The organism is Burkholderia sp. LAS2, assembly GCF_018417615.1.
GTDB classification, from domain to species: Bacteria; Pseudomonadota; Gammaproteobacteria; order Burkholderiales; family Burkholderiaceae; genus Burkholderia; species Burkholderia sola.
This window is the reverse complement of sequence record NZ_CP071053.1, coordinates 1,828,219-1,885,889: the sequence shown is the minus strand read 5'-3', so window position 1 is coordinate 1,885,889 and position 57,671 is coordinate 1,828,219. Positions and strand designations below refer to the sequence as shown.

The window sequence follows — 57,671 nt, the reverse complement described above, 5'->3', positions numbered from 1 at the left end:
ATCTCGACGTGGATCGTGCCGGTGGCGTCGGCGAACTCGTAATCCTCGCCGCCGACGTGCTTGACGATGCGCCCCTGCAACTGCACGTGCTGGTCGTCCTTGCCGTTGGCGAGCAGTTCCTTCACGGTCGTCGTGGTCAGCGCGGACGGCCCCGTGTATTGCGCATGGACGGCAGCAGGCAACGCGACGAGCGCGACCGCCAGGATTCTGGCCAGGTGTTTCATGATCTCGGTCCTCTTCTTCGATGTGGCGCCGCGCTCCGTTGAACGCGACGGCGCCAGATTACGGACCGTAAGATTAAGCAAACCTGAAGGTCGCGCCCAAGTGACACGCTGCCGCATAGGACGAGTACGAAAGCCCGCCGCACGCCGCCCGCATTTAAGCTCCGCCTAAGACGCGTGCGCTTATCATGAGAACCCCGGGCGCTGCCGCGCCCCCGTTGGAGAGACACCAATCCATGCGCGTACTGCTCGTCGAGGACGATCCGCTGATCGGCAGCGGGCTCGAACAGGGCCTCAAACAGGAAGGCTTCGCGGTCGACTGGGTGAAGGACGGCGACGCCGCGTCGCTCGCGCTGCGTGCGACCAGCTACGGGCTGCTGCTGCTCGATCTCGGGCTGCCGAACCGCGACGGTTTGTCGGTGCTCGCCGCGCTGCGCCGCCGCGACGAAACCCTCCCCGCGATCATCATCACCGCGCGCGACGGCGTGCCCGACCGCATCGCGGGCCTCGACAGCGGCGCGGACGACTATCTCGTCAAGCCGTTCGAGCTCGACGAGTTGCTCGCCCGTATCCGCGCGGTCAGCCGCCGCCATGCGGGCCGCGCGCAGACGACGCTCGCGATCGGCCCGCTGCGGCTCGACCCCGTCAAGCACCTCGTCTGGCTCGACGACGACGAAGTGCCGCTGTCGCCGAAGGAATTCGTGCTGCTGCACGAACTGATGCGCGAACCGGGCGCGGTGATTTCGCGCGAACAGTTCGAGGAACGGCTGTACAGCTGGGGCGAGGAAATCGAGAGCAACGCGGTGCAGGTGCATATCCACAACCTGCGCAAGAAACTCGGCCACGACATGATCCGCACGGTGCGCGGCGTCGGCTACCGGATCGGTGACGGCACGTGACGCGGATGCAACGCGCGGTCGCGCGCTGGCGCAACGCGTCGCTGCGGCGGCGCCTGCTGACGTGGCTGCTGCCGGCCGCGTGCGTGATCGGCCTGGTCGCGAGCGCCGGCACCTACTGGGGCGCGCTGCGCGAACTCGACGACCTGCTCGACGACCAGATGCGCAGCATGTCGAAACAGATCGTCGTCGGCCCGAACGGCGAGCTGTCGTTCAGCAACCACGCCAAGGGCAAGCACGGCTTCGAAGCGAGCGACCCCGATGCGGTGCTGCTGCAGGTGTGGCACAACGGCACGCTGGTGTATTCGACCGACCGCGATTCGAAGCTGCCGCCGCCCGAGCAGAAAGGCATCGCGAGCGTCGACGTCGATGGCCAGCCCTGGCGCACCTATGTGACCGAGCGAGGCGGCACGACGATCCGGCTCGCGCAGGCACGCCACGCACGATGGGAAGCGATCGCGGGCATCGCCGTCCACCTGCTGTGGCCGGTGTTCTCGATGCTGCCGCTGCTCGCGCTCGGCCTGTGGTTCGGCATCGGCGCGGGGCTGCGGCCATTGCGGGCGATCGCGGCCGGCCTGAAACGCAGGAATGCGAACAACCTCGAGCCGGTCGACGTCGCATCGATGCCGAACGAGGTTCGCCCGCTTGCCGAAGCAATCAACGATCTGCTCGCACGCCTCGACCGCTCGTTCACGCTGCAGCGGCACTTCGTCGCCGATGCCGCGCACGAACTGCGCACGCCGATCATGGGGTTGTCGATCCAGTCGGAACTGCTGCGGCGTGCAGCGACGGCCGAGGAACGCGAGCATATCCTCGCGCAAATCCATGCGGGCACGACGCGCCTCGGCCACCTCGCCGAACAGTTGCTGACGCTCGCGCGCCTCGAACCCGATGCGCAGGCGGCCGCCGTCGCATCGGCGCCGGTCGATCTCGCCGCGCTGTGCCGCTCGGTGGTGTCGGACCGCGCGCGCGTCGCCGATGCGCACCGCATCGATCTCGGCGCGATCGTCGACGCCCCCGTGATGGCATCGGGCAACGCCGACACATTGCGCGTGCTGCTGAACAACCTCGTCGACAACGCGATCCGCTATGCGGGCGAAGGCGCGCGCGTCGACGTGTCGGCGCGCATCGACGGCGAGACGCCCGTGCTCGAAGTCGCCGACGACGGCCCCGGCATTCCGGAAGCCGAACGCACCGACGTGTGGGAGCGCTTCTATCGCGGCGAAGGCGCGCAGGCGGTCACGTCGTCGGGCAGCGGGCTCGGGTTGTCGATCGTCAAGCGGATCGCCGAACAGCATCGCGCGACCGTCGCGCTCGGCACCACGCGCGGCGGGCGCGGGCTGACCGTCACGGTGCGCTTTACGCAGCCGGCCTGACGCCGCGCGACGCAGGGCTTTTCCACAGATTGTGTTGGCAAGCTTGTGGACAACCGTCCATTAACGGCACCAAGCCATTGATCGAAAAGGGTTTGTCGTGCGTGCGCGGCAAATGCGCCCGGCAGATCAGCTACGCACCCGACTCAGTTGTCGTCGGCGATTCGCTCGACCCGCAGGCCGGTCGGCAGGCGGTGCTGAAACAGATCGACGTGCTGACCGGCGAAGGGCTGATTGGGCCGCTACCCGATCCGGCACACAAGCGTTCCCCTTTGCACGCGCCGACGTCTCTCGGCGAGGCGTCCTATCAGGCCGTGGTCGGGCGGTGGCAACAGCATGTCCGCGACATCGCCGGCGACTTCAGTTCGGCTGACCTGGATGCAGCGATCCGCGTGCTGCCGGCCTATCCGTCGTCCGCCGTCGCGAGCCCGCACCTGTTCCAGAAAGTCGGCGTGGCCGGTATCTGCACGGCGTGAGGGCATGACCTGCCCGGCGAAGTTCAAGAAAACATCCTGACGGCTGGTTGTCCGGTCCAGTAATCAATCGTCCCTGGCGGGCAACCCAACCCGATTGCAGAAGCACGTTGCAGCCGTCCCGGTTGGGTGGCTGGATCGTCCCCGGCGGCAAATGCCCTACCCCCAAACACCGATGCGGCTGTTCGGCGTAGCCAAGTGCGTTGCTCTGATCGTCGCGTCAAAATAAGACGCGAACGCGTGCAGAACTTTGCCTACCGCCACACAAACGGTAGCCACCCCGTCCTGTTTACTATTGAGATTCATGCGAACAGCGACAAACTGCGGCGACTCGGCGGACGCCGGTGCGTCGCCCGGTGCATGTCTGCCTGGAAGCTGAATCATGGCGTGCTTTCCCTGTTCCGCTCAATCAAGCAACCAGCCGTTATCGCCCTCGACCAGCGTGCCGCCGTGGCTGGTGGTGTCACCCTCGCGGGCGACCGCCCGGCCGCCAAACGTGGTTACGCCCCCGGTGACGATGACAGCACCGCAACTCGTAGAGTCACCGACACAGGCCGCTTTTCTCCCCCCGACGGTCACGCCGTCCGTGCCGCTGATAACAGTTCCGGGTCCGTGCAACGGACAGACATGGCGATGTCCGACAAGCACAACGGGTCGCATGAAAATCTCCGATGGTGATATTGATCAGCCGTTACTTTCCAGCGGCGGCACTCTGTTCGCCCACATACTTCCACTGGAAGCTGAAGGGGTCCACGCCCCGGTCCCCCGGCAGGTTCGGCAGTGAATCCCCTTCCTTCACGAACACTTCGTGATAGCCGCCGAGCCGTTCGATGCTCTTGCCCGTCGCGGCCCAATAGCCAGTCTTTGGCGCGTAGTCACCCGGACGGGGGTATGGCAGCGCGGGGACCTGCGTACGGGCATCCACTTCGCCGAGGAATTCAATGTGCCGCCCCTCACGCGCTTCTTCATCGGTCGGCTTGTAGACCCTGAAATAGAGGCGGTTCGACGGCGCGTTATCCGTGATCGGATACATCATCCTGCCCTTGCCCGTATCGGTACGGTCCAGAACTTCGCGCACGTCTATCCAGTCGAGCTGGGTTTGCCAGTAGACGACTTCGTAAATGTGTGTGCCCGTAATGAACTGGGTATTTTCGATTACAAATTGGGTTGGCCCATCTGTCGTCCATTTCTCCTCTGCCTTTAAAACGTAGGAATACAATCTAATGTCCTCATCTCGCGGAGACGCCACATATGGCTCAATGCCATTCGACTTGCGTGGAGGCGCAAGTTGAATTTCCTGCCCCTCTGAATACAGGCGTATTTCGGGGGCGTCAGGAGTCGGCTTACCGGTCCATTTAACGTCCTGTTTACTTGGATTGATATAGGAAAGGTAGTACCGTATTTTAATGCTGTCGTCACGTACGATTGCGTCATGGAACCTGACCTGCGTGATCAACGGATTCTTGACCCAGGTTACCCGCTCATTCGGCACGACACCCGTCTGGTTTCCACTTTGCTTGTCGTTCATAGAACTTTTCGTAGTTTGGTTCGAAGGCGGCGCCGCTTGCTGTTCCGCAAGGGACGAGCAACCGACCAGTGCCACCATCCCTCCAATCGAAATAATGGCGCGAACGCCGTTCATTGTCAGACGGTCAGGCTTCATCCTTCGCGCTCTCGATAAAAATGCAATACTTTCGGCATTAGCTAACGCCCTGTTGGGCATGAACTCGGCGAGTACCCGTTACTTTCCAGCGGCGGCACTCTGTTCGCCCACGTACTTCCACTGGAAGCTGAAGGGATCCACGCCCCTGTCCCCCGGCAGGTTCGGCAGTGAATCCCCTTCCTTGACGAACACTTCGTGATAGCCGCCGAGCCGTTCGATGCTCTTGCCCGTCGCGGCCCAGTAGCCGGTCTTTGGCGCGTAGTCACCCGGACGAGCATACGGCAACGCGGGGACCTGCGTACGGGCATCCACTTCGCCGAGAAATTCAATGTGCCGCCCCTCACGCGCCTCTTCATCGGTCGGCTTGTAGACCCTGAAATAGAGCCGGTTCGACGGCGCGTTATCCGTGATCGGATACATCATCCTGCCCTTGCCCGTATCGGTACGGTCCAGAACCTCACGCACGTCGATCCAGTCGAGTTGCGTATGCCAGTAGACCATCTCGTAGACGTGCGTGCCAGGAAGGAACTGGCTGTTCATAATCACAAATTCACCGGGGCCATCTGAAGTCCATTTACTTTCAGCCTTAACCTTGTTGGCGTACAGTTTTATTTCCTCATCCCGGGGAGCCGCGACATAAGGCTCAATACCACTGTACTTGGGCGGGGCAGGCTTAATCTCCTTGCCCCCCAAATACAGCCGCATTGCAGGACCATCAGGTGTCGGTTTACCGGTCCACTTAACGTCCCGTTTACTTGGATTGATATAGGAAAGGTAGTACCGTATTTTAATGCTGTCGTCACGTACGATTGCGTCATGGAACCTGACCTGCGTGATCAACGGATTCTTGACCCAGGTTACCCGCTCATTCGGCACGACACCCGTCTGGTTTCCACTTTGCTTGTCGTTCATAGAACTTTTCGTAGTTTGGTTCGAAGGCGGCGCCGCTTGCTGTTCCGCAAGGGACGAGCAACCGACCAGTGCCACCATCCCTCCAATCGAAATAATGGCGCGAACGCCGTTCATTGTCAGACGGCCAGGTTTCATCCTTTGCTCTCGATAAAAATGCAATACTTTCGGCATTCGCTAACGCCCTGTTGGGCGTGAACTCGGCGAGTACCCGTTACTTTCCAGCGGCAGCACTCTGTTCGCCCACGTACTTCCACTGGAAGCTGAAGGGGTCCACCCCCCGGTCCCCCGGCAGGTTCGGCAGTGAATCTCCTTCCTTCACGAACACTTCGTGATAGCCGCCGAGCCGTTCGATGCTCTTGCCCGTCGCGGCCCAATAGCCAGTCTTTGGCGCGTAGTCACCCGGACGGGCGTACGGCAGCGCCGGGACCTGCGTACGGGCATCCACTTCGCCGAGAAATTCAATGTGCCGCCCCTCACGCGCTTCTTCATCGGTCGGCTTGTAGACCCTGAAATAGAGCCGGTTCGACGGCGCGTTATCCGTGATCGGGTACATCATCCTGCCCTTGCCCGTATCGGTACGGTCCAGAACCTCGCGCACGTCGATCCAGTCAAGTTGCGTATGCCAGTAGACGACTTCATAAATGTGTGTGCCAGTAAGAAATTGGGTATTCAAGATCACAAATTCGTCTGCAACCTCGCCTACCCATTTCTCCTTTGCCTTCATCACATAGGTAGATCGCTTTATATCTTCGTCCCGGGGAGCCGCGACATAAGGCTCAATGCCACTGTACTTAGGCGGGGCAGGCTTAATCTCCCTGCCTCCCGAATACAACCGCATTGCAGGACCATCCGGCGTGGGCTTGCCCGTTGTCTTAACGTCCCCATCGCTCGGATTTATGTATGTGGTGTAGTACCGTATTTCGACATAGTTGCTGCCAAGCTTTCCGTCATGAAACCTGATCTGCGTGATCAGCGGATTCTTGACCCACGTTACCCGCTCATTCGGCACGACGCCCGTCTGGTTTCCACTTTGCTTGTCGGTCATAGAACTTTTCGTAGTTTGGTTCGAAGGCGGCGCCGCGTGCTGTTCCGCAAGAGACGAGCAGCCGACCAGTGCCACCATCCCTCCAATCGAAATAATGGTGCGAACGCCGTTCATTGTCAGACGGCCAGGTTTCATCCTTTGCTCTCGATAAAAATGCAATACTTTCGGCATTCGCTAACGCCCTGTTGGGCATGAGCTCGGCGAGTACCCGTTACTTTCCAGCGGCGGCACTCTGTTCGCCCACGTACTTCCACTGGAAACTGAAAGGGTCCACGCCCCGGTCCCCCGGCAGGTTCGGCAGTGAATCCCCTTCCTTCACGAACACTTCGTGATAGCCGCCGAGCCGTTCGATGCTCTTGCCCGTCGCGGCCCAATAGCCGGTCTTTGGCGCGTAGTCACCCGGACGGGCGTACGGCAGCGTGGGGATCTGCGTACGGGCATCCACTTCGCCGAGGAATTCAATGTGCCGCCCCTCACGCGCTTCTTCATCGGTCGGCTTGTAGACTCTGAAATAGAGGCGGTTCGACGGCGCGTTGTCCGTGATCGGATACATCATCCTGCCTTTGCCCGTATCGGTACGGTCCAGAACCTCGCGCACGTCGATCCAGTCGAGTTGCGTATGCCAGTAGACCATCTCGTAGACGTGCGTGCCAGGAAGGAACTGGCTATTCAAGATCACAAATTCGTCTGCAACTTCGCCTACCCATTTCTCCTTTTCCTTCACCACATGGGTAGATCGCTTTATATCTTCGTCCCGGGGAGCCGCGACATAAGGCTCAATACCACTGTACTTAGGCGGGGCAGGCTTAATCTCCTTGCCCCCCGAATACAGCCGCATTGCAGGACCATCAGGTGTCGGTTTACCGGTCCACTTAACGTCTCGTTTACTTGGATTGATATAAGAAAGGTAGTACCGAATTTTAACGCTATCGTCACGTACGATCGCGTCATGGAACCTAATCTGGGTGATTAACGGATTCTTGACCCAGGTTACCCGCTCATTCGGCACGACACCCGTCTGGTTTCCACTTTGCTTGTCGTTCATAGAACTTTTCGTAGTTTGGTTCGAAGGCGGCGCCGCTTGCTGTTCCGCAAGAGACGAGCAGCCGACCAGTGCCACCATCCCTCCAATCGAAATAATGGTGCGAACGCCGTTCATTGTCAGACGGTCAGGTTTCATCTTTTGCGCTCTCGATAAAAAATGCAATACTTTCGGCATTAGCTAACGCCCTGTTGGGCGTGAATTCGGCGAGTACCCGTGCCGCGCGTGCCCCATAGGCGGTCTTTCCGTTGTATCTGTCAGGGTCGTGTGCCCCGTTAACATCGATCTTCTGGTCCTGGGCATGAGCGGTATTCTGCAAATGCGCCACCTCGTGCAACTGGATTTCCATACGGTTCTGATCGACCGGCCCCCTGTTATTAAAGCTTCGGAAGAATGGACCATACTGGCAGGCGATATTGACGTATTCCATCCGGAAGCCTGATTGGGCGGGCTTGAGCGCCTTGACTGGATACAACCCCGGCTGCACATAGGCACCTGCCTCAAAACCCAGTGCGCCCTTGACCACCCGTTGCATGGATATATGGCGGAAGAACTCCCGCATGCCTTTCAGGTAGTTGTGGACGTGATGCCCGGCAGGCTTGGCTGCAAGCTGTCCGTGCAACGTTTCCGGGGCAGCGATGTCATTGGGCGTTACGCCAAACCAGTATTCGAAGTTCGACCAGAGATCGTGATGAGCAACATTGTGAATCGTTTGCAGAGTCGCATATTCCCTGACGACTGGCGCCCGCGCCGAGGGCGCATCAGGCATGGCGGCGTTGGCGTCCGCCCAGGGTTCGAGTTGTTTGAGGCGCTTCTCGATCAGCTTCAGGCAGGTTATCCAGCTCTGCCGGATTTCCAGTTCGAACGCCTCCTCGGACAGCGTTGCGTCCGTTGCGAGACATTCCCGCATCTGGGCCAGAAAGCCCACTGGATGGAAATGCCAGTTCTTCGTATCCATCGGCGTGGATAGCGGCTTCATGGCATTGTTCACACCATCCTGCTGTACCTTCGCGTCGCTCCAGAACTGCTGACGCTGAATATCCTGCAAGAACGCCTTGAACTGGCTGTCGGATAATTGCGGAAGCGGCGGATGGGCACCTTGCTGAAGTTTGTCGTATCGCTTGCTGTTGTTACTGCTGTCCCATTCGGTGTGAAACCGGACAGCAGCGGTGCGCAAGATCGCGTCAACGCCATCAGCATGAAGATCATCGAGACTCAGGCTCGCAGAAGACTTGTGCGCGGCAGACAGGATTTTCTGCATGACCGCATCGTCGTCCTCAACGAAGCCGTCGTCTTTCGTATTCAGTTCGCTATCCTCATAGGCCTGCCATCCCCGCGCTACCCAGTCGCTATCGGTAGTCAGCGTCACCCACGCGTCGCGGACAAATTCCCGCCCATCGGCTACGGCCCTCGCTTGATCGGCGTACGCGTAGTAGGTGCTTCCATTCATTCCAAATAGCTTGAAACATATCAGGTCGCTAACCAAATCAGGCTTCGTTCCATCCAACCCGCAGGGTATCGCTGCAAAAAAGCAGGAGCCGGCTGGAAACACTTTCATGCTTGACGCGGATAATCCACCCTCACTTGAAAAAACATCTTTGGCCAGCGTTGCATTCCGCGTCAACCACACCTTCCCCATACCATCGCTTTTCTGTCCATCCGCATATTCTTGGTACGACGAACTTGGGTCGCTAATGTTCAGCGGAACAAGCGGCTTCATCTGCTTCACCAACTTGTTCTCACCCGTAAAAATCTCGAAGTGGAAGCTGTCCGCCACCGGGCCAAGATCGCTGTCCGTTATCCCGGCGTAACCAATCACCTGTCCGGCCCTGACCGGATACTCCAATGAGAAGGTGCAGTCCAACGGCATCCACCGCTTTTCCGTAGGATGGCAGCAATACATGAATGAAATGGGGTAGCCCAGCCGGATTTTCTGCTCGGGCCTCAGTGGAGCGCCTGGCTCCACGTCCAGATACATGCGCTCGATCCATCCCTCGCCACTGTTGCGGGTATTGATGTCAGTAATCCTGATCTTGACCATGTGGTGCCCGTCATCGATCACCGCGCTTACCGTTACTTCGTCCCCGCGCAACGCGGCAACCGGAACAATTGTATTGGTGGTCGTGAGAAACGGCGGCAGGACTGCCTTGTTCTGCAACTGCTTCTGCGGCAGCAGATTCGCGTAGAGCGAGTAGAAGTGTGCCCCGATGTATCTGGGGATGCTCGCGCTGACACCCGGCGAAACGCCCTCCACGGGCTGCATTTCACCGCCGCCTCTATTGACCTCGCACTCGTGCCGAATCAGTACAAAGCTACTGCTGAACTGCCGCGGCGGTGACGGCTGTGGCTTGGCTTTCGACGCTGACGCCTTCACGGGTGCGGCCGCCTTGATCTGCCGGTCGAGTTCGCTGTCGATATAGTCCCGATCCAGTCGGAACGCGACGATGGTGCCGTCCGCGACCGCGCGCACCGGCTTTTTTCCGCTCAGGTGTACGCCGCCGTGCCAGAAGCGGTTGCGCCCTACCGGGAATACACCTCCCGCGACGTGCTTCGCGAGATCAATATATTTGCGGACAAGTGCTGGCGTACTTAGCGCGGCACTGGCTGACTGCGGGTAAGACGCTGGCTGCGGAGCGCAGTAATAAGGATCGTCTTCAAATGGGAAAGTCACAATCACGAGACACGGTTCCTTGATGGAATGAACGGCAGGCGTCAGCCTGAAAACGGGAAGTAGTCCGGTGTGAACGGATCGCCCTTGTTCACGTCTGAGCGCATGTCCAGGGCATTCTTGACCCAGCCGGTCTCGGTCTGGACCGGCCCCTTCAGCTTGATCCGGACTCCTTCAATCGTGACGCCCTCACCGTCGAGCGTGATCTTTCCGGCCGGGCCGATGATTTCAGCCTTGTCGCCCGCCTGTAGCTGGTAGATACGGGTCTTGCGCTCAATAGCCTGCCCCGCCTCGATCTGGTGACGCCCCTGCACCTTGTGTTCGGCGTTGCCGCCAGTCGTGACCAGGAAGTTGGCCGCAATGGTGTCCTTGCGATTGTTGCCCGTTTCCTCGATTCGATCCTTGCCGATCTGGATGCGGTGATCGCGCCCAACCGAAAGGAACGCATCCTGGCCAATGGTGTGACGACGATCTACACCAATCTCGACCTGTTCGCCGCGGCCGACTTTTTCCGTACGATCGTTGTCAATCGTCACCGATTCATCATGTCCGACTGTCTTCGCGCGATCATGCCCAACCGTATGCGATTCATCGTTTTCAACTTCGGTTCGCATATCCCTTTCGGCGTGGAGCCATATTTCCTCCCTGCCTTTCCTGTCCTCGAACCGCAGCGCGTTGGCGGTTTCGTAGCCGCCTTCATCGGTGGAGCGCGTCAGCGTGCCGCTCTGGGTCGCATTGGCGGGCAACTCCCACGGCGGCATGTTGTGCGCGTTGTAGTGCCGCCCCGTCACAAATGGCCGGTCAGGGTCGCCGTTCTCGAAGTCCACTATCACTTCCGAGCCGACCCGCGGAACGCTGATGGTCCCGTAGTTGTTGCCTGCCCACGGATAGGAGACTCGCAGCCAGCAAGATGATGTCTGATCATGTACTGGCGAGCGGTCCCAGTGGAACTTCACCTTCACCCGGCCGTACTGGTCCGTGTAGATTTCGCTCCCGTCGGCCCCCGTGACAATGGCCGTCTGCGGGCCGGTTGTGCGTGGCTTGCTGACCGTGCGCGGTGGACGGAAAACGGTCGTGGCCGGCTGCACTTCAAACCGTGTCCGAATCCGGTATTCGCCGGTATCGGTTGCCCCGTCGAGTTCAGCCGCATCCAGCCGAGCCCGGAGAACAAGGTATTCGCGGTTTGCACCGGCTTGCGGAAAGCCCGCCAGCGTAAAAGTCGTCCCGCACACAACGTTCCGTACATTCCCATCGCCAGTGCCCCGCTCGCCCAGGGCACGCATTTCCTGCATGCGTATCCGTGCAAACTGCTCACCGGCCTCCCGCTCGGTGTAGTCGCCGGGCCACTCGTAGCGTTCAAGCGTATTGTGCGAGGTGTCCTGCGGCAACTGAATCTGCGCCTCCAGATTTGCCCTTGGCCGCGTAAAGTCGAAATCGTTCGTGGTCCACTGACCTGACTGGATACGCGCAGTCGTATCGAAGTTGTCGATGTGCTCCATATCAACCCTGCGGCCTGGCGGATAGTACGACAGCGTCTGATAGGCTTCACTGTCAACCGGCTTGTGCGCCCCCAACTGGTCCACCAGGACCATGCGATGCACCGTATCTGAATGCTCGAAAAACCAGTAAATCCCGTTTTCTTCCATTAGACGCTGGATAAAATGAAAGTCGGTTTCGCCATACTGGACCTGATAGACCAGCTTCGGATAGGACTCGCTTAGCCGCATGTCCCACGAGTAGAGGTAGTGGTCGCTCAGCACTTCGTGAATGATTTCAATAACAGACTTATTCTGGAAAATCCTGTAATCCGAGCGTTTCTCAGCTAGCGCGATCCACGGTTGCAATTTGAGTCGATATCTACTCTGTCGGTTTGACTGACCGGAAAAACTCACTGCCGTGATAATCCCGCTGATTTCGCGTAACCCGCGTCCGACGTTTGCTGCACCGGTCGCCCCTGGCATTCCAGGGACAAAAGTGCCCATCCCGTCAAGCTGGATGGTGACGGTCAGTTCCTTCCCAATCATGTCGAGCGTATTGAGATTCGCCGCCTCTTCGTCACTCAATCCCGCATCGAGCGAGGTTTTAACCTCCAAATCGTAGGTGTAGATTTTGGAAAGTTCTTCCTCGCCTTCGATCGCAACCAGTTGCAATACAGGTTCGCCATTGTGCGATAACGGGACGGCCGCCCCACTGATAGAGAGCGTTCGGGACCGGCTGAATTTCTGCATAACCGGATATAGCTTCTGAACGTCAAACGCGTTGGACATGGTGATTCCGACAATAAGATGGATCGTATCGGGCTACTCGGCGAGCGTATGCAGACTGACTCGTCAGGACGTTTCGCTATCAGGCAACAACCCGACCGGCAGGGACACGGGGCTATCCATTGCGACCATATGATGTTCGCGTCGCGTCAGTTCGGGTAGCCGCTGGGCAGCATGGCGTGATGCGGCTGCGAGGAATTCGGCAGGCGCGAACAGACCCAGCACGTCGTTCCGTTGCTCCGGTTCACAGAGGTCCGGTACCCCACTGAGGTCGCCGAACAGCTGTTCAAGTTTGACCGGAGGCCTGAGTAGCTCCATGATCCCCTGGAGCTTGGCAACCGGCTTAACCGGTTGCGGCGGCAACTCCACCATAGTGAGCAAACCCAATCCCGGTTCAGCCTGCACGGGCAACGCAGATGGCGTGGCTTCCGGTGTATAAGAGATTGCCCACTCGGCCAATGAAAGCGGATCATCGAGAAATCTGAGGTATTGACTGTACAGTGACGCAATAATATTTTCGTCCTCCACAGCAACGTTATTGTCATCGAGCTCGCGAAGGGCCTCGCTGCCACGAAGGGACGCTGATGATCCAAGCAGGCCAAATACTGCCCCACTGCCGCATTCATCACCACTCGACAACGCCCGAAATCCCCCGCGCATAACGTTGTCCGCGACGTGAATGACCGTGCCGTCGTGATCCGTTGAATCGCCAAAGCGAGCGACATCCTTGCCTGAGGTATCGTCCTGCACGTTTCATCTCCATCGAACGGAATTTCTCCTGCGTCGAATTTACCGAGCACTCGGGGAAAATCACATAAGACACGTCCGAAATTGACAAAAACCTAGCAAAAATCACAGGGTGTGATTTCTTTTGTCGCGACAATGGACATGCCCCGCATATAAGTTGCATACACAACTTCTGCACAACCGCGGATGGCTCAAGCGAACAACGGCAAGTGACTTGCTGCCTCACGCGAACCCAATCGGGCGGCTCGGACATATTGCAGCCTTCTGGACACTCGTCCGTCATATGGCTTGCGCCGTCCGCCGAAGCAAATTCACACCAGCAGAACAACAACCAGCAGACCGCATCAACCACACGACAAGTCGAGATAAATCCCACCCATATCAATAGGTATCCTGACTTCTTGAGGTAACAAGACACACATACCCCGCCCGAAATCGAGTGGCTGAGCGACAACGGTTCGGGCTACACGGCTGGCGACACGCGCCGGTTCGGAGTGGCCATCGGCCTGAAGCCATTGACCACGCCGGTGTGCAGCCCGCAAAGTAACGGGACGGCCGAGCGCTTCGTGAAGGCGATGAAACGCGACTACGTCGCCTTCATGCCGACGCCGGACGCAGCGACTGCTGCATGCAATATGGCCATCGCGTGCGAGCATTGCAACGAGAAGCACTCGCATAGCGCGCTGAAACATCGCTCGCCTCGCGAGTTCCGGCGTTCGATGGATTCAGCAATCCTTACTGTAATGCCGCGTCCGGTATGACAGGGGCAACTCCAGCGGGGTTGCATGTCAATTCATCATGCGGGATGGGGAATCGTGTGGGAATGGCCTGAAGCAGCCACACCCCGTTTCGCCGCATCGTCTATCTTGCCCGCCTGACAAGGGTTCGCTACCACCGTCAAAGTTGTCCACAGAAAATGTTGGCAAGCTTGTGGATATCCTGCGCACCGCAACGCTAAGCCCTTGATCCGATGGACTTTGGCACGCGTGATGCAGACGCGGCGCGCGTCATGGCCGTCGCGCACACCGCTTCGCCGCACTTCGCATCACGATGCCACGACGATGCGCTACTTACCCACAGATTGTGTTGGCAAGCTTGTGGATATCCTGCGCAAGCCTGCGCTAACTCGTTGATCGGCCTATGGTTCGTGTCGCGTGTCACCGTTTCGGCAGCGCGCGGGTTCGGCCTGCGCGAACACGGACGCTTCAATGCGATCGCAGCGCGCCGCCGATGCCTTGACGCCCGCGCCCGTCGCGCATCAAGATCACGCAAGCCGCACGCGGCCGCGCATCGCCGGCGACGCGCGTCGGCGCCCCGGGCCGGCCATTGCGTCGGCACCGCATGACGACATTTCACTCCGAGGAAGGCCATGGAACACTTCACCGCGTGGCAGTTGATCGTCTCACTCGTGCTCGTCGCCGTCGTCATCTATCCGTACGTGCGCATCGTTCGGCGCACCGGACTGTCGGGCTGGTGGATCCTGACGATGTTCGTCCCGGTGCTGAACTTCGTCATGCTGTGGGTGTTCGCGTTCGCGCGCTGGCCCGCCGTCGACGATCGGCAGCCCTGAGCGTTGCGGCCGCAGCCGCACGCGAGCTTGTCCACAGATTGTGTTGGCAAGCATGTGGATAGCCTGCGCATACCGCGACCAAGCGCTTGATCCGAAAGACTTTGTTCGCGCTGCTTCGAAAGCGGCACACGGCCGCGCAAGCGCGGTTGTGTACCGCGTCGGCACGTGACGCGCCGCCTGCCACGCCGGCTACCCTGCTTGTCCACAATTTTTGTTGGCAAGCGTGTGGATAGCCTGCGCATACCGCGGCCAAGCGCTTGATCCGAAAGACATTGTGCGTGCTGCTTCAAACGCGGCACGGTGACGTACGGCACGCCGGACGCCGCCGCGCGCGAGCTTGTCCACAATTTTTGTTGGCAAGCATGTGGATATCCTGAGCATGCGCGACCTAAGTCGTTGATCACACAACGTTTGAGCGCGCGGGTCACGACTGCGGCACGGCGCGCCCGCGGATCTCGCCACGCGCGCCGTGCCGTGCCGTGCCGCTCAACCGAACGTCTGCGCGACGATCCGCGCGACCGACGCGATCACGTCGTCCTTCGCCCGCGCATCGGCGCGAGCCTGCGTGTAGTACACGGCCAGCACGATCGGCGCGCGCGACGTCGGCCAGATGACGCCCGCGTCGTTCGTCGTCCCGTAGTCGCCGGTGCCGGTCTTGTCGCCGACCGTCCAGCCGGCCGGCACGCCCGCACGAATCCGCTTGTCGCCGACCTTGTTGCCGCGCAGCCACGCGACGAGCTGCGCACGCTGCGCGGCCGGCAATGCGTCACCGAGCGTCAGCACGCGCAAGCTGGCGGCCATCGCGGCAGGCGTCGTCGTGTCGCGCGGGTCGCCCGGCAGCGCGGTATTCAGTTCGGTCTCCCATCGATCGAGCCGGAACGCGTCGTCGCCGATCGAGCGCGCGTAGGCGGTCACCGCCGACGGGCCGCCGATCAGCTTCATCAGCAGGTTCGCGGCCGAGTTGTCGCTGTACTGGATCGTGGCCTCGCACAGCGCGGCGACCGTCATGCCCGCGCCGACATGCTTCTCCGACACCGGCGAATAGTTGACGAGGTCGGCCTTCGTATACGTCACGCGCTGTTGCAGCAAGCCCGGACGCTCGACGCTCCGCGCGAGCACCGCCGCGCTCAGCATCGCCTTGAACGTGCTGCAGAACGGGAAGCGCTCGGCCGCGCGATGCTCGATGACCCGGCCGCTCGCCGTGTCGATCGCGCACACGCCGAGACGGCCGCCCGCGTCGCGCTCGAGGTCGGCAAGCATCGCCGCCGCCGCGGCCGGCGCAATCACATCCGCGGCAGCCGCCGCTGCCGCCGGGGCTTCGTCCGGCGCGGCGGCCTGTCGCGACGCGCATGCGGTGACGGTAAGAACGAGCGGCGCCGTCGCGGCGGCCAGCAACAGGGTTCGACGTTTCGATGAGTAGGTCATGTCGGTTGTCTCATGGTGGAATGGCGGCGCAACGTGGTTGACGCGTTGAAAACGGCCAGCCGCCGAGACAGCACTATCGAGACTTTACGGTTGCCTGACAAGCAACGATAATTGAGCGCTGACAAAAGAAATTCTTATGACGAAGCTCCGCCCTCATCTTCCGCTCAATGCGTTGCGCGCGTTCGAATCGTCGGCGCGCCATCTGAACTTCACGCGCGCCGGCCTCGAGCTGAGCGTGACCCAGGCCGCCGTCAGCCAGCAGGTGCGCTCGCTCGAGGAGCGACTCGGCTGCACGCTGTTTACACGGCTGCCGCGCGGTCTGGGGCTGACCGACGAAGGGCGCGCGCTGCTGCCGGTGCTGAGCGACGCGTTCAGCCGCATCGAGACGGTGCTCAAGCAGTTCGACGGCGGACGCTTCCACGAGGTGTTGACGCTCGGCGTCGTCGGCACCTTTGCCCTAGGCTGGCTAATGCCGCGGCTGAAGCAGTTCGGCGACACGCACCCGTTCGTCGAGCTGCGGCTGCGGACCAACAACAACGTCGTCGATCTCGCCGGCGAGGGCCTCGATTTCGCGATCCGCTTCGGTGAAGGCAACTGGCCGGCGACGCGCAACGAGCGGCTGCTCGATGCGCCGCTCACCGCGCTGTGCGCGCCGGACATTGCGCGGCGCATCGCGCAGCCGGCCGATCTCGCGAACGAAACGCTGCTGCGCTCGTACCGCACCGACGAGTGGCTCGGCTGGTTCGACGCCGCGCAGCTCGAACCGTGGGCCGTCAACGGTCCCGTGTTCGATTCGTCGCGGCTGATGGTCGAGGCCGCGATGCAGGGCGCGGGCGTCGCACTCGCGCCGGCCTGCATGTTCGCGCGCGAACTGCAGCTCGGCCAGCTCGCGCGGCCGCTCGACATCGACGTGCGCGCGGGCGGCTACTGGCTCACGTCGCTGAAATCGAAACCGCTGACGCCCGCGATGACGCTCTTTCACGACTGGATCGTCGCGGAAGCGGCCGGCACGGCGCCGGCCGGGTAACGCGGCCTCGCTTGTCCACAGAAAGTGTTGGCAAGGATGTGGATATCCTGGGTACCCGGGGCCTAAGCCCTTGATCGCGCACGAATTAGTGTGCCGATACATGGAGCGGGCAGCCTTTGCGTGCGGGCTTCGTGCACGCAGCCCCTGCCGACCGGATCGTCAACCATTGCGACGCAATCGATTGCAAGTTGTCCACAGATTTTGTTGGCAAGCCTGTGGATATCCATCCAATCGGACGCGTAACATCTTGATACACAAGGGGATTCGATCCACGGACCTTGACCGGTCAATGGTGTGGCACCGGAGTGGTTGTCGAATCGCACGCCATACACGCGCGACGCGCCCGGCCGAGGGCCGGGCGGTTCTCCACAGATTGTGTTGGCAAGCTTGTGGATATCCTGCGTATCGGGGCACCTAACTGATTGAGCGCACGGGGTTTTGTGCCGCGTCCACCGAATCGGGCAGCGCGTGCGCCGCCCGCGCATCAATGACGGTCGAGGCCGCCGCGCAATTCGCTCGCCTTGTCGCGCAGCGCTTCGTAGCCGGAACGCGCATGCTCGGGCAGATCGGGATCGCCGATCAGTGCGCCGAGCGTTTCGATCAGGCTGAACAGGATGCCCTTCGCCGCGCCGACCGCGATGCTCTGCGATTCGATCGACTTGTGCAGGTGGTCGACCGCCGCTTCGAGATTCTCGAGCTTGTGCTCGCCGTCGTCGGGCCGGTTGTCGGTCGTCATCGTCTACCTCCGCCATCGTTCAAGGGTCATGTCACGATTCTATGCCGCTGCGCGCGAACGTGGCGCGACATCGCGCAACGTTCGCGCGACACCGCGCTACAGCACCGCGACCACCTGCACGCGGCCCGGCTGCTCCGCCGCGGCGATGACCTGGCCGTCGACGCGGCGGAACGTCAGCGACACGGTTTCGTCGCCGACGCGCAGCGCATCGATCCGCAGCCAGTCGACGCCTTCCGGCAAGGCCGGGCGCTCGACGCGCACCTCGTGGCGCGATGCGTCGATGCTCACGCCGAGGCACGCCTGCAGCATCATGAACGGCGCACCGGCCGCCCACGCCTGCGGCAGGCAGGCCACCGGATACGCGGTCGGCGGTTCTCCGCGCCGGCGCGGGAACCCGCAGAACAGCTCCGGCAGCCGCATCTCGAAGCTCACCGCCGCCTCGAACAGCGCACGCAGCAGATTCACCGCGGCCGTCTTGTCGCCGTAGCGCGCCAGGCCGCGCGCGATCAGCGCATTGTCGTGCGGCCACACCGACCCGTTGTGATAGGCCATCGGATTGAAGCGCGGCTGGCCGGCCGCCAGCGTGCGGATGCCCCAGCCCGTCTGGAACAGCGCCGAGCCGAGCACGCCGGCGACCGCCGCGCCGCGCTCGGCGTCGGGCAGCCCGAACGCCAGCAGGTGGCCCGCGTTCGACGCGAACACGCGGCACAGCTCGCCATGACCGTCGAGCGCGATCCCGTAGAAATCGCCTTCCGGCATCCAGAACAGCGCATCGACCTGATCGCGCAGCGTCTTCGCGCGCAACGCGTAGCGCGTCGCGTCGGCCGCATGGCCGCGCCGACGCGAGCACGCCGACATCGCGTCGAGCGCCGCGCACGCATAGGCCTGCACTTCGACGAGCGCGATCGGCCCGTCCGGGAAACGGCCATCCGCGTGGAACACCGAATCGTGGCTGTCCTTCCAGCCCTGGTTCGCGAGGCCGCGTTCCGACGTGCGCTGGTAATCGAGCAGCCCGTACGGGTTGCGGTCGCACTTGTCGATCACCCATTGCGCGGCGCGCTCGAGCGCGGGCCACAGCTCGTCGATCAGCGCATCGTCGCCGGTGCGTTCGAGATAGGCGCCCGCGAGCACGATGAACAGAGGAGTCGTATCGACGCCGCCGTAGTACAGCGCGAACGGCACCTCGCCCGTCGCGGCCATCTCGCTGCGGCGGAACTCGTGCATGATCTTGCCGGGCTCCGCGTCGCGGAACGCGGAGGTCTCGCGCGCCTGATGTTCGGCGAGAAAACGCAGCACGCCGCGCGCGAGCGACGGCTGCAGCCACAGCATCTGCAGCGACGTGATGATCGCGTCGCGGCCGAACGGCGTCGAGAACCACGGAATGCCCGCATACGGGTACGGCCCCGTGTCGAGCTGCGTTGTGAGCAGCCCGAGATCCGCGAGCGAACGATCGAGCCATGCGTCGAACAGCGGATTGCCGGTGTTCACGCGCGCCATCGACTCGCGCCGTGCGCGCATCTCGCGATGCACGCCGACCAGCGCGGTGCGCAGCGCGACGCGGCCGCATCCGGGCCCTTCGGCCTGCGCGGGCCCGAGCGTCGCATCGACGGTCAGGTAGATCGACACGCACGCCTGCGCGGCGATCGTCAGCGTGTAGTCGGCGCGATCGACCGACAGCGCGTCGGGCGCCGGCGAGAAATGCACGGTCACGTTGCGCTCCACGCTGTCGAGGCCGTCGTAGCGCAGCCGCACCGCGCCCGCGTCCACGCGCGGCGCGCCCACCGTGCCGCGCTTCGGCCGCTGCGTGCCGCGCACTTCGAACATGTCCTTGAAATCGGCCGCGAACGACAGCGACAGCGGCACCTCGGCTTCGCTCGCGCCGTAGTTCGTCAGCGTCAGCGCTTCGTACAGCACGTCGCCCGCCAGCACGCGCATGCGCTCGATATGGATCACGCCCTCGGGCGTCTCCTTGCCGCCGAGCGGCGGTAGCGGGCGGTTCGTCAGGTGCGCGGTGAACGACGCGTTGTCGGCGCTCGTCGCGCCCGACAGCAGCGACGGCGCGCGGCCGCCGAACGTCAGGCGCCAGGTCGACAGCACGCGCATGTCGTCGACGAACAGGCCGTCGTCATGCCCGCCGATGTCGCCGAGCGCATCGCTGACCACGAACGCGTCGCCGGATTTCAGCACGTACTGGTTGTTGCGCGCGAGGACCTGCTGATCGGCTTCGGGCGCGATGAAGGCGGGACCCGACGCGATGGTCGGGGCAATCGGCGCGACTTGCGGCGCCTGCGTCGTCGTGGCTTCGGCGTGATTCGGCATCGATGCTCCTGTGTCGAGGCGCAACGCGCGGCGCGCGTCGCGTGTTTCGCACAGGATAGGCCAGAACGGCGAACGTGCGCAGCGACGAAACGGCCGCGGCGCGAGGCGACGTTGCTTCGTCGCCTCGCGCCGCGTACGGGCACGTCAGTTGCCGGTCAGAATTTCCAGAGGATGTTGCCGAGGATCGCGTTGTCGCGCACGCCGCTGCCGTATTGGCCGCTGTACGTGAGGCCGAGCGTCAGGCGCTTCGTGATGTTCGCGTCGATGCCGGCCTCGAGCACCGCGCTGTCGCGCGCAATCGGCACGCCCGACACCTGGAACGACGTGCCGCCGTTCGCGAACGTGAACGCCGACGACGGCCGCACGTTGCCGAACGCATGCCGCCAGCCGACCGTCCCGCGCGCGGTGAACGTGCCGCTCGCGATCGAGCCGAGCTGCGACGCCGCACGCACGCCGAGCGTCGAGAAGCCGACGTGGGTCGTCTCGCCGCCGGCGCGCAATGCGGCCGCGCCGCCGGTTTCCGTATAGCCGTCGGTATGCAGGTTCACATACGCGAGGCCCGCGAACGGTTCGATCGCGACCGGCCCGACCGGCAGCGCGTAGCCGACTTCGCCGAACACCTGCGCCGAATGCGCGTTGTAGCCGGCCGAATCGTGATCGGAGAAGCCCGCGAAGCCCGGATAGCGGTCGCTGTTGATTCGATACCACGTGTACGACGCGCCGCCGCGCACGCCGAGCGCGCCATACTGCGCGCCGCCGTACAGCGACACGTAGTAGCTGTTCACCGCCGCCGACGAACTCTGGTCGTTGTCGAGCGAGCTGTGCGTGACGCCCGCGGCCAGGCCCGCGCGCCACTTGTCGTTGAGCGCCATGTCGGCGCCGGCGATGAAGCCCGTCATGCTGCGGTTGATCGACGATGCGTTGCCGTCGCCTCCGAGCCGGCTGCGGCCGCCGAACGCCTGCCCCCAGACGACGGGCTGATAGGGCGTCCCGCCGTAGCACCCGGCGCGCGAACCGATCCGGCGTTCCGGCGGCAGCGTCGGATCGGCCACGCCGGCCGTGTTGTCGCCGCACAGCGCGGCGCCGCCCGACGACAGGGCCGCGAGCGGGCCCGATCCGGGCGCGAGGCCCTGACGGACGCGATCGGTCACCGCGTCGCGCACATAGCGGCTGTCGAGCAGCAGCATGCTCTTCAGGCTCGCCTGCAGTTCGCCGCCGAGCAGCCCGTACGCGCGGCGTGCGGTCGGCGCGTCGGTCGTCAGCACCGTGTCGTACAGCGGATTGCCGGCGCCGAGCGCGGCCACCGCGGTCGCGACCGAGCGCTGGTTCGGCGTCGTCGCGACGTCGGGCAGCGCGGTGCCGTTCTGAGCCAGTTGCAGATACACGTGACCCGGATCGTAGCTGAGGGTCGGCGTCAGGAACGCATAGTTCGCGCTCACCTGGGCGAACGCGCCCTGCACGCCCGACGACGCACTGAGGATCGTGTACGTCGTGCCCGGCTGATAGGTGCTCTGGTTCGCGAGCACCTGCACGGTGCCGCCGTTCAGCGTCGCCGTGCCGCTCGCCGCGAGGCTGCCGCTTTGCTGCGGCGTGGCGGCGACCTGGAACGTCGAACCCGGCTGGAACGTGACGTTGCCGCCCACGTTCAACGCCGCGCCCGGTTGCGTGGCGGCCGCCGTCGCGCCGCCCTGCACCACGAGGCCGCCGATCGTGCCGGTGCCCGTCACCGTCGCGCCGTTCTGCACGGTGACGGTCGACTGGCCGAGCGAACCGTTGACGGCAAGCGTGCCCGCGCTGACCGTGGTCGGGCCGCTCAGCGTGCTCGTGCCGGTCAGCGTCAGTTGCCCGCTGCCGGCCTGCGTCAGCGAGCCGGTGCCGGACAGCACGCTCGCGATCGTCACGTTGCCCGATTGATTGACGACCAGCGCACCGTTGTCGACGACGTCGCCGGCCACGCTGCCCGACGTGCCGCCGTTGCCGAGCTGCAGCGTGCCGCCGGCTGCGATCGTGGTGCCGCCCGTGTACGTGTTGCCGCCGGTCAGCACCTGCGTGCCGCTCGCCACCGTCACGCCGCCCGAGCCGCCGATCGCGCCGCCGAACGTGCTGCTGCCGCTGCCGTTCAGCGCCAGCGCGTTCGCACCGAGATTCACGTTCGTGCCGGCCGCGCCCGACAGCCCGCCGATCGTTTGCGCGCCGGTCGCGCCGCTCACGTCGAACGTCGCCCCCGTGCCCGCGAGATTCACCGCGCCGGTCGATGCAAGGCTGCCGCCCGCGCCGAGCGCGAGCGTGCTGCCGCCGTTGATCGTCGTGCCGCCCGTGTACGTGTTCGCGCCCGTCAGCGTCTGCGTGCCCGTGCCAGCAAACGTCACGCCGCCCGTCCCGCCGATCGCGCCGCCGAACGTGTCGTTGCCGCTGCCGTTCAGCGTCAGCGCATTCGCGCCGAGATTCACGTTCGTGCCGGCCGCGCCGATCAGTGCGCCGATCGTCTGCGCGCCCGATGCGCCGCTCACGTCGAACGTCGCGCCCGTGCCCGCGAGATTCACCGCGCCCGTCGACGCGAGGCTGCCGCCCGCGCCGAGCGCCAGCGTGCTGCCGCCGTTGACCGTCGTGCCGCCTGTGTACGTGTTCGCGCCCGTCAGCGTTTGCGTGCCCGTGCCAGCAAACGTCACGCCGCCCGTCCCGCCGATCGCGCCGCCGAACGTACCGTTGCCGCTGCCGTTCAACGTCAGCGCATTCGCGCCGAGATTCACGTTCGTGCCGGCCGCGCCGCTCAGCGTGCCGAGCGTCTGCGCGGCCGTCGCGCCGCTCACGTCGAACGTCGCGCCCGCGCCCGCGAGGTTCAGCGCGCTGCCCGACGCGAGGCTGCCGCCCGCGCCGAGTGCGAGCGTGCTGCCGCCGTTGATCGTCGTGCCGCCGGAATACGTGTTCGCACCCGTCAGCGTTTGCGTGCCCGTGCCGGCGACGGTTACACCGCCCGTCCCGCCGATCGTGCCGCCGAACGTACCGTTGGTGCCGCCATTCAGCGTCAGCGCATTCGTGCCGAGGTCGACGTTCGTGCCGGCCGCACCGGTCAGCGTGCCGATCGTCTGCGTGCCGGTCGCGCCGCTCAGATTGAGCGTCGCACCGGCGCTGGCGAGGTCCACCGCGCCGGTCGATGCGAGGCTGCCGCCCGCGCCGACTGCGAGCGTGCCGCCGCCGCTGATCGTCGTGCCGCCCGTATACGTGTTCGCGCCCGTCAGCGTCTGCGTGCCGCTGCCGGCCAGCGTCAGGCCGCCGGTGCCGCCGATCGCGCCGCCGAACGTGCTGCTGCCGTTGCCGTTCAGCGTCAGCCCGTTGCCGCCGAGGTTCACGTTCGTGCCGGCCGCGCCGGTCAGCGTGCCGAGCGTCTGCGCGGCCGTCGCGCCGCTCAAGTCGAACGTCGCCCCCGCGCCCGCGAGGTCCAGCGTGCTGCCGGACGCAAGGCTGCCGCCCGCGCCGAGCGCCAGCGTGCTGCCGGCGCCGATCGTCGTGCCGCCCGTATAGGTGTTCGCGCCGGACAGCGTCTGCGTGCCGGTACCCGACAACGTGAGACTGCCGGTGCCGCCGATCACCCCGCCGAACGTGCCGCTGGCCGTGCCGCCGAGCGTCAATGCGTTGCCGCCCAGGTTGACGTTGGTTCCCGCGACGCCCGACAGCGCGCCGAGCGTTTGACCGCCTGTCGCGCCGCTCAGGTCCAGTGCCGCGCCCGCGCCGGCAAGGTTCATCGTGCCGGTCGATGTCAGGCTGCCGCCTGCGCCGAGCGCCAGCGTCCCCGCGTTGATCGTCGTGCCGCCCGTATAGGTGTTCGCGCCAGTCAGCGTCGTGGTCGCCGCCCCGTCCTTCACGAGGCTGCCCGCGCCGGAAATCGCACCGCCCAGCGTGAGGCTGTTGCTGCCCCCCAGCGTCAGCGCGGCGCCCGTGCCGAGATTGACCGCATTGCCGACCGACAACGCGGCGTTCGTATCGAGCGTCGCCGCGCCGCCGACGGTCAGCGCGCCGGAACCGAGCGCGCCGCCGTTGCCGAGCACGAGGCTGCCGCTATTGAGGTTCGTGCCGCCGGTGTAGATATTTGTGCCGGTCAGCGTCTGCGTGCCGGTGCCCGACAACGTGAGACTGCCCGTGCCGCCGATCACCCCGCCGAACGTGCCGCTGGCCGTGCCGCCGAGCGTCAGTGCGTTGCCGCCCAGGTTGACGTTCGTTCCCACGCCGCCCGACAGCGCGCCGAGCGTTTGACCGCCTGTCGCACCGCTCAGGTCCAGTGCCGCGCCCGCGCCGGCAAGGTTCATCGTGCCGGTCGATGTCAGGCTGCCGCCTGCGCCGAGCGCCAGCGTCCCCGCGTTGATCGTCGTGCCGCCCGTATAGGTGTTCGCGCCAGTCAGCGTCGTGGTCGCCGCCCCGTCCTTCACGAGGCTGCCCGCGCCGGAAATCGCACCGCCCAGCGTGAGGCTGTTGCTGCCGCCCAGCGTCAGTGCGGCGCCCGTGCCGAGATTGACCGCGTTGCCGACCGACAACGCGGCATTCGTATCGAGCGTCGCCGCGCCGCCGACGGTCAGCGCGCCGGAACCGAGCGCGCCGCCGTTGCCGAGCACAAGGCTGCCGCTATTGAGGTTCGTGCCGCCCGAGTAGGTGCTCGCGCCGTTCAGCGTCTGCGTGCCGGAGCCGGCCAGCGTCAGGCTGCCGGTGCCGCCGATCGCCCCGCTGAACGTGCCGCTCGCCGTCCCGCCCAGCGTGAGCGCGTTGCCGCCCAGCGTCACGTTCGTCCCGGCGACACCCGACAGCGCCCCGATCGACTGCGCGCCGGTCGCGCCGCTCACGTCGAGCACCGCACCCGCGCCTGCCAGGTTCACGCTGCCGGTTGCCGACAGGCTGCCGCCTCCGCCGATCGCCAGCGTGCCGGCATTGATCGTCGTGCCGCCCGTGTAGGTGTTTGCGGCGGTCAACGTCGTCGTCGCCGCGCCGTCCTTCACCAGACTGCCCGCGCCGGTGATGCCGCCGCTCAGCGTCAGCGCGTTGCTGCCGCCCAGTGTCAGCGCGGAACCGGTAGCGAGGCCGATCGCGTTGTTGACCGACAGGCTCGCGCTCGTATCGAGCGTTGCCGCGCCGCCGACGGTCAACGCACCCGTGCCGAGCGCCGCATTGTTGCCGAGCACCAGCCCGCCTGCATTCAGCGTCGTGCCGCCGGCGTAGGTGTTCGCGCCGGACAGCGTCAAGGTCGCCGCGCCGTTCTTCACGAGACCGCCGCCACCCGCGACCACGCCACCCAGGCCGAGATCGGTGCTGCCGCCAAGCGTCAGCGTGGTGCCCGTCGCGATGTTGACGCCGTTCGCGAGCGACACGTTGGTGGTCGCATCGAGCGTCGACGACCCGTTGACGTTCACCGCGCCGAGGCCGAGCGACGTATTGCTGCCGACGACGAGGTTGCCGCCGTTCAGGTTCGTGCCGCCCGTGTACGTGTTCGTGCCCGTCAGCGATTGCGTGCCGGTACCCGACAGCGTCAAGCTGCCGGACCCGCCGATCGTGCCGGCATAGGTCGTATTGACGCTGCCGCCGAGCGTCAGCGAATTGGCGCCGAGGTCCACGTTCGTGCCGGCCGCGCCGGCCAGCGCACCGATCGTCCGCCCGCCCGCCGCAGTGCTCAGGTCGAACGTTGCGCCCGCACCGGTCAGGTTGACCGTGCCGGTCGCCGACAGACTGCCGGCCCCGCTCAGCGCGAGCGTGCCGCTGTTGATGGTCGTGTCGCCCGTATACGTGTTCGCGCCGGTCAGCGTCGTGGTTGCCGCGCCATTCTTCGTGAGGCCGCCGCTTCCGCTGATCGTGCCGGTCAGCCCGAGATCGTTGCTGCCGCCGAGCGTCAGCGTCGAGCCGGTCGCGAGATTGACCGTGTTGGCGAGCGTCACGTTCGTGCTCGTGTCGAGCGACGCCGACGCGTTGACGTTCAGCACGCCGGTGCCGAGCGCCGAATTGTTGCCGACCACCAGGCCGCCGGCGTTCAGGTTCGTGCCGCCCGTGTAGCTGTTCGCGCCGGACAGCGTCAGCGTGCCGCCGTCGTTCTTCGTCAGCGCGCCGCCACCCGACACCGTGCCGGACAGCGTCAGCCCGGTCGCGCCCTGCACCGTCAGGCCGCCCACGCCGAGCGACACGTTGTTGGACACGTCGAGCCCCGCCGTGCCCGCCTGCAACGCACCGCCGCTGCCCGTGACGGTACCGGTGCCGAGCGACGCGTTGTCGTTGATGATCGCCACGCCGCCCGTCAGCGTCGCGTCCTGCGCGGTGGACGCGCCGTTGATCGTCCAGTTGCCGCTCGTGACGTCGAGGTGATTGAAGTTGATGTAGTTGTTGACCGCGATCGTGCCGTTCGCCGCGACGCCTTGCTGCAGGTTGAGCGTATTGTTGCCGCCCGCGCCGCCGTCGACGACGCCGGTTGCCGCCACGCCGAGCGTGACCGGGCCGACCGTGATGTTGAACGCGCCGCCGGTGCCGCCGGCCGTATTGACCGACGAGCCCGTCACGGCGTTGAACGTATTCGTGCTGTTCGCCCCCATCGACACGCCGCCGTTGATCGTGCCCGAGTTGGTGAACGTATTGCCCTGTCCCGGTGTGCCGCTCGAACCCAGCGACACGCGACCGGTGATCGTCCCGCTGTTCGTCATGTTGACCGTGCCGCCGCCGTACGCGGCGACCACCGGCGCATCGGCGCCGACGAGGGTCGCGCCGACCAGCGGGGAGGAGCCGATCGTACCCGTGTTCGTAATCGTCGACGTGCCGCCCGTGCCGTTTTGAACCGACAGCGCCATGCCCGTCACGCCGCTGATCGCCACGCCGGTCGAGCCCATCATCGTGCCGTTGTTGGTCACGGTGGTGCCGGTGCTCGCCGCCGCGTTGCCGATCACCGTACCGCTCGACAGCACGCCGAGCCCCGAGCCGAGCGCCGACGGGTCGATCGTGCCGTTGTTGGTCAGCGTGACGTTACTGCCGGTCAACGACATCGCCGTGCCGCCGACACCGAGCAGCACGCCGACGCTTGCACCGGGATTGACCGTCGCGTTCACGTTGTTGGCACTGTTGGAATAACTGGGCGCCAGCGGATTCGCGACGCCGGAACAGGTCACCGTGGTGCCCGCCGTGCTGCAGGTCGCATAGGCGGGGACGATGCCCGCGCCCGACAGCGCCAGAAACACGCCGGTGGGCAACAGCAGTCTCGGAAACGGCTCACTCGCTTTTTTCGGACGGACAGGGTTCATGCTTTCCCTCTTTATTGATTTCGGCTTTGGTATTGGTATTGCGGCCGCAACGGCCGGCACGCGGCAGAAAATCGCGGATAAAAGCGTCCTCCCCGGCAATCGCGATGCGCTGTCGGTTTATTCGTGATGAGTTTTTTGATCGGCCCGGGAATGCAGCTGCGGAACTAGTCGAATGACATGATGGCGGCCCCTGGTTTCTGCAGCGACTTTCTGGTTGATTTGATTACTACGCGCTTTCGTCAGACTAGGCTATATCAAAGTCAAACCGTTTTCCAGTCGATATTTTCTCATCGGATCAACGGCCGACGATTATGTAGTTTTTTTACTTTCTGACAGACGAGCAGGAATAACACGCGACACACTCTTCACCGACTTTCCTTGATTTTTCGCAAAGACAACGGTTGTGCCGCATCGGTGGAAACACCGATATATCGCCCTGATTCAATACACGTGGATTTTTGCAGTGCAATATTTTCACCGCGATGAATGATCCATTTAGATAACCAACATCCGCTTAATAAATCGATCGGAGCTGGATTATGGAACTGTCGGCGAAATTGTTTTGATTTTCAGCCTCGCAAGGCATCTGAAACGCGAATCGTTATTATTTATTCGGTGCCTGTGACACTCGCGCGGCCGGCGCGAGACGACAGGAAACCGGAGTAACGACGAAACCGCCCGCACCGGTAGCGCGCGCTTCCGGGCCGCCCCGTCACGAAAACAGGCTCATCAGATAAAGCATCGGTCGAAACGACACCGGCCGCGCATCGGGATTGATCCACAACCGCACCGCATACACCGCGTAGGCCGGCACCTCGCGCCAGCTCGAATAGACGTCGCGCCACTGGAAGCGGCGCGGATACGCGGCGGAGATGTTCGACCGCGCAATGCCGACGCGCTCGAACGCGAGGCGCGCCCGCGCGAGGTGGTAATACTGGCTGACGATCAGCACGCGCGACAGGCGATGTGCGCGCAGGTAGGCCAGCGTGTGCTGCGCGGTCGCGAGCGTGTTGTCGCCCTGGTCGTCGACGGCGATCCGGTCCGCCGGCACGCCGCGCGCGACGAGGTAGTCGCGCATGGCCGTCGCCTCGTTCAGCCCGGGCCCGTCGATCGCGCCGCTGACCAGAAACGCCGGGCACTGCCCCGCGCGGTAACAACGCACGCCGACATCGAGCCGGGCCGCGAGCACGGGCTTCGGCGCGCCGGTTGCGTCGAGCGCGTTGCCGAAGATCACGGCGACGTCCGCCGGGTCGCTCGGCATCCGCATGCCATGGACGACGATCGCGGCGGCCGCAGCGCCCCAGACGCACGCGACGACGGCCAGCACGCGGCCGGCCCGGGCCGCGAAGCCCCGTTTGGTTCGATATTTCAAGGTATTCGGTCTCTCAGGTGTCGTCGGGCGCGTCGGCCGGCCCGGCCCCGAACGGGCGCGTCACGCTAGCACGGCGCGCCCGCGCCTGTCCATGCGATGGACCGATGCCGGCCGAGCAGGCCGGCCATTGGGAGATCGAAAGAATGTGAAGGCGTGCGCCGGGCCGCGGCCGGCAGCACCGCCCGGCTCAATCGGCCGGGCACATCGCGAGCCGCCCCATCGCCTCGCCGGCGCCGCGCACCGCGCAGGTGGCCGGCTCGTCGGCGATCCGCGCGACCAGCCCGGTCTCGTCGTACAGCAGGCGTTCGAGATCGGCGAGCAAAGCGCCGCCGCCGGTCAGCACCACGCCGCGATTCGCGATGTCGGTCACGAGTTCGGCCGGCGCGTTTTCCAGCACCGACTTCACCGCGCCGATCACCTGCTTGAGCGGCGCGGCCAGCGCGTCCGCGACGTCGTGATTGGACAGCTCGACCGAGCGCGGCAGGCCGTCGCCGATGCTGCGGCCGACGGCGCGGGTCGACGTGCGCGGCACCGCGCTGGTGGCCGAGCCGATCGTCTTCTTCACGTGCTCGGCCGTCTGTTCGCCGAGCAGCACGCCGTACAGGTTGCGGACGTGGTTGACGATCGCCGCGTCGAACTGGCTGCCGCCGACGCGGATCGCCTCGCGGTAGACGATGCCGCCGAGCGCGACGACCGCGACTTCGGTCGTGCCGCCGCCGATGTCGATGACCATCGAGCCGACCGGCTCGGTCACCGGCAAACCCGCGCCGAGCGCGGCCGCCAGCGATTCCTCGATCAGTTCGACCTCCGATACGCCGGCCGCGAACGCGGCCTCGCGGATCGCGCGGCGCTCGACGGCCGTCGCGTCGGACGGCACGCACAACGTGACCTCGACCCGGCGGCTGAAGCGCGAACGGGTGCGCGACATGTCGATGAAGCTGCGGATCATCTGCTCGGCCGCGTGCGCGTCCGCGATCACGCCGTGCCGCATCGGCCGCACGGCTTCGAGATGCCCCGGTTCGCGGCCGAGCAGCGCCTTCGCGAGCTCGCCGACGGCCTCGAGCGTCGGCCGCGCGTCGCTCGCGCCGCCCTTGCGGAAGCAGACGACCGACGGCTGGTTCAGCACCACGCCGCGTTCGTGCGTATAGATTCGCGTACTCGCCGTTCCCGGGTCGATCGCAACGGGTTGCGCAAACAACTTTCCGAACAGCGGTGTCGACATATCAAACCTTTGTGAGGGAACGGGCCGGGACAGCCGCGCCGCACATTTTGCCGCGCGTCCATGCCGCCCCATCACGAGCTTAGCGGCAAATCGTTCCGATACTTTAGGCAATTCCGATGATTTTTTCGCGACGGAATGACCGGATGGGGCGTTTCGGGCACGTCCGGCCACGCAACGGCCGCTCGCGTCGGGCCTGTAAAACACGGTAATCTCTCGGTCTTGCCTGCTCCCGGCAGGCCTCAGACGCACGATCACGCCAGGTATGTTCACCATGACAGCGACCGTTTCCTTCCGCTGGGCGCCGGTGCGCCCGCTCTGCACGACGCTCGTTGCCTTCTGGTGCTGCACGGTCGCCGCGCAACCGCTGCCGGCCGCCGGACCCGCCGCCGCCCAGACCGCGGCCGCTGCCGTCAACGCGCCGGCTGCGCCGCCCGCCCGCCGCACCCGCTGCGGCGGCGCACACCTGCGCGGCCGACGGCGGCCCGGCCGGCCGGCCGTCGATCGGCCTCGTGCTGTCCGGCGGGGGCGCGCGCGGCTACGCACACCTCGGTGTCCTGAAAGTACTGGAGGACAACCGGATTCCGATCGACTGCATCGCGGGCACCAGCATGGGCGCCGTGGTCGGCGGCCTGTACGCGAGCGGGATGGCGGCCGACGAGATGCAGAAGCGGCTGTCGGAGGTCAACCTGGCGGATATCGCGTTCGACGTGACGGACCGCGCGGACCTGCCGCAAACCAGCCGCGAAGACGAACGCCTGTACATCAACGGGCTGACGCTCGGCTTCGGCAAGAAAGGCGTCAAGGCGCCGGTCGGCCTCGTACAGGGCAACCGGCTGCAGGCGCTGCTCGCGAACTGGACGGCCGCCGTGCCGACCAACCAGCCGTTCGACCAGCTGCCGATCCCGTACCGCGCGGTCGCGACCGACCTGCAGACGGGCCAGATGGTCGTGCTCGACCACGGCTCGCTGCCGCTCGCGATTCGCGCGAGCATGGCGATGCCGGGCCTGTTCGCGCCGGCCGAGATCAACGGGCGCGCGCTCGTGGACGGCGGGCTCGTCAGCAACCTGCCCGTCGACACCGCGCGGCAGATGGGCGCAAGCGTCGTGATCGCCGTCGACATCGGCTCGCAACTGCGCCCGCTCGACGCGCTCGCGTCGCCGGCCGACGTGATGCAGCAGATGGTCGGCATCCTGATCCGCCAGAACGTGACCGCGCAGCGCAAGCAGCTCGACGCGCAGGACGTGCTGCTCACGCCGGACCTCGGCGCGCTCGCGTTCACCGATTTCCAGAACGCGAAGCAGGCGATCGCCGCCGGCGAGATCGCCGCGACCGCGGCGCTGCCGAAGCTGCGGCGCTTCGCGCTCACGCCGGAACAGTACGCGGCCTACCGGTCCGCGCACGCGCAGCCGCTGCCGCCGCCGATCCGCATCACGCGCATCGACATCAAGACCAGCGGCGGCGTGCCGAAGCGCGTCGTCAGCAACGCGCTGCACGTGAAACCCGGCGACATCTACGATCCGAAGACCGTCAGCCAGGATCTGCTCGGACTCACGACGGGCGGCAACTTCGAGAGCGTCACGCAGCAGATCGTGAGCCGCGGCGACGACAACGTGCTCGAGATCGACGCGCGCGAGAAGTACTGGGGCCCCAACTTCCTGCTGTTCGGGCTCGGCATGTCGAGCAGTTCGACCGACGAGGGCGGCTTCCGCCTGCACGTCGGCTACCGGCGGCCGTGGCTCACGGAGTCGGGGCTGGAATTCCGCGCGGACACGACGATCGGCAGCGACCTGCAGTCGGCGCGCGTCGAATTGCGCCAGCCGCTGTCGACCGCGTACGGCGTGTACCTGTCGCCGTACGCGGAATACCAGCGTCGCTACGCGAACCTGTACGACGACTCCGGCGACGTGAAGATCACGCAGTACCTGATGCAGACGGCGCGCGCCGGGATCGACCTCGGCCTGCCGATCGCGCGGCTCGGCGATTTCCGCGTCGGCCTCGGTTACGTGACCGGGCACGGCTCGCCGACCTACAACCTGCCGTTCGACGACGGCAGCGGCCAGAGCCTGCTGTGGCCGAGCTTCACGTCGCAGGCGCTGATCGCGCGGGCGCGGCTCGTCATCGATCAGCTCGACGATCCGATGTTCCCGCGCAAGGGTTATTTCGGCGAACTGCGGGTCGAGCGCTCGCTGGTGTCGCGCAACGGCGGCTCGGCGCAGGAATTCGCCGACGGGATCAGCAACGCGCCCTATACCGAGATCTACGGCAAGGCGATGATCGCGCAGCAGTTCGGCCGGCACAGCGTCAGTGCGACGATCGAAGGCGGCAAGAGCATCGGCGGCACCAACCTGATCAACGCGTTCAACTTCACGCTCGGCGGCTTCCAGCATCTGTCCGCCTATGCGGCCGATCAGCTGAACGGCAACGAACTCGCGTACGGACAGATCACGTACATGAACCAGTTGATGACGTTCAACGCGTCGCCGATCAAGGCGCTGTCGGTGGGCGCCAGCGCGGAAGTCGGCAACGTGTGGTCGAGCGGCCAGCAGATCGGCGGTGGCGCGCTCAAGCAGAGCTATACGTTCTTCACGAGCCTGTCGACCGCGTTCGGGCCCGTCTATATCGGCGTGGCGCTCGCGCCGGGCGGCCGACGCAACTTCTACCTGCAGCTCGGCCGCACCTACTGAGCCTGCGCGGATGCCGCTTCGGCGGCGTCCGTGACGGCGTCGCGCCCTGCGCGCTCGCCGGCAGCCTGCGCCTTCACGATTACCGCGTGCCGAGCATCGCGCGACGTCGCGCTAGACCGGCCAGCTGATCTCGAACCGCGCGCCGCCGAGCTCGACCGGATCGACGACCGCGATCCGGCCGTTGTGCGCGTGGAGCACCTGCCGCGTGATCGACAGGCCGAGCCCGTAGCCGCCGGTGCGACGGTCGAGACGCACGAACGCGTCGAAGATCCGTTCGCGCTCGCTTTCGGGCACGCCCGGGCCGTCGTCCTCGACGAAGATCCCGATGTTGCCGTGCACGAGCGCGATCCCGACGACGATCCGCGCGTTCGCGTACTTGCTCGCGTTGCGCAGCAGGTTGCGCATCGCATACGACATCAGCCGCCGGTCCATCTTCACGCGCAGATCCGATCCGATCGCGACGCGGGCCTCGATCGTACGGTCCGGATACAGCAGTTGCGCGTCGTTCACCTGGTGCTCGAACCACGCGACCGGCGCGGTCATCTCGAGGTTCGACTGCAGCGAGCTGTATTCGAGCCGCGCGTACGTCAGGCTCATGTCGATCAGCTCCTCGAGCTCGGTCACGTCCTGCGCGATGCTCTCGAGCGCACCCTGGTATTCGGCCGCCGAACCGGGTTCGCGCAGCATTTCGAGTGCAAAGCGCACGCGCGCGAGCGGCGTGCGCAGTTCGTGCGAGATCCCGTTCGTCAGATCGCGCTGCGCGGCGATCAGCCGCTCCATGCGCATCGCGAGCGCATTCAGCGTGCGCGCGAGCGGGCCGATGATCACGCTGTGCGATTCGCGGGCGCGCGTGTTGAAGCGCCCGCCGGTGAAGTCGATCGCACGCTCGCGCACCATCACGAGATCCGACCAGACCGGCCGCATCCACCGGTACGCGGCGAGCGCGGGCGCGGTGAACACGAACGCCAGCACGATCCAGATGTCGCCCGGCAACGCGTCGAACGCGTGCCACACGACCTGCGGCGACAACACGACGCACAGCGCGAGCGCGGGCACCAGCGCGGTGAGCAATACGAGGCCGAGCAGATGCAGGTAGGTGCGCACGTACAGGCGCGACCAGCTCGGAATGCGGTCGGCGCGCGTGTCGGTCCACGCGCGGCGGAAATGCAGCCAGCGCCATTTGACGTAGCGCAGCGTCGGCAACGGCGGTGCATCGGGGTGCGAACGGGTTCGTCGAATCATCGCGGCTCCCGGCCGGCGGGCGGAATGCCCGCGCGGAACGTGACGGCGTCGCGCGAGCGCGGCGTCATTCCCACGCGTGCTTGCTGAATTGATAACCCTTGCTGCGGATCGTCTTGATCCGCTGCGGGTTGCTCGCGTCATCGCGCAGCTTGCGGCGCAGCTTCGAGATGCGCCCGTCGATCGTGCGGTCGAGGCCGTCGAATTCGACGCCGCGCAACTGCAGCATCAGATCGTCGCGGCTGACGACTTCGCCCGCATGACACACGAGCGCCCACAGCAGGTCGAATTCGGCCGACGTCAGATCGGGCGTGCTGCCGTCGGGCAGCACGACGGTGCGGTCGGTGCGGTCGATCGAGAACTTGCCGAACGCGTAGCGCTCCGGCTGCGGCGCGGTGCTCTCGGCCGCGCGCGCGGGCGCGCGGCGCAGTTGTGCCTTGATCCGCGCGAGCAGGATGCGCGGCTCGACCGGCTTGTGCACGTAGTCGTCCGCGCCGAATTCGAGGCCGAGCAGCTCGTCGAACGGTTCGTCGCGCGCCGTCACCATGATGATCACGCCGTCGTACTGCTTGCGCGCCTCGCGGCAGATTTCGAAGCCGTCCTTGCCCGGCAGGTTCACGTCGAGAATGACGAGATCGGGACGAATGGACAGGATCGCCGGCACCGCGGCGTCACCATGCAGCACGGTGTCGACTTCATAGTCGTTCTTGCGCAGGTAGCCGGCGATCAGCGTGGACAAGCGGGTGTCGTCTTCGACGAGCAGGATGCGAAAAGACATGGGCGGCGGTCGGATCATCGAGGAAGCCGCGGGGGGCGCCGGCGGGTGCCGGACGCCGGCCCTCGGCCGAAACGTACCGCATGATACTGCGCCCGCCGCTCACCTGTTTGGCGGTCTTGAAAATAAGGGCGGGATTCCGGCCGCGCATGACGAATCGACGCCGGGACGGTTCCATACGGGCTCGCCGGAATCCCGGCTCTGCTTCTACCCTGCCTGACGTGATGAATTACCAGACGATTCTTGAACGCATCCACACCGAACTCGCCCCCTGGATCGGCCAGGGCCGGGTCGCCGACTACATTCCCGAACTCGCGAAAGTGCCCGCCGACAAGTTCGGGATGGCCGTCGTGACGCTCGACGGAAACGTTTACACGGTCGGCGATGCGCACGAGCGCTTCTCGATCCAGAGCATCTCGAAGCTGTTCGCGTGCACGCTCGCGTTTCAACGGCTGGGCGACGAGCTGTGGGAACGGGTCGGCCGCGAGCCGTCCGGCACCGCGTTCAATTCGCTGGTCTTAAGATGACCGGCATCATCACTGTAAATAACAAGCGACTGATCTCCAACTAACAGGCAAGACCGACTGTTGTCAATGTTTTTCGAGCGTACTAGGATCGTTGACATATTGGGCACCAGATGCAATGTGTCAATAAGTACCCGGTAATCCCCCCGTTTTCCACGGGGTTCAGAAGTAGAAACTAAGCGGCCATGGCTAGCCGCTGCTTCGGCGTAAATCCGCCCAGGGCCATGTTCGGGCGGTCGTGATTGTAAGTCCACATCCAGTCGGTCGCGAAGCGCTGCACATGGTCCGAGTCTTCCCAGTGGTACTGCGACAGCCATTCGTATCGCACGGTCCGGTTGAATCGCTCGACATACGCATTCTGCTGAGGCTTCCCCGGCTGGATGTAGTCGAGCTTGATGTCGTACTGCCGGGCCCATTCGGTGATCGCTGCACTTAGGTACTCGGGGCCGTTGTCACACCGAATCGCTTTCGGCCTGCCACGCCAACCGATGATCTGCCGTAGCGCACGGATCACCCGCTCCGACGGCAAGGAGAAGTCGATCTCAATTCCGAGCGCTTCGCGGTTGAAGTCGTCGATCACGTTGAACAGCCGGATGCTGCGCCCATCGGCCAGTTGGTCGTGCATGAAGTCCATCGACCAGACCTGGTTGACGGCAGACGGTACCGCCAGCGGCTCAGGTACCTGTCTGACCAGCCGCTTGCGCGGCTTGATCCGCAGGTTCAACTCCAGCTCGCGATAGATCCGGTACACCCGCTTGTGATTCCAGCCGAAGCTCTTCACGTTGCGCAGGTACAGGAAGCACAACCCGAAGCCCCAGTTCCGGTGGTTGTCGGTCAGACGCAGCAGCCAGTTCGCAATCTCGTCGTTCTCGGCATCGCGCACGTTGGCGTACCGATAGCAAGTCTGGCTGATCCCGAACGCCTCACATGCCAGCCGGATCGACACGCCTCGACTGGACACCGCATGCTTGGCCATCTCGCGCCGGCGAGATGGCCTCAGTCCTTTTTTGCGAGTGCCTCCGCGACGATCTCTGCCTTGATCTTCTCCTCGACGTACATCTTGCGCAGCCGGGCATTCTCAGCCTCCAGTTCCTTCATCCGTGCGATCAGCGACACATCCATGCCACCATATTTCGAGCGCCATTTGTAGAACGTCGCCGTGCTGATGCCCAGTTCCCGGCACAGGTCCGGTACCGCCAGCCCCGCCTCCACGCGCTTGAGCGCATCCATGATCTGGCTGTCCGTGAATCTCGACTTCTTCATTCTGTAGAACTCCCTCAACGAGAAAATTCTACTTCTGATCCCGCCGGTTCTGCGGGGGGATTACCACCCTACTAGAGCGTTTCCGCCAAGCGAAATCCCATCGCATAGATCGCGCCCGGATACCATCCGTGCCGGCGCCGGCATCGCGCGAGGTCGCCGAACCGCGTGAAGCTTCCGCCCCTCGCAACGCGATAGGTGCCGCAGATGCGCAGAAGATCGTCATCAATCGTTTCGCCACCCGGATAGACAGCGTAGTCGTCGGCCGTGTATTCCTCTACGTTGCCGCCCATGTCGTCGATCCCAGCGGCGCTTCGTCCTCGCGGATACATGCCGACCGGGCTTGTGAACAACGGCCCGTCCTCGGCAGTATTCGCGCACGCCGGATCAAACTCGTCGCCCCACGGATACTCGCGCCGTCCGCCGTCCGACGCGGCGTACTCCCATTCAGCTTCGGTTGGCAGCCGAAACCGCCGCCCGGTCCGCTCGTTCAGCCACGCCGCATACGCGTCGGCGGCGGCCGGCGGAACAGTCCAGACGGGATGATTGGCGAACCACGCCGGATACATGCCAAACTGCCATGAAGTCGGCAGAAGGTCGCTGTGCGTCGCCTCGAGAAACGCGCGATATTCGGCGTTTGTCACCGGAAACCGCGCCAGCGCAAACGGCGCGACGTCGCACTCATACTCAGGACACTCCTTCAGGATCCATTCCCGCTGCACGCCGTGATGCGCCCATTGCGCCACCACCCGCTCGACCTCGTGCCGGCTCAACCCGAGCGTCACCCGCCCGCCGGCCAGCCGGATCATCTGTGGTCGTTCGACCGATATGCGCGGATCGCCGCGCAGCCCGAGCATCAGCCCCGCTGCGAAGCGGCGTTGGCGATCCGCCGAGATCGACTCCAGCACTTCGATCAGTTGCACCGCATCGCATTCGACCAGATCCTCATGCGCAGACAGCAGGTTACGGCCGAGTCGGTCGTGGAATCGGCCGGGCAAACCCATCGCGGTCCGCGGATCAAGCAAGTTCGGATTGCGCATGCGACTCGCCCTGCACAATTTCAGCAGCAACATCCAATTCGTATACGTGTCCGTCGTACGAACTCATCAGGAACGTGCCGGTCGCTGGTCCGTTGCAGATCGACGAAATGCCAGATGTCGTCGGGCGTACCGTCGCGACCCAGCGCGCGTCGATCACATCGAACACCGCAACGACGCCGGAATAGGAACCACTCGCGATGTAGCGCCCGTCGCGCGACGTAGCCACGCACTTGATCGAATGTTCATGTGGCGTATCAAGCGTTTCCACGTGCTGCTCCCGCCAGATGCGCATCTTTCGGTCCCGGCTTACACTCACGAAGCGACGGTCCGGCAACGGCGCGGCGCCGTTCGCGATCCGGTCGTGTGCGTCGTCAACCCGGCCAATCTCATCAAGGGTATCGACCGAGAACCACGCGGCGCCCCGGTCGGCGCACACTGAGAAAATGACACCGTCGGATACCGCGACAGACTTGACGGCGTTCGTATGGAGCCGCAGGATCCCAACCAGCACGGCCCCGCTGTCCTGCGCCATCCTGAATACGAGGCCTTCACCGGTATAGGTCCCGATTAGTGCATGCGCATGCCCGTCGCGCGTGAACGCGACGCCGCAATTGAGTGGCGAATGATGCTGATAGAGCACTCTGCCTGTCAGCGCGTTCATCACCTGCCCCAATTGGCCGCCGGTGAGGATGTGTCCATCGGTTGGCGTGATGAAGTTGCACAGGCTGCCGAGATGCGTAACCGGTTGGCCATCGATCGCGAACACACCGCTGTCGCCGACCGTCAGCCGGTGCCCGTCGTGCAGCGCGACCGCGTTAACGCCAGCCGTCGGTCCGACGCGGGTTAGGTCCCAGCTACCGGTGTCGATGTGATACACCGCATAGGAGTTGCCAAACGTCGCGAATGCCAGTGTGGCGCGGTCGATGAACGCACACGAGCGGGCCCAGATCTCTGCGGGCAGTAACGCCGTGGCGATCTTGTCGAGCGTCTCGCCGACGTGCCATACACACAGTGTGCGGTCATAGCTGAGACTGACGAGCAGCTTCGCACGCGAGTTGTACACTAGACGCTTGATACCCGCCGCATGTGCGCGGATCGTCTCGACGCGACCGCTGCGGATTACTACGATATTGCCCTCGTCGTTGCCCGCGTAAATACCGCCCGCTGCGTCGATCGCGATCGTGTCTGTTTCGACGCCGCCCACGTCGACGTCGGTCACTAGTTCGCCGGTCTCGAGCGACCAGCGTTTGACGGTGCCGTCGTCGCTCGACGAAATCAGGTAGTCGCCGCACGACGACCACACGACCGAGATTACGTCGGCGCGATGGCCATTGAAGCAGCGCACCAGATTGCCGGTCAGGTTGTAGACCATGATCCGCTGATCGCGCGATGCGGTCGCGATTAGTTCGCGATCCGGGTGGAACACTGCCATCTCCACGTCGTCGACGTGATCGGACAGCACCGCGTGCAGTTTCATATCGGGAAGCATCCATACCCGTGCGGTGTGGTCGCTCGACGCGCTAACGAGATATCGGCCGTCCGGACTGAACTCGACCTGGTTCGCCAAATGGTCGTGCAACCCGCGGCCCAGCGCGCGCTGGGTAAGCGCGTCCCATAGGATCACCTGGTTGTCGTAGCCGGCCGTCGCGACGAAGCGTCCGCCGAATGCGGCTACGCCGCTGATGGGAGAGCGATGCGCGATCATCTGATCACCTCCGGATTGTCCATGCTTATTGTGTGGTGCGCGACCCGCACCTTCGCTTCCAGATAGCGCCGATTGTGCTCGGCGACGAATACACCCGTCGGTATCCGCTCAGCGACGATGATGCCCGCCGCCTCGAGCTGCGCCTGCTTGTCGGGGTTGTTGCTCAACAAGCGGATCCGTGACACGGACAGGGCCACGAGCATCGCCGCCGCACTCCCGTACTCGCGTTCGTCGTCGCGAAAGCCGAGCAGTCGGTTCGCTTCGAACGTGTCATGCCCGTCGTCCTGAAGACGATACGCGGCAAGTTTCTGGTACAGGCCGATTCCCCGCCCTTCCTGCCTCAGATACAACAGGTAACCGCCCGCGTCGTGCAGACACTGGATCGCCTCATTCAGTTGAGGGCCGCAGTCGCACCGGATCGATCGGAGCACGTCACCGGTCACGCATTCTGAATGCACGCGAACCAGCGGGCACAGCGGATCGGGCGAACCCAGCACCAATGCGAAATGTTCGAGCCTATCGTGGAGCCCCGAAAAGCTCACGATCTTGCCGGACGAGACGCCGCCGCCCGGCAACTCGAGCGGCAGCGTCACCATCGACCTGATGGTTGCGGATTTCTTCATAGGACACCGTGCATTCCAAGGTCGGCAAGAATCGGCCGACAATCGATGGCCACGTCGCGTGGCATGCTGGCTACCGTCGTACTTCGCGCATGCCGCGCGGCCGGAGCGCTTGCGCGTAGTTCACTACATGCCGTACGGGTAAGCGCCGGGCTCGCTTCCTTGGGACCTGACCTCGGACAACGCGTCCGCATAGCGCGCGAGCTTCCGGATCGCGTAACGGCAACGCTCAGCGATCGGATCGCCGGCGAACTGCGGCGCCGTTGTGAGTGAGTTCTCGACGTCCCGAATAATCACGTGCTCAGGGATGTAGCAGAGTTTCGTGTTCTTGTAGCCGCTCGACCGCAGTTCCGATACGACGTACGCACCGCCGACCCCTGCGCTAATGGCCACGATAAGGGCTGGCTTGTCCTCAAGGCTGCCGGTATCGCCGAACAAGAAATAGTTCTTCAAGCGCGGCGGAGCCATCCCGTTCCACTCGGGACAAACAAAGATCAGCGCGTCGGCTTCGCGCTGGTCGCGGCGTACCCGCTCGAGCTTCGCATCCCACGGCGATGCGTCGTCCCATACCGCCTCGTCCCAGAACGGAAGATCCATTTCGCTTAGATCGTGGATGGTGATGCTGGAGAAATGTGCAGGCAGGAAATGCTGACACAGGGTTTTCGCCACCCGGCCGCTTTGCGACTGTGCTCGATGGCTACCGCTGACGATCAATGCTTTCAAGATTCACTCCACGAGTGATTGCCGAAGGCTTTCGGAAACAATGCAGCATAATCGGAGGCGCCTTCCTGCTTGTCCTTTCCTAGCAGGTTCCTCAGATGCGGCGCGAACGGGATGATAAGCGTCGCGACTAGCGCACAAGTGAAGAGGCTGCCCAGCAGCGCACCGCTTCCCCACCCGCGAGCGACCCAGCCGGCGACGTACAAGGCGCCCGGCAGAAAGATAGACGAGATGAACATGGTGTTGGCGATCACGCGTGTCCGATAGTCGGGCGGCGTCGCTTGAAGACGCAGCGCGGTGAGATTGGTCGCGACGAGCACCGACGCGAAGCCGAGCGCGAAGCCGCCGGCCACCACCAAGGGCACGACCCTCGCACACGCGAACAGCACGACGAACGCCGCAACGTGCATTAGCAAGCCGAGGACCACCGTGCCGTAACGGCCGAATCGTCCGTTCAACGGTTTCACGACGAGGGTCGCGGCCACGAAGACGCCGCATCCAAACGCACCGTCGACCGCGCCCATTACCCATGCGCCGAGCGTCTCCTGCGCGAGCTGGGGCAGCGCGATCAACATGAACGTGCTTACGGCGACCGTCAGGAACGAGTTGCCGAACGCGATCGCCAGCTCGGTCCGAATCGCGATCACGCTGAGGAAACCATGCGCCAATTCTCGGACCCATCCGCTGGACTTGCGCGACGTAGCACCCACTTGGGCACGAGCGCGCGGGCGTCCCGCGTCGGATGCCATGCACATGTAACCGCCGACGACCAGCGCCGCTGCGGCGAGATACAGCGTGATGGACGGCCCCATCATCGCAGTAACCGCCCCCCCGACAACCGGCCCGAGGATTCGAGACAGCGTGCCAAGCGCCCGACGCACGCGCTCACCGTCGACCAGTGCGTCGTTACCGATTAGTTGCGGAAGCAATGAGTCCGCGAGAGGATCCCGCGCGGCGTCGGCGAGTTGCGAGATCACCAATAGAGGCACGACGGCGACGAGGCTGAACGTCTTCAGAAACAGCGCGGCCGACGCGAGCATGAACAGGCACAGCGCTTGGATCGCGAACGTGACTTTGATCAGCTTTGCGCCGAAGCGATCGCCGAGCGGCGCCGCGAGCGGAACCGCGAGCAGTTCGAGTAGCACGGACGCGGAAATGACCGAGCCGAGCGCCACGGTGCTGTGCGTTTTTGCAAGACACCACCACGACGTGCCCAGGACCATCAGGCGCAATGCAAAATACCCAAATATGATCCCGCCTTGGAAGAGATAGAACTGCCGCGGCAACGAAAAATAGATAGGATTCTTGATCATGGTGTCATCCGGAACGGGCATCCGCGTCACGCTGCGTGAAAGATTCAGTGCTTCGTCTTCTCGAATATCTTCATGCAGATCACCTGCGCATCGTGCAGGCAAAACTGCTTCATGATCATGTCGCGGCCGTAGACTAGGAATTCACTCTCCGAGTCTTGGACTCGAATCATCCCCTTCGCGTAGTCGAAGTCCCAGTAGCTCGAACTCAGAAGTTCGCCCGTAGCAACGTCCCACACCATGATCAGTTTGTTATATGTGATGCCGACCAGAAACTTGCCGTTCTCGAGCGCGAGGAAATCCTCGACGGTGTTCGATTGGCCGTTGTAAAAATTCTCGTCATGGCGCCACTTGCCGGCGACGCACGTAATCCTGTCGATCGCGGAGCTGTGCACCGCGAGCAAGACGTCCTGATTCAGCCATTTCATCCGCTTGGGGATGCGCGACGATGTGTCGATCACTTCCTGCATCTCGCCTGCGTCGTCGCGCGTCAGAATGACGATTCGGCCCATCCGCTCGCCGACCGCGACTGTTCGGTTGTCCGGGTGGATCGCCAGCGACCAGAGCGGCTCGCTGGCACTCTTGAAGACCGTCCGGCAGGCGTCGGAATGTCGCCATGGGATCTCGACCAGACTGCCATCCTCCAAGCATGCCAGCACCGTCTCGGCGTCGACGAAGGCCAGATCGCGGACTGCCGCGCCAACTTCGCGGCGGCGGATACCGTCCGGATCGACGAGGACCATCGTCTTCGCAGACGTCCCGCAAGCCAGCTTGTTGCCATGCGACACCAGACGCTTGATGTAGTGACCGCCCGGGACGATGTCGTCGTCGCCCGGCGAGGGCCAGCCGGCGACGGTGTCGCCTACTGCGCGGAACAGCCCCCCCTCGCCACCGATCACCAAATCGTTGCCGAAATAGGCGGCGCTCCATAGAGCTGGAAGCGCCGTATGAATCGCCGCCTCCACGTGCCCGGTGTCGTAATCCACTTTCAGGAAGCTGCCGTTCCGGACTTGCAGGTACAGCTTCACCGCACCCGCTTCCGTGCCGGCCCGGATCCAGCGCAGCTTGAACGGCGCCTTGAATGCGACGCGCGTCGGTGCTAGCGACAACGGGTCGATCTCGTACACGTTGCGATCGAACGACGACGCGAAGATCTTGCCCGTCGACGGCTCGCGCGTCACGTGCTCGAAATCGTCGTTCGCGAATGGAGGGCCGATCTCATATTCGAGCGTCCGGTCGTCGAACCGAACTAGACGCCGTGCGTCTGTCGCGACAAGCCATGTGCCGGACGGCTCGCGCTCGAACCAGTGTATCGTTTCGTTGATGCCCTCGATGCGGGTCAGCGTCTGGTGCTCGCTCTGATAGTCATAACGCACAATGCTGCCATCAATCAGGCCAACCAGCAGAACGGTATCGGACGCCCATGCTGCGGTGGTCGGTGCCGCCGGGCTTTCATGCCGCAACGAGCGCCACGCGACGATCTGCATCGCATCGTTCAGATCGAAGATCAGCGTCTGCCCGGTCGGACCGTTCACCGCAATCCGATGACCACCAGGACTGAACGCTATTTCCTGACTTTCCGAAAAGGCAATCTGATAACCGTCTTCAACCATGTACTCGAGACTGTTGATCGACGTGACGATTTCAAGATTTTCATATGAAACCTTCAATATCGTGATCGTGAAATTCTTGTTCAGTGTGGCCACGAGATGACGCGCGTCGCAAACCGAGATGGCCTGAATCGTTGTGCTGCCAACGCTCGTCAGAGAGACAGTTTTCAGGTCCTCCGACTTAACCAGTTCTACACTTCCTTTCTTGTCACCTAGAACAAAAAGACCATCCTCTCTGAAATAGGCCAGGGAATTGATATGGTGCATGGTTTATGGTCGCGCATTCGTTCCAATCGACTCCGAACGAGTCGTTCCGCATGGCGTAACGCCAAACCATGCGGAACGACCTACAGATGATGCCGTTACTTTTGCGTGAAGATCTTAACCGCACGATCCGGGCGGGTTGTGCTCGTCTTTTCCATTTTCGTACTCCTAAATGTAAATTTAAGAACGCAAAAACCACATGCGCACTATTGGCCGAAATGGCCCTTCACGTCGCCGAGGCGAGGTGATCCACTGCCGGATCGAAAAGGTGGGGTCACCTTGATCGAACGGCGATTCCTGAAAAACTGAAAATCTTCTGCCTATTGCGCGAAGCGAATCAATGGAGAGCCGTCTCTGTCATTAGGTTCGCTTCGAATGTTCGCACGATATTTCCAGACAAAAAACGTCGCGTCAACATTTTTTTGACCACATCAAAAAAGTTTTGATGCACGCCAGATCCCTCATTATGAGAAATGTAATATATCGTTTAATAATAAGTAAGTTATTGATTTGTAAGTGTCTCGCTTGAATGCTGAAATAACCAGAGATAAACCCCGCAATGCGTTCAGTGTTGATTTCCATCGAATCTTGACCCCCACCCGTAACGGCGTCGAAGTGTGAAACTGCAGCGCGCGCTACGCCGCTGCGCACTTCGACGTTCAGTCCGCTTAGGAAGACCTGCCGATGAGCCAGCTTGTTCAGATTGCGCCGGGTGTCGTGTTCTCCGCCGATGTACTCGGGGCCGACTGGGCACGTAAGTATCAGCAGATCACTGAAATTGAAGTGCCAAACGGGCATGCGCAATCCGCAGCTCGGCGGAACCGGCCCGCGAAGGAAACCGATCAGGCGATCGACGAAAGCACATCGAGCCAGATGTCGTTGTTGTAGACGACCGGTGCGCCAACCTCTGCCCGTCCGCCTCGCATAGAGAAGATCAAGCGGCGCATGTTCATTGTTCGGCCAGCCGCTCGAGCTCGTCGAATTCACCAAAGAAGTCCTGCTGCCCTGGCAGTGCCGCCGGCGACCGACGTGCTGCTCGCGGCCGCGGATGCCCCGCTCTCTTCAACGTGCGCGCAATCGCATGAAGCTGCACCCAAATCTGATCTGCTTCGGCGCTCGACAAAGTGTCGGCCGCCACTTCGAGCGCACCAACGAGCCTCTCGAGCTGTTCGGGTGCGCCGGCCAGCACGGGGCGCACTTGATCGCGCGCCTTGCTTTCCCGATATGCTTCGAGCCATCGCTCGAGCAGCTTGCGCTCGTCGCGGGACAGAGTGTCAAGCAGCCCAGTCGGGACAGGTTCATCGACACGAAACGTACCGATGACGCATTCGCGCGCCCGCGCCCTGATGGAAGGCCGCTTCGGCGGCGCGGCCCGAAGCAACTTGATGAGGCGCCCTTGTTCTCGAATGAGCATCGTTCGTCTCTGATTCCATGCGATCACACCAGAGCATAACAAAACAGTACGTCATGGCCGGCCTCCCAGCGCTGGACCTGGCGCTCCTTCACGCCGAGCAGCGCGGCGGCCTACGCCCGGGTGCGCCGGCCACGCTGCCGCATCGCCTTGATCTCGTCGGGTGTCGGCCCGCCGTCGTACGGCGCGACTTCGAGCGTCACACCGCCGTCCCACTCCAGCGTGACCGGCTCGTAGCACTTCGCGCAGGTAGCGGCCGCGCCGTCGTCGCTGTCGTCCGGGTGATGAACCTCGCCGCGTTGGCCGCAGGCTCGGCAGCGATACACGTACAGCACGGACATGATGCCTCCTGAACAGAACCCGTCTTAAAGACGTGCACGAAAAGGACGATTACCCGGTCCTCGGTACTACCGAAAACACCCAAAAGAACCGTTCGGTTTAAAATGGTTGATATCATCACACGGTGTGACGGACATGGGCAGACCCAAGAAATTCAGTCGCGAAGGCGTGCTGCAAAAGACCCTCCCGCTCTTTTGGAAGTACGGCTTCGCCGGCACGTCGCTCCAGCAACTGGAACAAGCGACCGGCGTCAATAAGTCCGGCCTCTATTCGGAGTTCGAGGACAAGGAAGACCTGTTCCTGCATACCCTCGTCTACTACTACGAACATCGCGGTGCTCTGCAAATTCTCACCGCGGAACCGAAGGGCTACGGCAACATCGAGCGCTTTCTACGGCTGGGCGATCCGCAAGAGGACGGCTGCGTAGGCTGCTTCTCCGTCAATTCGATCCGCGAATTTCCGTCGCTGTCCGAACGCGTGCGCAACGTGGTCGGCGCGTATCACCACCGGCTGATGCCGCACATCGTCGAGAACATCGAGGCGGAGGCACACCGACTGCCCGCCGCGGCCATCGCCACCCTCGTGACGGTGTTCTTTACCGGTTACTGCATCGAACGCAACCTCCCCGCCGCCGCTGAACAGGACGCGGTCGGCGCATTCATGCAGGCGTTACGGCTGCTCTGACGCGCGGGCCGGGCGGCCGCCCATCGATAGGCCGACCATTTTGAATCGATTGGTTTTTTTTATTGGCGCCACACCATTTATCCGCACATACTGAACCGATCGGTTCAATAACGTGCCGATCCACAGCGGAGAGCAGCCATGAGCTTGAAGATTCACCCGATCAACTTCGGCAACATGTCGCTGGATTCGAGCGGCCTCGTCCTGTTTCGCGAACCGGGCAAGCAGGTGACGATACCGGTGCTCGGGTTTCTGATCACGGGCGGCACCGAGCCCGTGCTCGTCGATACGGGGTCGCGCAGCGTCGAGCAGTACGCGGCGTTCGGCCTGCCGTACGAAGTCACCCCGGAAATGACGATCGAGCATCACCTTGCGCAACATGGCCTGAAGATGGCCGACATCCGTCACATCGTGCATACGCATGCGCATATCGATCACGTCGGCATGACCGATCGGTTTCCGATGACGACCACGGTCGGCATCTCGCGCCGCGAGCTGGAATTCGCGGCCTCCGGAATCATGGGCCCGTTGATGTATACCGCGGCCGACACGAAGCATCTGATCGACCGCCTGCACACGCGCGGCGCAATCCGGCTGTTCGACGTCGACGGCACGTTCGAAGAGGAAGTCATTCCGGGCGTCGCGGTTCGCCTGTCGGGCGGCCATACGCCGGGGTCGCTGTCGGTGCTCGTTGAAACCGACGAGGGAATCGCGAACATCAGCGGCGACATCGCTTACAACCTGCAGGATCAGTTGATCGATCCGATCCTCGATCAGGCTGCGCACGAGCCGACAATCACCGCCAATCGCGCGATGTCAACGCTCGACGAGAAGCGCGCGATCAAGCGCGCGCTCGCGACGAGCCGCTTCCTGCTGCCCAGCCACGACGTGCCAGCGCTGGTAAGCGGCGGCAAAGTGGTCGGCGTGATGGAAAACGCCATCTCGAATCCGCACGCCGATGTCACGAAGGCGGCGAATTACACGCCCTTGACGCAGCATTGACCCGCCATGCGCGCCCTTCTGCGTCGAAGCGTCGGACTTCTGATTGTCGCCGCGGGCGCATTGCACGCGATGTCCGGTCTGGTTCGGCACGCGCTCGGCACTTAGTTGGCGACCCGGTGCGTGCCCGTCGCAGCGTAACGGGGCGCGTACTTCTCGAGCCTCGAAAGGAACCCTGATGGCTACGCCCTTTTCCGCGCGCACGGCGCGCGCGCTCCGCATCCTCAGTCTCGCGTACTTCGTCCAGGCGACGGGCGCGCTGTCCGTCGTCGGCAGCCTCGATGCGATATCCCGTCAATGGGGACTCGCGGATTCGCAAAGCGTCTACCTCGTTACCGTGTTCGGCGTGACGTTCGCCTTCGCCGCTCCGCTGCTGCAAGTCGGTTTCGGCCATCTGCGGCGCCGGCGCCAGGTACTGCTCGGCCTGGCGCTGTTCAGTGCGGCAGCGCTCCTCCTCGCGGCCGCGCCGAATTACCCGGTGCTGCTGCTGTCACGCGTGCTGATGGGGCTCGGTGCAGGTTTCATCGGCCCCGTACTCGGCGCATTGGGCTCGAGCCTCGTCGAGCGCGACCAGCAAGGCAGCGCGATTGCGAGCGTGCTGCTCGGCCTGAGCGTCGCGGGCCTGGTGGGAATGCCGCTGTCCGCATGGATCGCGCACGCGTGGGGCGCACGGTCGCTTTTCGTCGCGGTCGGGCTCGCCGGCGCCGCGACCGCCGCGCTCATCGTCTGGGCCGTGCCCGACACGAGCAAAGGCGAGAACATCGAATTCTCGACGATGGTCTCGCTTCTGACGCGCATCGATACGCTCAGTGCGTTCCTCGTCGTGTTCTTCATCGCGGCCGGCGTCTATTCGACGTACGCCTTTATCGCGCCCATCATCCGCGACGTGTTCCACGCGGGCGCCGACATGGTGTCGACCTCCCTCGTGGTGCTCGGCGTAGCCGGCGTCGCGGGCAACCTCTTCGTCACGCGCGCCGCCCGGCGCCATAGCGCGGAAGCCATGCTGCTCGCCGGCCTGGCGCTGCTCGCGGCGGACCTGGTGTTTCTCTGGTTTACGCCGCCGAGCCTGCACCTTCTTTTCGTCGCGCTGACGGCGTGGGCATTCGCAACCGATCTGCTGTGGCCGTCGCAGCAACGGCGCATCGTCGAGCTGATGCCGCACTGGCGCGGCATTGCGTTGGCCCTGACCGCATCGTTCGTGTTTTGCGGAATCGGCGTCGGGTCCGCCGTCGCGGGGTGGGTCTATCCCGCGTTCGGCCTGACGGGGTCGATCGGCAGCTCGCTGGTCTTTCTTGCACTGGCGACGGGCAGCCTGCTCGTGTCCCGTGCGTCGGTCAAGATCAAGGCCGGTGCCGCCGTGCACGCGCCATCCCTTCCGTCATAGGCGGCCGGCGCATCGCGCCGGCATGTGCGCATGCCGCCATCTCGTGAACGTCGGATGCCGACGGGGCACCGCGCATGGCAGTGCCGACCCGGTGCGGGCGGATGCCTTTTTCCGTTTGTCGCAGAAACTGTTTCTCGGTGTTTCGGGCTACACCGCGGCAAAGCGGCCGACGACAATTCGGATACCACTCCCATGCACACGAACCATGAGGCCGGAACCGCATGTTGAATGCCTTGTCAACCCTCCTCGCCAGCCAGCTCATTGGCGAGACGCTCGCGCATCTGACGGGTGCGCCCGTTCCTGGTCCGTTGATCGGCATGCTGCTACTGCTCGCCTTTCTCGTCAGGAACGGCGGCCCTTCACCGGAACTGGAAGGATTCAGCAAAAGCCTGCTGTCATGGCTCGCGATGCTGTTCGTGCCCGCGGCGACCGGCCTCGTGACAGGATTCCATCAGTTGACCGCGGACTGGTGGCGCATCGCCGCCTCCATCTTCGTGTCGACGTTGCTCGGCCTGGCCACGACGGGATGGATCATGGAGCGCCTCAGCAAAACGCTTCGCGCCGAATCGGAAGCAAAAGATGATGTCTGATCTCTCGCCCGTTTGGGCCGTGCTCCGGCACCAGCCGCTCTGGGGCTTGCTGGCAACGCTTCTCGCCTATCGTGCCGGCCTGGCCGCAAATCGCGCCATGCGGGGAAATGTGCTGGCGCATCCGGTGCTCATCGCCGTGGTGATCCTGGTCGCGTTCCTGGCGGCCACGGGCATCCCCTACCGTGACTACTTCGCAGGCGCACAGTACGTCCACTTTCTGCTGGGGCCGGCGACCGTGGCGCTCGCCATCCCGATGTTCCGCAGCTTGCATCACATTCGCCGAACGGCTCGCGCGCTCGTCCCTGCGCTCGCGAGCGGCTCGATCGTGTCCGCGGGCAGCGCCGCGTTCATCAGCAAGGCGCTCGGTGCCGCGCCCGTCGTGACGACGTCGCTGATTGCACATTCGGCGACGACCCCCGTCGCGATGAGCATCTCCCGCCACATAGGCGGCGACCCGTCGCTGACCGCGACGTTCACGCTGTTTACCGGCATCGCAGCGGTTCTGCAGATCGGTGTAGCGATGAAGGCCATGCGAATAACGGATGCCCGCGCGCACGGGCTTGCGGCCGGAACGGCAGGCCACGGACTCGCGACGGCGCGCATGCTGGCCGTCAACGAAACGGCGGGCGCGTTCGGCGGTCTCGCCATCGGAATGAACGGTGTGCTCACCGCCGTTGTCGCGCCGGTACTGGCGCTGCTCGCGCGATGAGCCACCCCGCCGCGCCGCTTCCGGCCACCAAAAATCACGGCGGCCGGAATCAATCCGGTCGCCGCGTCGTCACATGGGATGATTTCCGCTCGCTCAGATCAGCTTCTCGAGCAGTACCACGTGCAGCGTCGCCCTGCCTTCGAGCTCGCTCGCCAGTTTCCGGAATGCCGGCGCTTTGCCATGGATGTCGAGCGCGCGCTCGTCCCGCCATCGCTCGAGCATCGTAAAGCGATGAGGCGCTTCGCGGTCCCGATGCAGGTCATACTGCTCGCATCCTTCCTCGGTACGGACAACCGGGACGGCCGCCAACAACGCCGCTTCCACCATGGCGGCGTGTTGCGGATCTGCGGTAATCGTTGCAACGACAAACTGCCTGGTCATTTTCATCCTCCATCTCAAAGGGTTCATTCGAACTGCCATATCGTCGCGGCGCACCTCGACAACGTGCTTCACGCGTACGAAATCAAGCAGCGCCCGATGGGCGCTGCGTGACGTTTCGCCAGGAAATACCACGGGTGAGGCGCCGGTCGACCCGGCGCCCGCCCCGTTCAGTCGACCGCCGGAAAGTCCAGCGTCGTGTCGTTCACACGGTTCACCAGATTGGTGAAGAGGATCGACGTCATGACGAGAATGATCTCGATGACCTGGCGCTCGGTATACCCGGCCGCCAGCACGGCCTGCAGCACGTCGGCGGGTACGGTGTCGCGCGTCGTCGCAATCGATCGCACGAACGAGAGTAGCGCATCACGCCGAGCATCGCCGGACACGCGACCGGCACGGATATTCTTCATCACTTCCGGCGTGAGACCGGACATCTTGCCGAGCATCGTATGAGCGGCAAGGCAATAGTCACAGCCGGACAGCGCGCTGACCGCGAGACGCACCGCTTCAACATCGGCCTGATCCAGCGAACTTGCCGCGATGGCTGCGTCGACGTTCAACATGGCCGCGAGACCGGCCGGGCTGTGCGTGCCGATGGTCGCGTAGGCGTTCGGTACTTTCCCGAGTGCGGCCTTGATCTGACCGAATACGGCCGCGGTTTCGCCGGTTGCTTCCGACGGCTTCAGAGTAGTCAAGCGTGTCATAAATTCCTCAACGGGTTGAATAATGAAATGCCGGCTGGAAACGGCCGGCACGATGGCGGCGATGACGAGTCAGCGACTGCATCTCGTTTTTTACCGAGAAATAATCAATCCAATAAATGCAGCCACGAAAACCGCATGAGAACGCTCCGGCATCGCAAACCGGCGGCGACTACTCGATTACGGCAGTCGTCATCATAAGAAATTGCGATTTGAATCTGAATGCGATTTACCCGAAAACTGACTTTACTCAGCAACGGGCCTCGCCCATTCGCGCCGCGCAGGCGCGGGCCGTGCGCGAACGCAGCCGTATGCGCACGACGGGTCGCGGTGACGGGAATCAGCGGCCCGGCTCGCCCGGCACCAGATTGTTGGCGACGGACGTCACGCCTGCGACGCGAGCGGCACTGTCACCGGCGAGCTGCACCTGTTCACTGTCGGGCACGTATCCGGTCAGCGTCACGGCACCGTGGCGAGCGAGCACCATCACGTTGATTGCATTCAGCCCTTTCGCTTTCGACAGCGCCCATACGATTTGCCGCGACAGCGCGCGATCGGCAGCGCGTTGCGCCTTCTTTTCGCTCTTCGTCGCTTCCTTCTGGCCGACGACCTGATCCGACGACGGTGCAGGCGTCTGCTCCGCTGCATGGACCGACATACCGAAAGCCAAATAGGTTACGTAGAGCATCGACGCAATGGTTTTCTTCATCATCTTCTCCTTAGCCAATGTGAGCGGAAAGTTATCCGGGGATAAAACCCGACTGAATGCTAAGAAAACATTTATCCGCTCTCAATGGCGTTTCTCCTAAAACAGCTTTCAATGCGCTCGCTGCATTCAGCACGACGCCCGTCGGCCACCTATACCGACGCATAGGTGCATTCATTATTTTCGACTAGCTCGAATACACGGCGAGACGATTTTCCGGCCCACATCGAAACGGCAAACTCATTGCATGTGCTGCTCGCCGGCCTGCGCTCGATTATCGGCAACGGGATCGGAAACCAGCGTCCGCGAGCCGCAAAGACCGACGCTGACGAAATTTCGGGACGGCATGCCGTCCCCCATTGGAGTGAGAAACCGATGAATACTACGTTGGGCGCCTTTCTGCATTCAGGCGCGCACCGCGGCGGCCGCGCGACGAAGAAGGCCGCGTCATGCCATCGCGTCGCCGACGTAATCGCGCATCGCGGCGATCATCGGCGAAATCTGCTCGCGCAGGTGAGCGTGGAGGTACCTGACCGCCTGCGAAAACTGGCGACGGTGCGGACACACGAGGCTCAGCGGCGCCGCCTCGCCTCGCTGCTCCGGCAGCAAGACCTGCAGCCGTCCCGCCCTGACGTCGTCATGAACGTCGAGCCAGGACTTGTACGCGATTCCCCGGCCCTCGACGGCCCAGCGCCTCGCGATTTCGGCATCGTCGCACAGCAGCACGCCCTTCACCGCGACTTGCCGCCTCACACCGCTGGTCGGAAACGACCAGCGGTCGTAGACGCGTCCGCCGAGCACGAAGGGCAGGCACTCGTGCAAAACCAGTTCGTCGAGCGATGCCGGCGAGCCCCGCCGTTTCAGGTATTCCGGAGCGGCGACGAGCACTCTCCGGTTGCTTTCGGCGAGCGGAAGCGCGACGTAGCTCGCGGCCTCCGGCGCGCCGTAGCGGATGGCCACGTCGACGGGATCGCGAAATACGTCGGTCACGTAATCGGACAACGAAAGCTTCAACACAAGCTTCGGATGCGCATCGCGGAATACGCCGAGCCACGAAAGCAACGCATTGCGTCCGATATCCGACGGTGCGGTGATGCGCAACGTGCCTTGCAGCGCGTGCTTTCCTCCGTGCAACCGCTCGCGCCCCTCGTGAATCATGGAAAGCACTTCTTCGGCGTACGGAAGGTACTGCTCGCCTTCCGCCGTGAGTTTCAGGCTTCGGGTGGAACGCGCAAAGAGGCGGGTATCCAGTTCCCGCTCCAGCCTTTGAATGGCGGCGCTCACCTGCCCTGGCAGCAGATCGGCTTCCCTCGCCGCGCGCGAGAAGCTGCCAAGCGCGGCCGACCTGACGAACAGTTGAAGATCCTCGAGCCGAACCATTTTCATTCCTGGAGTGAAAGTCCTCCCTAATGTAACTCGTTTTTTCAGAAGTCGCGGTCGAGCAGTATTTCATCCACACGCTGGCGCCCGGTCTGCAGCGAGCAGCCCAGCGCCACTCAACCATCATTCGGAGTTCAACCATGAAAGCGGTTGTCTATACACAGCATGGCCTGCCCGCGGACCATCCCGAGTCCCTTTTTGATGCCGAGGTGTCCAAGCCCGAAGCCGAGCCGCGCGACTTGCTGGTGAAGGTCGACGCGATCGCCGTCAATCCCGTCGACACGAAGGTGCGTATCGGCTCCCCGACCGTGCAACCGCGGATTCTGGGCTGGGATGCGGTCGGAACGGTCGAGGCGATCGGCAGCAACGTTTCCATGTTCGCGCCGGGAGACAAGGTCTTCTTTGCCGGCTCGATTTCCCGGCCCGGTGCGTACGCGCAATACGTTCTCGTCGACGAGCGCATTGCAGGGCGCAAGCCCGCGACCCTCTCCGACGCTCAAGCGGCCGCATTGCCGCTGACGTCGCTGACCGCGTGGGAGCTGCTCTTCGATCGCCTGGGCATTGCCGAGGGCGGAGGCGACGGCGATGCGCTGCTGATCGTCGGTGCAGCCGGCGGCGTGGGCTCCATGCTGACGCAGCTGGCACGTCGGCTGACACGGTTGCGCGTGATCGGGACGGCATCTCGCCCCGAAACGCGCGCATGGGCGCAAGCGCTCGGTGCACATGACGTCATCGACCATACCGAGCCGCTGCTCGAAGGATTGCGCCGCATCGGCGCGCCGCAGGTGCGCTACGTAGCCAGCCTCACGCAGACGGACGTCCATTACCCGCAGCTGGTCGAGGCTCTCGCGCCGCAGGGGCGACTTGCCGTCATCGACGACCCCGACACGCTGGACGCCATGCCGCTCAAGCGAAAGTCGATTTCCCTTCATTGGGAGCTCATGTTCACGCGCTCCCTGTTCGAAACCGATGACATGGTCAGGCAGCACGACATTCTCGAGCGCGTCTCCACGCTGATCGACGACGGCACGTTGCGCACGACCATGGCCGATCACTTCGGAACCATCGAAGCCGAAAACCTGCGACGCGCCCATGCCCTCATCGAGAGCGGCCGCGCACGGGGAAAGGTCGTGCTGGAAGGCTTTTGAAGCGACCCGACCCACCCTTTATCGCCATTCCGTAAAAGCTGGACAAGCCCGGAGAACCAACATGCATTTCCCGCATCAGCACATCACGAGATTCGCTTCCGTCCGACGCACGGCAACCGCGGTGGCGGCCGGCCTGGGTATCACGCTGTTCGCCAGCCCGTTGCTCGCACAACCGTCCGCGCAAGCAGCACCGCCAGCGGTGCAGGCGGCCGACCGCACGATCGGCGCGATGGATACGGTCGCGACCTTTTCCGGGCCGATGCCCACCGGCGTGACGGTTGCCGAAAGCGGCCGGATCTTCGTGAACTTCCCGCGCTGGGGGGACACCGTGCCGTTCACGGTCGGCGAATTGCGCGACGGTCGCGTCGTCGCATATCCAAACGCCGAGATCAACCGTGCCGATGCGGCGCACCCGTCCACGCACTTCCTGAGTGTCCAAAGCGTCGTTGCCGACGGTCACGGTCGGCTCTGGATCCTGGACACCGCCGCGCCCAATTTTTCGGAGCCGGTCGCCGGCGGCGCCAAGCTCGTCGCCGTCGATCTGGAGACGAACCATGTGGTCAAGACGATCGTGTTCCCCGCGAACGTGATGCGCGCCCAGACCTATGTGAACGACATGCGCTTCGATTTTCGCATCGGAAAGGCCGGAGTCGCTTACGTGACCGACTCCTCGCTGTCGGGCATCGGCGGCCTGATCGTGATCGACCTCGACAGCGGAAAGGCGATACGCCGCCTGACCGGCGACGTGTCGACGTCGGCGGATCCTCGCTTCGTCCCGGTCGTCGAAGGTCAGTCGTTGAAAGTCCGCGACCCGAACGGGACCACCAAGCCCTTTTCCGTGGCGTCCGACGGCATCGCGCTCTCCGCGGACGGCCAGACCCTCTACTACTGCCCGCTGTCGAGCCGCCATCTCTACTCGATTCCGACCGCGATGCTGCGCGATCCGTCGATCAGCGACGCGCAACTGGCGGCCGCCGTGAAGGATCTCGGGGAGAAAGGGGCGTCCGACGGTCTTGCCAGCGACGCGAGCGGGAATGTCTATGCCGGCGATTACGAGCACAACTCGATTCGCAAGCTCGAGCCGGGCGGCGAATGGCAGACGATCCTGCACGATCCGCGCGTGCTCTGGCCCGACACGCTGTCGGTCGGCCCGGACGGTTACCTCTACTTCACCGCGAATCAGCTTCACCGCCAACCGGTATTCCACGGCGGCAAGGACGAGCGCCAGAAGCCGTACGCATTGTTCCGCATACGCATCGGCGCAGGTCCCGCACCGACCCGTTAATCCCTTTCGCCATCGCCGACAACCGGAGTCCCGCACATGAATCTCGCCGACGCCATTCATGCCCGCCATACCGTCAAAGCCTTCGAGGGCGGCAAGTCGCTGCCCGCCACGCAGGTCGAAACATTGCTGTCGCTGCTTCACCAGTCGCCGTCCTCGGTGAATTCCCAACCGTGGCACTTCGTGGTGGCCGCGACACCGGAAGGCCGCGCGCGCATCGCGGCCGCCACAACGGGCGCCTATGCGTACAACGAGGCCAAGGTGGTCAATGCATCGCACGTCATCGCGATGTGCATGCGGACTGATATGGACGAAGAACACCTTCAGGCCATTCTGGAGCGCGAATCGGTGGATGGTCGATTCAAGACCGCCGAAATGCGCGCCGCGCAGAACAAGAGCCGCCGCTCGTACGTCGACATGCACAAATACGAGCTGCGCGATACGCCGCAATGGATGGAAAAGCAGGTCTACCTGGCGCTGGGCGGCCTGCTGCTCGGCGCGGCGGTCCTCGGCGTCGATGCAACGCCGATGGAAGGGTTCGACAGCCGCGCGCTCGATGCGAGCCTCGGCCTGCGCGAACAGGGCCTGACGAGCGTTGTCATCGTGTCCCTGGGTTTCCGCAGCGGCGACGACTTCAACGCGGATCTGCCCAAATCGCGGCTGCCGCGCGAACGGATATTCACATTCATCTGATCACCCGAAGCAGGCTTGCCGCCCGCGTGGCAGCGTTCCGAGCTACCGTTTCGCACACGCTCGGCTGCACGACTTCGAGGAGCGTCATCATGTCCGAGTTTGTTCGGATGGACACGCACGGCCGCACCGCGACCGTGCCCTTGTCCAGATATGGCGGTGCGCTGTTATTGGGCGCGGCGATTTTGTTGTGGGGTGCGAACTGGCCGGCGATGAAGCTCGGCCTGGCACACGTCACACCGCTGTGGCTGTCGGCAGCAAGGTTCGCATCCGGGGCGCTGTGCCTGTTCGTCGTGCAAGCTGCGACCGGAACGCTGCGCTTGCCGAAGCGCGCCGACCTTCCGTTTCTCGCCAGCGTCGGCTTGCTTCAGATGTTGGCGTTCACCGCGATGAGCGCCGTCGCGCTGCACCACGTGAGCGCCGGCCGTTCCGCCGTGCTCGCCTATACGACGCCGATCTGGGTGACGCCCGTGTCGGTGCTGGCATTTCGCGAACACCTGTCCGTGCGTAAAGCACTCGGCACGGCGCTTGGCGTGGCCGGGGTCCTGCTGCTTTTCAATCCGCTCGATGTCGACTGGCACGACCGTCAGGCCGTTGTCGCGCACGTCATGCTGCTCGGCGCGTCGCTCTGCTGGGCGGTCTGCATTCTCCATCTCCGGCATTTCCGCAGCGCGTCGAGCGCCTACGTGCTCGCGCCGTGGCAAATGCTTGTTGCCGCCGTACCGCTCACCGTGCTTGCCGGAGTGCTCGAGGGACCCTACACGGGCGACGGCAGCCTCAGCTTGACATCGGCGCTGATCTACATTGGTCCGATCGCGACGGCATTTTGCTTTTGCGCGGTGAATGCCGCCAACACGCGCATGTCGAGTACGAGCATGGCGACGGCGATGTTAGGCGTTCCCGTCGTCGGCCTCATGACGTCGGTCCTCTTTCTTCACGAGCATCTCACGACGGGACTCGCGGCAAGCGTCGTTCTCATCGTGGCCGGCATCGCGCTCTCTATCGCATCACGCTGACCTTGATTGTCTGAACCAGAAGAATGCCATGGTCGATCTCGACCCGACTCAACCCAGACTCACGCTCGTTACCATCGACCTGTCGTTCCATCGCGCGGCCTCCGGCGCCGTGCGGCGGATATTGAACGAGCATGGCGTAACGGTCGACGAAATATTCGCACCGCACGAAGAAGCCTTCCGGATTCTGCGGGAAGGGAAAGCCGACATGCTGAGCAGCGCGTGGCTCCCCAGTAGTCATAGTCTCTACCTCGCTCCGTTCGAGCAGGACG

Annotated in this window: 47 protein-coding genes and 3 pseudogenes (2 of these 50 only partly in view); 20 read left to right on the top strand and 30 right to left on the bottom strand. The window is 63.8% G+C overall.

Annotated elements, in window-relative coordinates; all coding sequences use genetic code 11:
- Positions 1-224 carry the 5' portion of a NirD/YgiW/YdeI family stress tolerance protein gene (locus JYG37_RS28810; protein WP_050018129.1) on the bottom strand. The gene continues 130 nt to the left of window position 1, outside the view, so the window shows 224 of its 354 coding nt (coding positions 1-224); it begins with the start codon at positions 222-224; its stop codon lies off the left edge, out of view.
- 233 nt (positions 225-457) lie between these two features.
- Between JYG37_RS28810 and JYG37_RS28805 the strand changes: the two genes are divergently transcribed.
- The 3 genes from JYG37_RS28805 (at position 458) to JYG37_RS34910 (ending at position 2,966) form a co-directional block, all read left to right on the top strand.
- Positions 458-1,120 (top strand): response regulator, encoded by a 663-nt coding sequence (locus JYG37_RS28805; RefSeq protein ID WP_050018128.1) that lies wholly within the window; start codon positions 458-460, stop codon positions 1,118-1,120.
- 5 nt (positions 1,121-1,125) lie between these two features.
- A complete protein-coding gene (locus tag JYG37_RS28800; protein WP_502776035.1) occupies positions 1,126-2,493 on the top strand; it encodes an ATP-binding protein in 1,368 nt (455 codons plus the stop codon).
- Positions 2,494-2,585: 92 nt separating this feature from the next.
- Positions 2,586-2,966 (top strand): winged helix DNA-binding protein, encoded by a 381-nt coding sequence (locus JYG37_RS34910; RefSeq protein WP_425543005.1) that lies wholly within the window; start codon positions 2,586-2,588, stop codon positions 2,964-2,966.
- 402 nt (positions 2,967-3,368) lie between these two features.
- On the opposite strand, the gene JYG37_RS28785 is transcribed toward JYG37_RS34910, so the two are convergent.
- From JYG37_RS28785 to JYG37_RS28750, 8 genes are all read right to left on the bottom strand, one after another.
- Positions 3,369-3,623, bottom strand: a complete 255-nt coding sequence (locus JYG37_RS28785) for a PAAR domain-containing protein (RefSeq protein WP_080334425.1) — start codon at positions 3,621-3,623, stop codon at positions 3,369-3,371.
- Between the two features lie 31 nt (positions 3,624-3,654).
- A complete protein-coding gene (locus JYG37_RS28780; protein WP_249746061.1) occupies positions 3,655-4,491 on the bottom strand; it encodes a hypothetical protein in 837 nt (278 codons plus the stop codon).
- A 213-nt stretch (positions 4,492-4,704) separates the two neighbouring features.
- The gene (locus JYG37_RS28775) at positions 4,705-5,538 is read right to left on the bottom strand and encodes a hypothetical protein (RefSeq protein ID WP_249746060.1); all 834 of its coding nucleotides are present in this window, start codon (positions 5,536-5,538) and stop codon (positions 4,705-4,707) included.
- A 211-nt stretch (positions 5,539-5,749) separates the two neighbouring features.
- On the bottom strand, positions 5,750-6,583 hold the full coding sequence (locus tag JYG37_RS28770; protein WP_249746059.1) for a hypothetical protein: 834 nt from the start codon (positions 6,581-6,583) through the stop codon (positions 5,750-5,752).
- A gap of 211 nt (positions 6,584-6,794) precedes the next feature.
- Positions 6,795-7,628 (bottom strand): hypothetical protein, encoded by an 834-nt coding sequence (locus JYG37_RS28765; protein ID WP_249746058.1) that lies wholly within the window; start codon positions 7,626-7,628, stop codon positions 6,795-6,797.
- Positions 7,629-7,752: 124 nt separating this feature from the next.
- Positions 7,753-10,302 (bottom strand): M35 family metalloendopeptidase, encoded by a 2,550-nt coding sequence (locus JYG37_RS28760; RefSeq protein WP_213346274.1) that lies wholly within the window; start codon positions 10,300-10,302, stop codon positions 7,753-7,755.
- A 35-nt stretch (positions 10,303-10,337) separates the two neighbouring features.
- Positions 10,338-12,560: a type VI secretion system Vgr family protein gene (locus JYG37_RS28755; RefSeq protein WP_502775771.1), complete on the bottom strand. Its 2,223-nt coding sequence runs from the start codon at positions 12,558-12,560 to the stop codon at positions 10,338-10,340.
- A 63-nt stretch (positions 12,561-12,623) separates the two neighbouring features.
- Positions 12,624-13,307: a TagK domain-containing protein gene (locus tag JYG37_RS28750; RefSeq protein ID WP_213346273.1), complete on the bottom strand. Its 684-nt coding sequence runs from the start codon at positions 13,305-13,307 to the stop codon at positions 12,624-12,626.
- A gap of 416 nt (positions 13,308-13,723) precedes the next feature.
- Between JYG37_RS28750 and JYG37_RS28745 the strand changes: the two are divergent.
- Positions 13,724-14,065: pseudogene (locus tag JYG37_RS28745) on the top strand (integrase core domain-containing protein); the annotation flags it as partial.
- Positions 14,066-14,673: 608 nt separating this feature from the next.
- A complete protein-coding gene (locus JYG37_RS28740; protein ID WP_124557734.1) occupies positions 14,674-14,874 on the top strand; it encodes a DUF805 domain-containing protein in 201 nt (66 codons plus the stop codon).
- A 486-nt stretch (positions 14,875-15,360) separates the two neighbouring features.
- On the opposite strand, the gene blaPEN-B is transcribed toward JYG37_RS28740, so the two are convergent.
- Positions 15,361-16,299: a PEN-B family class A beta-lactamase gene (blaPEN-B, locus tag JYG37_RS28735; RefSeq protein ID WP_124632006.1), complete on the bottom strand. Its 939-nt coding sequence runs from the start codon at positions 16,297-16,299 to the stop codon at positions 15,361-15,363.
- A gap of 136 nt (positions 16,300-16,435) precedes the next feature.
- On the opposite strand from blaPEN-B, the gene penR reads away from it, so the two are divergent.
- Entirely contained in the window at positions 16,436-17,326 is an 891-nt protein-coding gene (gene penR / locus JYG37_RS28730) for a beta-lactamase transcriptional regulator PenR (protein ID WP_124632007.1), read from the top strand.
- A 484-nt stretch (positions 17,327-17,810) separates the two neighbouring features.
- Here penR and JYG37_RS28725 read toward each other — a convergent pair whose 3' ends face one another.
- The 3 genes from JYG37_RS28725 to JYG37_RS28715 form a co-directional block, all read right to left on the bottom strand.
- On the bottom strand, positions 17,811-18,062 hold the full coding sequence (locus JYG37_RS28725; protein WP_006482135.1) for a hypothetical protein: 252 nt from the start codon (positions 18,060-18,062) through the stop codon (positions 17,811-17,813).
- A gap of 96 nt (positions 18,063-18,158) precedes the next feature.
- Positions 18,159-20,381 (bottom strand): amylo-alpha-1,6-glucosidase, encoded by a 2,223-nt coding sequence (locus JYG37_RS28720; RefSeq protein WP_050018224.1) that lies wholly within the window; start codon positions 20,379-20,381, stop codon positions 18,159-18,161.
- A gap of 155 nt (positions 20,382-20,536) precedes the next feature.
- Positions 20,537-27,640, bottom strand: coding sequence for an autotransporter-associated beta strand repeat-containing protein (locus JYG37_RS28715; protein ID WP_249746057.1), 7,104 nt, complete (start codon positions 27,638-27,640; stop codon positions 20,537-20,539).
- Between JYG37_RS28715 and JYG37_RS35045 the strand changes: the two genes are divergently transcribed.
- On the top strand, positions 27,639-27,767 hold the full coding sequence (locus JYG37_RS35045; RefSeq protein ID WP_260429568.1) for a hypothetical protein: 129 nt from the start codon (positions 27,639-27,641) through the stop codon (positions 27,765-27,767). The genes JYG37_RS28715 and JYG37_RS35045 overlap by 2 nt on opposite strands.
- A gap of 585 nt (positions 27,768-28,352) precedes the next feature.
- Here the strand turns inward: JYG37_RS35045 and JYG37_RS28710 are convergent.
- Both JYG37_RS28710 and JYG37_RS28705 read right to left on the bottom strand, forming a co-directional pair.
- Positions 28,353-29,012 (bottom strand): YdcF family protein, encoded by a 660-nt coding sequence (locus tag JYG37_RS28710; protein WP_050018223.1) that lies wholly within the window; start codon positions 29,010-29,012, stop codon positions 28,353-28,355.
- Positions 29,013-29,199: 187 nt separating this feature from the next.
- A complete protein-coding gene (locus tag JYG37_RS28705; RefSeq protein ID WP_050018222.1) occupies positions 29,200-30,234 on the bottom strand; it encodes a rod shape-determining protein in 1,035 nt (344 codons plus the stop codon).
- A gap of 271 nt (positions 30,235-30,505) precedes the next feature.
- On the opposite strand from JYG37_RS28705, the pseudogene JYG37_RS28700 reads away from it, so the two are divergent.
- Positions 30,506-32,918, top strand: a pseudogene (locus tag JYG37_RS28700) (patatin-like phospholipase family protein).
- Between the two features lie 111 nt (positions 32,919-33,029).
- Here the strand turns inward: JYG37_RS28700 and JYG37_RS28695 are convergent.
- Positions 33,030-34,160 carry an ATP-binding protein gene (locus JYG37_RS28695; RefSeq protein ID WP_050018221.1) on the bottom strand — a complete coding sequence of 377 codons (1,131 nt, stop codon included), beginning with the start codon at positions 34,158-34,160 and terminating at the stop codon, positions 33,030-33,032.
- A gap of 64 nt (positions 34,161-34,224) precedes the next feature.
- Positions 34,225-34,935: a response regulator gene (locus JYG37_RS28690; protein WP_006498855.1), complete on the bottom strand. Its 711-nt coding sequence runs from the start codon at positions 34,933-34,935 to the stop codon at positions 34,225-34,227.
- Positions 34,936-35,156: 221 nt separating this feature from the next.
- On the opposite strand from JYG37_RS28690, the pseudogene JYG37_RS28685 reads away from it, so the two are divergent.
- A pseudogene (locus JYG37_RS28685) lies at positions 35,157-35,450 on the top strand (glutaminase); the annotation flags it as partial.
- A 181-nt stretch (positions 35,451-35,631) separates the two neighbouring features.
- Here JYG37_RS28685 and JYG37_RS28680 read toward each other — a convergent pair.
- The 7 genes from JYG37_RS28680 to JYG37_RS28650 form a co-directional block, all read right to left on the bottom strand.
- Positions 35,632-36,719, bottom strand: a protein-coding gene (locus JYG37_RS28680; RefSeq protein ID WP_124631582.1) for an IS3 family transposase whose coding sequence is annotated in 2 segments (ribosomal slippage) — positions 35,632-36,458 and positions 36,458-36,719 — 1,089 coding nt in all. Because the reading frame shifts where the segments join, the coding sequence is not laid out codon by codon here.
- A 71-nt stretch (positions 36,720-36,790) separates the two neighbouring features.
- The gene (locus tag JYG37_RS28675; RefSeq protein WP_124631583.1) at positions 36,791-37,756 is read right to left on the bottom strand and encodes a formylglycine-generating enzyme family protein; all 966 of its coding nucleotides are present in this window, start codon (positions 37,754-37,756) and stop codon (positions 36,791-36,793) included.
- The gene (locus JYG37_RS28670; protein WP_213346271.1) at positions 37,734-39,461 is read right to left on the bottom strand and encodes a WD40 repeat domain-containing protein; all 1,728 of its coding nucleotides are present in this window, start codon (positions 39,459-39,461) and stop codon (positions 37,734-37,736) included. Before JYG37_RS28670 ends, JYG37_RS28675 begins: the two co-directional genes overlap by 23 nt.
- A complete protein-coding gene (gene ribA / locus JYG37_RS28665; protein WP_239468995.1) occupies positions 39,458-40,057 on the bottom strand; it encodes a GTP cyclohydrolase II RibA in 600 nt (199 codons plus the stop codon). The genes JYG37_RS28670 and ribA overlap by 4 nt, the downstream gene beginning before the upstream one ends.
- A 150-nt stretch (positions 40,058-40,207) precedes the next feature.
- Positions 40,208-40,804, bottom strand: coding sequence for an NADPH-dependent FMN reductase (locus JYG37_RS28660; protein ID WP_176016976.1), 597 nt, complete (start codon positions 40,802-40,804; stop codon positions 40,208-40,210).
- Complete coding sequence (locus JYG37_RS28655; RefSeq protein WP_176016975.1) at positions 40,801-42,114, bottom strand: MFS transporter; 1,314 nt, start codon at positions 42,112-42,114, stop codon at positions 40,801-40,803. The genes JYG37_RS28660 and JYG37_RS28655 overlap by 4 nt, the downstream gene beginning before the upstream one ends.
- A 44-nt stretch (positions 42,115-42,158) precedes the next feature.
- Positions 42,159-43,988 carry a WD40 repeat domain-containing protein gene (locus JYG37_RS28650; RefSeq protein ID WP_124631587.1) on the bottom strand — a complete coding sequence of 610 codons (1,830 nt, stop codon included), beginning with the start codon at positions 43,986-43,988 and terminating at the stop codon, positions 42,159-42,161.
- 681 nt (positions 43,989-44,669) lie between these two features.
- Here JYG37_RS28650 and JYG37_RS28645 point away from each other — a divergent pair.
- Entirely contained in the window at positions 44,670-44,873 is a 204-nt protein-coding gene (locus tag JYG37_RS28645; protein WP_050018297.1) for a hypothetical protein, read from the top strand.
- 61 nt (positions 44,874-44,934) lie between these two features.
- Here the strand turns inward: JYG37_RS28645 and JYG37_RS28640 are convergent, their stop codons facing one another.
- Both JYG37_RS28640 and JYG37_RS28635 read right to left on the bottom strand, forming a co-directional pair.
- The gene (locus JYG37_RS28640; protein ID WP_179233177.1) at positions 44,935-45,399 is read right to left on the bottom strand and encodes a hypothetical protein; all 465 of its coding nucleotides are present in this window, start codon (positions 45,397-45,399) and stop codon (positions 44,935-44,937) included.
- 110 nt (positions 45,400-45,509) lie between these two features.
- Positions 45,510-45,737: an FmdB family zinc ribbon protein gene (locus JYG37_RS28635; RefSeq protein WP_249746056.1), complete on the bottom strand. Its 228-nt coding sequence runs from the start codon at positions 45,735-45,737 to the stop codon at positions 45,510-45,512.
- Positions 45,738-45,870: 133 nt separating this feature from the next.
- Here JYG37_RS28635 and JYG37_RS28630 point away from each other — a divergent pair, with 133 nt between their 5' ends.
- The 5 genes from JYG37_RS28630 to JYG37_RS28610 all read left to right on the top strand — a co-directional run bounded on the left by JYG37_RS28630 (position 45,871) and on the right by JYG37_RS28610 (position 50,098).
- A complete protein-coding gene (locus JYG37_RS28630) occupies positions 45,871-46,419 on the top strand; it encodes a TetR/AcrR family transcriptional regulator (RefSeq protein WP_050012438.1) in 549 nt (182 codons plus the stop codon).
- Positions 46,420-46,557: 138 nt separating this feature from the next.
- Positions 46,558-47,418 (top strand): N-acyl homoserine lactonase family protein, encoded by an 861-nt coding sequence (locus JYG37_RS28625; RefSeq protein ID WP_124631588.1) that lies wholly within the window; start codon positions 46,558-46,560, stop codon positions 47,416-47,418.
- Positions 47,419-47,461: 43 nt separating this feature from the next.
- On the top strand, positions 47,462-48,799 hold the full coding sequence (locus JYG37_RS28620) for an MFS transporter (protein WP_249746055.1): 1,338 nt from the start codon (positions 47,462-47,464) through the stop codon (positions 48,797-48,799).
- A gap of 221 nt (positions 48,800-49,020) precedes the next feature.
- The gene (locus tag JYG37_RS28615) at positions 49,021-49,389 is read left to right on the top strand and encodes a CidA/LrgA family protein (protein WP_050012435.1); all 369 of its coding nucleotides are present in this window, start codon (positions 49,021-49,023) and stop codon (positions 49,387-49,389) included.
- A complete protein-coding gene (locus JYG37_RS28610; protein WP_050012434.1) occupies positions 49,379-50,098 on the top strand; it encodes an LrgB family protein in 720 nt (239 codons plus the stop codon). The genes JYG37_RS28615 and JYG37_RS28610 overlap by 11 nt, the downstream gene beginning before the upstream one ends.
- A 93-nt stretch (positions 50,099-50,191) precedes the next feature.
- Here JYG37_RS28610 and JYG37_RS28605 read toward each other — a convergent pair whose 3' ends face one another.
- From JYG37_RS28605 to JYG37_RS28590, 4 genes are all read right to left on the bottom strand, one after another.
- A complete protein-coding gene (locus tag JYG37_RS28605) occupies positions 50,192-50,485 on the bottom strand; it encodes a putative quinol monooxygenase (protein WP_235590083.1) in 294 nt (97 codons plus the stop codon).
- Between the two features lie 161 nt (positions 50,486-50,646).
- Positions 50,647-51,183 carry a carboxymuconolactone decarboxylase family protein gene (locus tag JYG37_RS28600; protein WP_124631589.1) on the bottom strand — a complete coding sequence of 179 codons (537 nt, stop codon included), beginning with the start codon at positions 51,181-51,183 and terminating at the stop codon, positions 50,647-50,649.
- A 337-nt stretch (positions 51,184-51,520) separates the two neighbouring features.
- On the bottom strand, positions 51,521-51,889 hold the full coding sequence (locus JYG37_RS28595) for a BON domain-containing protein (RefSeq protein WP_176016997.1): 369 nt from the start codon (positions 51,887-51,889) through the stop codon (positions 51,521-51,523).
- 444 nt (positions 51,890-52,333) lie between these two features.
- Entirely contained in the window at positions 52,334-53,266 is a 933-nt protein-coding gene (locus tag JYG37_RS28590; protein ID WP_050012430.1) for a LysR family transcriptional regulator, read from the bottom strand.
- Positions 53,267-53,406: 140 nt separating this feature from the next.
- Between JYG37_RS28590 and JYG37_RS28585 the strand changes: the two genes are divergently transcribed.
- The 5 genes from JYG37_RS28585 to JYG37_RS28565 all read left to right on the top strand — a co-directional run.
- Positions 53,407-54,414 (top strand): zinc-binding alcohol dehydrogenase family protein, encoded by a 1,008-nt coding sequence (locus JYG37_RS28585; RefSeq protein WP_213346269.1) that lies wholly within the window; start codon positions 53,407-53,409, stop codon positions 54,412-54,414.
- Positions 54,415-54,475: 61 nt separating this feature from the next.
- A complete protein-coding gene (locus JYG37_RS28580) occupies positions 54,476-55,699 on the top strand; it encodes an L-dopachrome tautomerase-related protein (RefSeq protein ID WP_050012428.1) in 1,224 nt (407 codons plus the stop codon).
- Between the two features lie 36 nt (positions 55,700-55,735).
- Complete coding sequence (gene nfsB, locus JYG37_RS28575; RefSeq protein WP_089489583.1) at positions 55,736-56,389, top strand: oxygen-insensitive NAD(P)H nitroreductase; 654 nt, start codon at positions 55,736-55,738, stop codon at positions 56,387-56,389.
- Positions 56,390-56,478: 89 nt separating this feature from the next.
- Positions 56,479-57,402, top strand: coding sequence for a DMT family transporter (locus tag JYG37_RS28570; RefSeq protein WP_050012426.1), 924 nt, complete (start codon positions 56,479-56,481; stop codon positions 57,400-57,402).
- 28 nt (positions 57,403-57,430) lie between these two features.
- On the top strand, positions 57,431-57,671 hold the 5' end (the start) of the coding sequence (locus JYG37_RS28565) for a glycine betaine ABC transporter substrate-binding protein (protein WP_089489584.1). The gene runs 521 nt beyond the window's last position; the window shows 241 of its 762 coding nt (coding positions 1-241); the start codon lies at positions 57,431-57,433; the stop codon falls past the right edge of the window.

Excerpts from the sequence above, each read along its gene's own strand:
- JYG37_RS28805 (WP_050018128.1), top strand. The coding sequence starts at position 458 with ATGCGCGTACTGCTCGTCGAGGACGATCCGCTGATCGGCAGCGGGCTC.
- JYG37_RS28800 (WP_502776035.1), top strand. The coding sequence starts at position 1,126 with ATGCAACGCGCGGTCGCGCGCTGGCGCAACGCGTCGCTGCGGCGGCGC.
- JYG37_RS28785 (WP_080334425.1), bottom strand. The coding sequence starts at position 3,623 with ATGCGACCCGTTGTGCTTGTCGGACATCGCCATGTCTGTCCGTTGCAC.
- JYG37_RS28780 (WP_249746061.1), bottom strand. The coding sequence starts at position 4,491 with ATGAACGACAAGCAAAGTGGAAACCAGACGGGTGTCGTGCCGAATGAG.
- JYG37_RS28775 (WP_249746060.1), bottom strand. The coding sequence starts at position 5,538 with ATGAACGACAAGCAAAGTGGAAACCAGACGGGTGTCGTGCCGAATGAG.
- JYG37_RS28770 (WP_249746059.1), bottom strand. The coding sequence starts at position 6,583 with ATGACCGACAAGCAAAGTGGAAACCAGACGGGCGTCGTGCCGAATGAG.
- JYG37_RS28765 (WP_249746058.1), bottom strand. The coding sequence starts at position 7,628 with ATGAACGACAAGCAAAGTGGAAACCAGACGGGTGTCGTGCCGAATGAG.
- JYG37_RS28755 (WP_502775771.1), bottom strand. The coding sequence starts at position 12,560 with ATGTCCAACGCGTTTGACGTTCAGAAGCTATATCCGGTTATGCAGAAA.
- JYG37_RS28740 (WP_124557734.1), top strand. The coding sequence starts at position 14,674 with ATGGAACACTTCACCGCGTGGCAGTTGATCGTCTCACTCGTGCTCGTC.
- blaPEN-B (WP_124632006.1), bottom strand. The coding sequence starts at position 16,299 with ATGACCTACTCATCGAAACGTCGAACCCTGTTGCTGGCCGCCGCGACG.
- penR (WP_124632007.1), top strand. The coding sequence starts at position 16,436 with ATGACGAAGCTCCGCCCTCATCTTCCGCTCAATGCGTTGCGCGCGTTC.
- JYG37_RS28725 (WP_006482135.1), bottom strand. The coding sequence starts at position 18,062 with ATGACGACCGACAACCGGCCCGACGACGGCGAGCACAAGCTCGAGAAT.
- JYG37_RS28720 (WP_050018224.1), bottom strand. The coding sequence starts at position 20,381 with ATGCCGAATCACGCCGAAGCCACGACGACGCAGGCGCCGCAAGTCGCG.
- JYG37_RS35045 (WP_260429568.1), top strand. The coding sequence starts at position 27,639 with ATGCTTTCCCTCTTTATTGATTTCGGCTTTGGTATTGGTATTGCGGCC.
- JYG37_RS28715 (WP_249746057.1), bottom strand. The coding sequence starts at position 27,640 with ATGAACCCTGTCCGTCCGAAAAAAGCGAGTGAGCCGTTTCCGAGACTG.
- JYG37_RS28705 (WP_050018222.1), bottom strand. The coding sequence starts at position 30,234 with ATGTCGACACCGCTGTTCGGAAAGTTGTTTGCGCAACCCGTTGCGATC.
- JYG37_RS28695 (WP_050018221.1), bottom strand. The coding sequence starts at position 34,160 with ATGATTCGACGAACCCGTTCGCACCCCGATGCACCGCCGTTGCCGACG.
- JYG37_RS28690 (WP_006498855.1), bottom strand. The coding sequence starts at position 34,935 with ATGTCTTTTCGCATCCTGCTCGTCGAAGACGACACCCGCTTGTCCACG.
- JYG37_RS28675 (WP_124631583.1), bottom strand. The coding sequence starts at position 37,756 with ATGCGCAATCCGAACTTGCTTGATCCGCGGACCGCGATGGGTTTGCCC.
- JYG37_RS28670 (WP_213346271.1), bottom strand. The coding sequence starts at position 39,461 with ATGATCGCGCATCGCTCTCCCATCAGCGGCGTAGCCGCATTCGGCGGA.
- ribA (WP_239468995.1), bottom strand. The coding sequence starts at position 40,057 with ATGGTGACGCTGCCGCTCGAGTTGCCGGGCGGCGGCGTCTCGTCCGGC.
- JYG37_RS28655 (WP_176016975.1), bottom strand. The coding sequence starts at position 42,114 with ATGATCAAGAATCCTATCTATTTTTCGTTGCCGCGGCAGTTCTATCTC.
- JYG37_RS28650 (WP_124631587.1), bottom strand. The coding sequence starts at position 43,988 with ATGCACCATATCAATTCCCTGGCCTATTTCAGAGAGGATGGTCTTTTT.
- JYG37_RS28645 (WP_050018297.1), top strand. The coding sequence starts at position 44,670 with ATGAGCCAGCTTGTTCAGATTGCGCCGGGTGTCGTGTTCTCCGCCGAT.
- JYG37_RS28640 (WP_179233177.1), bottom strand. The coding sequence starts at position 45,399 with ATGCTCATTCGAGAACAAGGGCGCCTCATCAAGTTGCTTCGGGCCGCG.
- JYG37_RS28635 (WP_249746056.1), bottom strand. The coding sequence starts at position 45,737 with ATGTCCGTGCTGTACGTGTATCGCTGCCGAGCCTGCGGCCAACGCGGC.
- JYG37_RS28630 (WP_050012438.1), top strand. The coding sequence starts at position 45,871 with ATGGGCAGACCCAAGAAATTCAGTCGCGAAGGCGTGCTGCAAAAGACC.
- JYG37_RS28625 (WP_124631588.1), top strand. The coding sequence starts at position 46,558 with ATGAGCTTGAAGATTCACCCGATCAACTTCGGCAACATGTCGCTGGAT.
- JYG37_RS28615 (WP_050012435.1), top strand. The coding sequence starts at position 49,021 with ATGTTGAATGCCTTGTCAACCCTCCTCGCCAGCCAGCTCATTGGCGAG.
- JYG37_RS28610 (WP_050012434.1), top strand. The coding sequence starts at position 49,379 with ATGATGTCTGATCTCTCGCCCGTTTGGGCCGTGCTCCGGCACCAGCCG.
- JYG37_RS28605 (WP_235590083.1), bottom strand. The coding sequence starts at position 50,485 with ATGAAAATGACCAGGCAGTTTGTCGTTGCAACGATTACCGCAGATCCG.
- JYG37_RS28600 (WP_124631589.1), bottom strand. The coding sequence starts at position 51,183 with ATGACACGCTTGACTACTCTGAAGCCGTCGGAAGCAACCGGCGAAACC.
- JYG37_RS28595 (WP_176016997.1), bottom strand. The coding sequence starts at position 51,889 with ATGAAGAAAACCATTGCGTCGATGCTCTACGTAACCTATTTGGCTTTC.
- JYG37_RS28590 (WP_050012430.1), bottom strand. The coding sequence starts at position 53,266 with ATGGTTCGGCTCGAGGATCTTCAACTGTTCGTCAGGTCGGCCGCGCTT.
- JYG37_RS28585 (WP_213346269.1), top strand. The coding sequence starts at position 53,407 with ATGAAAGCGGTTGTCTATACACAGCATGGCCTGCCCGCGGACCATCCC.
- JYG37_RS28580 (WP_050012428.1), top strand. The coding sequence starts at position 54,476 with ATGCATTTCCCGCATCAGCACATCACGAGATTCGCTTCCGTCCGACGC.
- nfsB (WP_089489583.1), top strand. The coding sequence starts at position 55,736 with ATGAATCTCGCCGACGCCATTCATGCCCGCCATACCGTCAAAGCCTTC.
- JYG37_RS28570 (WP_050012426.1), top strand. The coding sequence starts at position 56,479 with ATGTCCGAGTTTGTTCGGATGGACACGCACGGCCGCACCGCGACCGTG.